This window comes from Streptococcus sp. 2021WUSS109, assembly GCF_044427305.1.
In the GTDB taxonomy this organism is placed as follows: domain Bacteria; phylum Bacillota; class Bacilli; order Lactobacillales; family Streptococcaceae; genus Streptococcus; species Streptococcus suis.
The window spans coordinates 1-56075 of the sequence record NZ_JAOTGF010000009.1; the positions used below are offsets into that span (position 1 = coordinate 1).

At 41.5% G+C, this 56075-nt stretch carries 63 protein-coding genes and 1 riboswitch (1 of these 64 running past the window's edge); of the genes, 53 read left to right on the forward strand and 10 right to left on the reverse strand.

Annotated elements, in window-relative coordinates; all coding sequences use genetic code 11:
- Positions 1-226: 226 nt before the first annotated feature.
- The 22 genes from ODU37_RS04660 to greA all read left to right on the forward strand — a co-directional run bounded on the left by ODU37_RS04660 (position 227) and on the right by greA (position 22671).
- Positions 227-1060 carry a hypothetical protein gene (locus tag ODU37_RS04660; protein ID WP_012027651.1) on the forward strand — a complete coding sequence of 278 codons (834 nt, stop codon included), beginning with the start codon at positions 227-229 and terminating at the stop codon, positions 1058-1060.
- Positions 1061-1139: 79 nt separating this feature from the next.
- Positions 1140-2483, forward strand: a complete 1344-nt coding sequence (locus ODU37_RS04665) for a DEAD/DEAH box helicase (RefSeq protein ID WP_002936685.1) — start codon at positions 1140-1142, stop codon at positions 2481-2483.
- 17 nt (positions 2484-2500) lie between these two features.
- Complete coding sequence (locus tag ODU37_RS04670) at positions 2501-2725, forward strand: DUF4059 family protein (protein WP_014638521.1); 225 nt, start codon at positions 2501-2503, stop codon at positions 2723-2725.
- A gap of 13 nt (positions 2726-2738) precedes the next feature.
- Positions 2739-3656, forward strand: coding sequence for a thioredoxin-disulfide reductase (trxB, locus tag ODU37_RS04675; protein ID WP_002942687.1), 918 nt, complete (start codon positions 2739-2741; stop codon positions 3654-3656).
- A 9-nt stretch (positions 3657-3665) separates the two neighbouring features.
- Positions 3666-4205: a DUF177 domain-containing protein gene (locus ODU37_RS04680; RefSeq protein ID WP_136670182.1), complete on the forward strand. Its 540-nt coding sequence runs from the start codon at positions 3666-3668 to the stop codon at positions 4203-4205.
- A gap of 96 nt (positions 4206-4301) precedes the next feature.
- The gene (gndA, locus tag ODU37_RS04685; protein WP_002942698.1) at positions 4302-5729 is read left to right on the forward strand and encodes an NADP-dependent phosphogluconate dehydrogenase; all 1428 of its coding nucleotides are present in this window, start codon (positions 4302-4304) and stop codon (positions 5727-5729) included.
- 81 nt (positions 5730-5810) lie between these two features.
- Positions 5811-6500, forward strand: a complete 690-nt coding sequence (locus ODU37_RS04690) for a DNA-binding response regulator (protein WP_002942700.1) — start codon at positions 5811-5813, stop codon at positions 6498-6500.
- A 641-nt stretch (positions 6501-7141) separates the two neighbouring features.
- Positions 7142-7666 (forward strand): hypothetical protein, encoded by a 525-nt coding sequence (locus ODU37_RS04695; RefSeq protein WP_024415270.1) that lies wholly within the window; start codon positions 7142-7144, stop codon positions 7664-7666.
- Between the two features lie 228 nt (positions 7667-7894).
- Entirely contained in the window at positions 7895-9025 is a 1131-nt protein-coding gene (locus ODU37_RS04700; protein ID WP_105153484.1) for an AI-2E family transporter, read from the forward strand.
- 71 nt (positions 9026-9096) lie between these two features.
- A complete protein-coding gene (nrdR, locus tag ODU37_RS04705) occupies positions 9097-9588 on the forward strand; it encodes a transcriptional regulator NrdR (protein ID WP_002938341.1) in 492 nt (163 codons plus the stop codon).
- Positions 9575-10726 (forward strand): replication initiation/membrane attachment protein, encoded by a 1152-nt coding sequence (locus tag ODU37_RS04710; protein WP_249562483.1) that lies wholly within the window; start codon positions 9575-9577, stop codon positions 10724-10726. The genes nrdR and ODU37_RS04710 overlap by 14 nt, the downstream gene beginning before the upstream one ends.
- Positions 10726-11625, forward strand: a complete 900-nt coding sequence (dnaI, locus tag ODU37_RS04715; protein WP_249562482.1) for a primosomal protein DnaI — start codon at positions 10726-10728, stop codon at positions 11623-11625. The genes ODU37_RS04710 and dnaI overlap by 1 nt, the downstream gene beginning before the upstream one ends.
- Positions 11622-12335 carry an NADPH-dependent oxidoreductase gene (locus ODU37_RS04720; RefSeq protein ID WP_024399628.1) on the forward strand — a complete coding sequence of 238 codons (714 nt, stop codon included), beginning with the start codon at positions 11622-11624 and terminating at the stop codon, positions 12333-12335. The genes dnaI and ODU37_RS04720 overlap by 4 nt, the downstream gene beginning before the upstream one ends.
- A gap of 18 nt (positions 12336-12353) precedes the next feature.
- Positions 12354-13664: a ribosome biogenesis GTPase Der gene (gene der, locus ODU37_RS04725; protein WP_249562481.1), complete on the forward strand. Its 1311-nt coding sequence runs from the start codon at positions 12354-12356 to the stop codon at positions 13662-13664.
- Positions 13665-13731: 67 nt separating this feature from the next.
- Positions 13732-14070 carry an MFS transporter gene (locus tag ODU37_RS04730; RefSeq protein WP_249562480.1) on the forward strand — a complete coding sequence of 113 codons (339 nt, stop codon included), beginning with the start codon at positions 13732-13734 and terminating at the stop codon, positions 14068-14070.
- Between the two features lies 1 nt (position 14071).
- Positions 14072-14380: a hypothetical protein gene (locus ODU37_RS04735; RefSeq protein WP_023371299.1), complete on the forward strand. Its 309-nt coding sequence runs from the start codon at positions 14072-14074 to the stop codon at positions 14378-14380.
- A 138-nt stretch (positions 14381-14518) separates the two neighbouring features.
- The gene (locus ODU37_RS04740; RefSeq protein WP_249562479.1) at positions 14519-17611 is read left to right on the forward strand and encodes a DEAD/DEAH box helicase; all 3093 of its coding nucleotides are present in this window, start codon (positions 14519-14521) and stop codon (positions 17609-17611) included.
- 78 nt (positions 17612-17689) lie between these two features.
- A complete protein-coding gene (locus ODU37_RS04745; protein ID WP_024384561.1) occupies positions 17690-18352 on the forward strand; it encodes a hypothetical protein in 663 nt (220 codons plus the stop codon).
- A gap of 1 nt (position 18353) precedes the next feature.
- Positions 18354-19685 (forward strand): UDP-N-acetylmuramate--L-alanine ligase, encoded by a 1332-nt coding sequence (murC, locus tag ODU37_RS04750; protein WP_024385912.1) that lies wholly within the window; start codon positions 18354-18356, stop codon positions 19683-19685.
- A 55-nt stretch (positions 19686-19740) separates the two neighbouring features.
- A complete protein-coding gene (locus ODU37_RS04755; protein WP_002938320.1) occupies positions 19741-20226 on the forward strand; it encodes a GNAT family N-acetyltransferase in 486 nt (161 codons plus the stop codon).
- A gap of 71 nt (positions 20227-20297) precedes the next feature.
- A complete protein-coding gene (mltG, locus tag ODU37_RS04760; RefSeq protein WP_024382405.1) occupies positions 20298-22115 on the forward strand; it encodes an endolytic transglycosylase MltG in 1818 nt (605 codons plus the stop codon).
- Positions 22116-22188: 73 nt separating this feature from the next.
- Positions 22189-22671 (forward strand): transcription elongation factor GreA, encoded by a 483-nt coding sequence (gene greA, locus ODU37_RS04765; RefSeq protein WP_002938298.1) that lies wholly within the window; start codon positions 22189-22191, stop codon positions 22669-22671.
- 259 nt (positions 22672-22930) lie between these two features.
- Here the strand turns inward: greA and yidC are convergent, their stop codons facing one another.
- Positions 22931-23845: a membrane protein insertase YidC gene (yidC, locus tag ODU37_RS04770; RefSeq protein ID WP_044759448.1), complete on the reverse strand. Its 915-nt coding sequence runs from the start codon at positions 23843-23845 to the stop codon at positions 22931-22933.
- Positions 23846-23911: 66 nt separating this feature from the next.
- Complete coding sequence (locus tag ODU37_RS04775) at positions 23912-24193, reverse strand: acylphosphatase (protein ID WP_105105494.1); 282 nt, start codon at positions 24191-24193, stop codon at positions 23912-23914.
- Between the two features lie 130 nt (positions 24194-24323).
- On the opposite strand from ODU37_RS04775, the gene ODU37_RS04780 reads away from it, so the two are divergent.
- The 3 genes from ODU37_RS04780 to ODU37_RS04790 are packed head-to-tail and all read left to right on the forward strand — an operon-like array spanning position 24324 to position 26316.
- Positions 24324-25064 (forward strand): RNA methyltransferase, encoded by a 741-nt coding sequence (locus ODU37_RS04780; protein ID WP_105105493.1) that lies wholly within the window; start codon positions 24324-24326, stop codon positions 25062-25064.
- A 46-nt stretch (positions 25065-25110) separates the two neighbouring features.
- A complete protein-coding gene (locus ODU37_RS04785) occupies positions 25111-25593 on the forward strand; it encodes an HD domain-containing protein (RefSeq protein ID WP_002942738.1) in 483 nt (160 codons plus the stop codon).
- Between the two features lie 21 nt (positions 25594-25614).
- Positions 25615-26316 (forward strand): Bax inhibitor-1/YccA family protein, encoded by a 702-nt coding sequence (locus tag ODU37_RS04790; protein WP_024405583.1) that lies wholly within the window; start codon positions 25615-25617, stop codon positions 26314-26316.
- Between the two features lie 50 nt (positions 26317-26366).
- On the opposite strand, the gene pepC is transcribed toward ODU37_RS04790, so the two are convergent.
- A complete protein-coding gene (gene pepC / locus ODU37_RS04795) occupies positions 26367-27698 on the reverse strand; it encodes an aminopeptidase C (protein WP_024391151.1) in 1332 nt (443 codons plus the stop codon).
- Between the two features lie 134 nt (positions 27699-27832).
- Here pepC and ODU37_RS04800 point away from each other — a divergent pair, with 134 nt between their 5' ends.
- The 14 genes from ODU37_RS04800 to ODU37_RS04865 all read left to right on the forward strand — a co-directional run bounded on the left by ODU37_RS04800 (position 27833) and on the right by ODU37_RS04865 (position 38036).
- A complete protein-coding gene (locus ODU37_RS04800) occupies positions 27833-29080 on the forward strand; it encodes a diaminopimelate decarboxylase (protein WP_249562478.1) in 1248 nt (415 codons plus the stop codon).
- Between the two features lie 102 nt (positions 29081-29182).
- Positions 29183-29419, forward strand: coding sequence for a YneF family protein (locus ODU37_RS04805; RefSeq protein WP_002939206.1), 237 nt, complete (start codon positions 29183-29185; stop codon positions 29417-29419).
- 89 nt (positions 29420-29508) lie between these two features.
- Complete coding sequence (racE, locus tag ODU37_RS04810; protein WP_024399639.1) at positions 29509-30303, forward strand: glutamate racemase; 795 nt, start codon at positions 29509-29511, stop codon at positions 30301-30303.
- Complete coding sequence (locus ODU37_RS04815; RefSeq protein ID WP_398580431.1) at positions 30300-31310, forward strand: nucleoside-triphosphate diphosphatase; 1011 nt, start codon at positions 30300-30302, stop codon at positions 31308-31310. The genes racE and ODU37_RS04815 overlap by 4 nt, the downstream gene beginning before the upstream one ends.
- Entirely contained in the window at positions 31283-31810 is a 528-nt protein-coding gene (locus tag ODU37_RS04820) for a metallophosphoesterase (protein ID WP_024405578.1), read from the forward strand. Before ODU37_RS04815 ends, ODU37_RS04820 begins: the two co-directional genes overlap by 28 nt.
- Positions 31807-32265, forward strand: a complete 459-nt coding sequence (cbpB, locus tag ODU37_RS04825) for a cyclic-di-AMP-binding protein CbpB (RefSeq protein ID WP_012027618.1) — start codon at positions 31807-31809, stop codon at positions 32263-32265. Before ODU37_RS04820 ends, cbpB begins: the two co-directional genes overlap by 4 nt.
- On the forward strand, positions 32262-32993 hold the full coding sequence (gene xerD, locus ODU37_RS04830) for a site-specific tyrosine recombinase XerD (RefSeq protein WP_024399642.1): 732 nt from the start codon (positions 32262-32264) through the stop codon (positions 32991-32993). Before cbpB ends, xerD begins: the two co-directional genes overlap by 4 nt.
- Positions 32993-33712: a segregation/condensation protein A gene (locus ODU37_RS04835; protein ID WP_002942755.1), complete on the forward strand. Its 720-nt coding sequence runs from the start codon at positions 32993-32995 to the stop codon at positions 33710-33712. The genes xerD and ODU37_RS04835 overlap by 1 nt, the downstream gene beginning before the upstream one ends.
- Positions 33696-34265 carry an SMC-Scp complex subunit ScpB gene (gene scpB, locus ODU37_RS04840; protein ID WP_002939233.1) on the forward strand — a complete coding sequence of 190 codons (570 nt, stop codon included), beginning with the start codon at positions 33696-33698 and terminating at the stop codon, positions 34263-34265. Before ODU37_RS04835 ends, scpB begins: the two co-directional genes overlap by 17 nt.
- Positions 34255-34986 (forward strand): pseudouridine synthase, encoded by a 732-nt coding sequence (locus tag ODU37_RS04845; protein WP_012027615.1) that lies wholly within the window; start codon positions 34255-34257, stop codon positions 34984-34986. The genes scpB and ODU37_RS04845 overlap by 11 nt, the downstream gene beginning before the upstream one ends.
- The gene (gene yidD, locus ODU37_RS04850; protein ID WP_249562477.1) at positions 34986-35225 is read left to right on the forward strand and encodes a membrane protein insertion efficiency factor YidD; all 240 of its coding nucleotides are present in this window, start codon (positions 34986-34988) and stop codon (positions 35223-35225) included. Before ODU37_RS04845 ends, yidD begins: the two co-directional genes overlap by 1 nt.
- Positions 35226-35931: 706 nt before the next feature.
- Positions 35932-36477, forward strand: coding sequence for a tRNA (cytidine(34)-2'-O)-methyltransferase (locus ODU37_RS04855; RefSeq protein ID WP_024415255.1), 546 nt, complete (start codon positions 35932-35934; stop codon positions 36475-36477).
- Between the two features lie 49 nt (positions 36478-36526).
- Positions 36527-36741: riboswitch (FMN riboswitch) on the forward strand.
- A 59-nt stretch (positions 36742-36800) separates the two neighbouring features.
- A complete protein-coding gene (locus ODU37_RS04860; protein ID WP_024388277.1) occupies positions 36801-37358 on the forward strand; it encodes an ECF transporter S component in 558 nt (185 codons plus the stop codon).
- Between the two features lie 24 nt (positions 37359-37382).
- Positions 37383-38036, forward strand: coding sequence for a phosphatase PAP2 family protein (locus ODU37_RS04865; RefSeq protein ID WP_024415254.1), 654 nt, complete (start codon positions 37383-37385; stop codon positions 38034-38036).
- A gap of 193 nt (positions 38037-38229) precedes the next feature.
- On the opposite strand, the gene ODU37_RS04870 is transcribed toward ODU37_RS04865, so the two are convergent.
- From ODU37_RS04870 to ODU37_RS04885, 4 genes are all read right to left on the reverse strand, one after another.
- On the reverse strand, positions 38230-40029 hold the full coding sequence (locus ODU37_RS04870) for an acyltransferase family protein (RefSeq protein WP_024415253.1): 1800 nt from the start codon (positions 40027-40029) through the stop codon (positions 38230-38232).
- Positions 40019-40441: a membrane protein gene (locus ODU37_RS04875; RefSeq protein ID WP_024396114.1), complete on the reverse strand. Its 423-nt coding sequence runs from the start codon at positions 40439-40441 to the stop codon at positions 40019-40021. Before ODU37_RS04875 ends, ODU37_RS04870 begins: the two co-directional genes overlap by 11 nt.
- A 131-nt stretch (positions 40442-40572) precedes the next feature.
- On the reverse strand, positions 40573-41007 hold the full coding sequence (locus ODU37_RS04880) for a low molecular weight protein-tyrosine-phosphatase (protein ID WP_105158848.1): 435 nt from the start codon (positions 41005-41007) through the stop codon (positions 40573-40575).
- Positions 41008-41176: 169 nt separating this feature from the next.
- Positions 41177-41389: a CsbD family protein gene (locus ODU37_RS04885; RefSeq protein WP_002942806.1), complete on the reverse strand. Its 213-nt coding sequence runs from the start codon at positions 41387-41389 to the stop codon at positions 41177-41179.
- A gap of 350 nt (positions 41390-41739) precedes the next feature.
- Between ODU37_RS04885 and ODU37_RS04890 the strand changes: the two genes are divergently transcribed.
- From ODU37_RS04890 to ODU37_RS04955, 14 genes are all read left to right on the forward strand, one after another.
- The gene (locus ODU37_RS04890) at positions 41740-42258 is read left to right on the forward strand and encodes a DNA starvation/stationary phase protection protein (protein WP_024415250.1); all 519 of its coding nucleotides are present in this window, start codon (positions 41740-41742) and stop codon (positions 42256-42258) included.
- A 306-nt stretch (positions 42259-42564) separates the two neighbouring features.
- Complete coding sequence (locus tag ODU37_RS04895) at positions 42565-43443, forward strand: ABC transporter ATP-binding protein (RefSeq protein ID WP_105158849.1); 879 nt, start codon at positions 42565-42567, stop codon at positions 43441-43443.
- Positions 43440-44168 carry an ABC transporter permease gene (locus ODU37_RS04900; protein WP_105158850.1) on the forward strand — a complete coding sequence of 243 codons (729 nt, stop codon included), beginning with the start codon at positions 43440-43442 and terminating at the stop codon, positions 44166-44168. Before ODU37_RS04895 ends, ODU37_RS04900 begins: the two co-directional genes overlap by 4 nt.
- Positions 44169-44179: 11 nt before the next feature.
- Positions 44180-45274, forward strand: a complete 1095-nt coding sequence (locus ODU37_RS04905; protein WP_161941550.1) for a sensor histidine kinase — start codon at positions 44180-44182, stop codon at positions 45272-45274.
- Positions 45271-45873 carry a response regulator transcription factor gene (locus ODU37_RS04910; RefSeq protein ID WP_105095145.1) on the forward strand — a complete coding sequence of 201 codons (603 nt, stop codon included), beginning with the start codon at positions 45271-45273 and terminating at the stop codon, positions 45871-45873. Before ODU37_RS04905 ends, ODU37_RS04910 begins: the two co-directional genes overlap by 4 nt.
- Positions 45874-46180: 307 nt before the next feature.
- Entirely contained in the window at positions 46181-46399 is a 219-nt protein-coding gene (locus ODU37_RS04915) for a YqgQ family protein (RefSeq protein WP_004194736.1), read from the forward strand.
- A complete protein-coding gene (locus ODU37_RS04920) occupies positions 46399-46785 on the forward strand; it encodes a rhodanese-like domain-containing protein (RefSeq protein WP_004194735.1) in 387 nt (128 codons plus the stop codon). Before ODU37_RS04915 ends, ODU37_RS04920 begins: the two co-directional genes overlap by 1 nt.
- A 56-nt stretch (positions 46786-46841) precedes the next feature.
- Positions 46842-47564, forward strand: coding sequence for a hypothetical protein (locus ODU37_RS04925; RefSeq protein WP_024405569.1), 723 nt, complete (start codon positions 46842-46844; stop codon positions 47562-47564).
- A 308-nt stretch (positions 47565-47872) separates the two neighbouring features.
- On the forward strand, positions 47873-48412 hold the full coding sequence (gene rsmD, locus ODU37_RS04930) for a 16S rRNA (guanine(966)-N(2))-methyltransferase RsmD (RefSeq protein WP_105095144.1): 540 nt from the start codon (positions 47873-47875) through the stop codon (positions 48410-48412).
- On the forward strand, positions 48402-48890 hold the full coding sequence (gene coaD, locus ODU37_RS04935) for a pantetheine-phosphate adenylyltransferase (protein ID WP_044761998.1): 489 nt from the start codon (positions 48402-48404) through the stop codon (positions 48888-48890). Before rsmD ends, coaD begins: the two co-directional genes overlap by 11 nt.
- Positions 48877-49926 carry a SepM family pheromone-processing serine protease gene (locus ODU37_RS04940; protein WP_105095143.1) on the forward strand — a complete coding sequence of 350 codons (1050 nt, stop codon included), beginning with the start codon at positions 48877-48879 and terminating at the stop codon, positions 49924-49926. The genes coaD and ODU37_RS04940 overlap by 14 nt, the downstream gene beginning before the upstream one ends.
- Before the next feature lie 187 nt (positions 49927-50113).
- A complete protein-coding gene (locus ODU37_RS04945; protein ID WP_105095142.1) occupies positions 50114-50755 on the forward strand; it encodes a YutD-like domain-containing protein in 642 nt (213 codons plus the stop codon).
- A gap of 8 nt (positions 50756-50763) precedes the next feature.
- On the forward strand, positions 50764-51876 hold the full coding sequence (gene rlmN, locus ODU37_RS04950; protein WP_012028433.1) for a 23S rRNA (adenine(2503)-C(2))-methyltransferase RlmN: 1113 nt from the start codon (positions 50764-50766) through the stop codon (positions 51874-51876).
- Complete coding sequence (locus ODU37_RS04955) at positions 51873-52400, forward strand: VanZ family protein (protein WP_002942846.1); 528 nt, start codon at positions 51873-51875, stop codon at positions 52398-52400. The genes rlmN and ODU37_RS04955 overlap by 4 nt, the downstream gene beginning before the upstream one ends.
- 1036 nt (positions 52401-53436) lie before the next feature.
- Here the strand turns inward: ODU37_RS04955 and nadE are convergent.
- From nadE to ODU37_RS04970, 3 genes are all read right to left on the reverse strand, one after another.
- Positions 53437-54261 carry an ammonia-dependent NAD(+) synthetase gene (gene nadE / locus ODU37_RS04960; RefSeq protein WP_024382384.1) on the reverse strand — a complete coding sequence of 275 codons (825 nt, stop codon included), beginning with the start codon at positions 54259-54261 and terminating at the stop codon, positions 53437-53439.
- A 12-nt stretch (positions 54262-54273) separates the two neighbouring features.
- Complete coding sequence (locus tag ODU37_RS04965) at positions 54274-55734, reverse strand: nicotinate phosphoribosyltransferase (protein WP_105095139.1); 1461 nt, start codon at positions 55732-55734, stop codon at positions 54274-54276.
- Between the two features lie 107 nt (positions 55735-55841).
- On the reverse strand, positions 55842-56075 hold the 3' portion of the coding sequence (locus ODU37_RS04970; RefSeq protein ID WP_044684673.1) for an A24 family peptidase. 411 nt of this gene lie beyond the right edge of the window; the window shows 234 of its 645 coding nt (coding positions 412-645); the start codon falls outside the window, past its right edge — the gene reads right to left on this strand; it ends in the stop codon at positions 55842-55844.

The window sequence follows — 56075 nt, forward strand, 5'->3', positions numbered from 1 at the left end:
ATGATGAGATTTAGCAGTATACTGTAAGTAGCTCATTTGGACTAACCTCCTGTATGTTTAGACACTTACAGTATAGTCTATTTGGGCTTTTTATTGTAGTTTGAAATGAACTAGTACCACAGGTAAGATTTTTATTGTATATCAAAAACAGCAGAAATGCTGTTTTTTACCTTGACAAATATGGTCGGGGGGGGTAAAATAGAGAGAGAATTGGTGGAGGATAAAAATGGAACAATTCAATCAAGAACAGTTATATGGAGTGGTTATTCAAACCATGACAGCTGCTAGTCAACTTCCTATGGTTAAAGTCAATCGGGAAGAATTTTTGAAGACTCGTTTTAAAGATAGTCCCTATCTAGATAAAATTATTGCGGATGGACCAACAGCGGTCTTCACTACAAAAGCTTTGCGTAAGGAAGCTGAAAAAATCATTAATGATATGACTACGAAAACATCTTTGATTTCTTTCGCGGCTGGTTTACCGGGGAATCCATTTACAGCGGTGGCGGCAGGTACTGCTGATATAGCTCAGTATTTTGGTTTTGCCTTGAATTTGTCGCAACAAATCGCTTATCTTTTTGGTGAAGATGAATTATTTGTTGGTGAAGGGAAGGAAATTTCAGAAGAGGTTCAAATCCGCATTATTGCCTACATTGGTGTCATGTTTGGAGCAGGTGGTTCAGCAGTTCTTCTCAATAAAGTATCCAAGACAGTCGGAGCTAATATCGGTAAAAAAGTAGCTATGCAGGCTTTGACCAAGACAACTTGGTATCCCTTGGTGAAAAAGGTAGCCGCAGTGATTGGTGTGAAAATTACCAAAAAGACTGTTGAAAAGACCATTGCCAATGCAGTTCCTATTTTGGGTGGTCTGATTTCAGGAGGTTTGACCTATTTTACCTTCCAACCCATGGGAGGGATGTTGGCAGACACATTTGTGAAAAAAATAAATGGTGATTTTGATGGCGAATTAGAACTCACTGAGGCCTTTAAAGCAAGTTTGGAAGAAGAGAAGGAACTTGGAATTATTGAGGCAGAATTTACTGAAGCAAGCGAGAGTTGATTAGGGCGGGTATCCGTCCTTTTTGCTTGTCCACCTAAATCGTGCTATAATAGAGGGAAATACAACTAAAGAGGAAACTATGAAATTTACAGATATGAAACTCAAGCCTTATATTCAGGAGGCTTTGAAAGAAATTAACTTTGTCCAGCCGACAGAAGTTCAGGAGAAATTGATTCCTGTTGTTTTGTCAGGGCGAGACTTGATAGGGGAATCAAAAACAGGTTCGGGTAAGACCCATACCTTCTTGATCCCGATTTTCCAAAAATTAAGTGAGGAATTGGACCAAGTTCAGGCTGTTATTACAGCCCCATCTCGTGAATTAGCTACTCAGATTTATCAAGCGGCACGCCAGTTGGCAAGTCATTCGGACATCGAAGTTCGTGTGACCAATTATGTTGGCGGTACGGATAAGAACCGTCAAATTGACAAGCTTCAAGCTAGTCAGCCTCACATTGTTGTTGGGACACCAGGGCGTATCTATGATTTGGTCAAATCAGGTGACCTTGCTATCCATAAAGCCAAAACCTTTGTGGTTGATGAGGCAGATATGACCTTGGACATGGGCTTTTTAGAAACAGTTGATAAGATTGCTGGCAGCCTGCCAAAAGACTTGCAATTTATGGTCTTTTCAGCGACCATTCCGCAGAAACTCCAACCGTTTTTGAAAAAATACTTGTCCAATCCAGTCATGGAACAAATCAAGACCCATACGGTCATTTCAGATACCATTGAAAACTGGCTGATTTCAACCAAGGGGCGTGACCGTAATGCTCAAATCTTGGAAGTAACCAAGCTCATGCAACCTTACTTGGCCATGATTTTTGTCAATACAAAGACACGTGCAGATGAATTGCATAGCTATTTGACTGCGAACGGTCTTCGTGTCGCAAAGATTCATGGGGATATTCCTCCACGTGAGCGCAAGCGGATGATGAACCAGGTGAAGAACTTGGACTATCAGTACATTGTTGCAACGGATTTAGCAGCACGTGGGATTGACATTGAGGGCGTCAGTCATGTCATCAATGATGCCATTCCACAGGATCTTTCCTTCTTTGTTCACCGTGTGGGACGCACAGGTCGTAATGGTTTATCAGGCATTGCCATTACCCTTTATCAGCCAAGCGATGATGCAGATATTCGAGAACTAGAAAAACTCAATATCAAATTCTTGCCAAAAGAAATGAAAAATGGCGAATTTGTCGATACCTACGACCGTGACCGCCGTGCTAACCGTGAAAAATCTCGTGAAAAACTAGATTTGGAAATGATTGGCTTGGTCAAGAAGAAAAAGAAAAAAGTCAAACCAGGCTACAAGAAGAAAATTCAATGGGCTGTTGATGAAAAACGTCGCAAGACCAAGCGAGTTGAAGCGCGTGCAAAGGGTCGTGCAGAACGTAAAGCCAAGCGTCAAACCTTTTAAAGTAATCGAGGAAAATGATGTTACAAAACATTCTAAGTTTTTATTTACAAGGATTGCTAATAGCTTCCTTGTTGATTATCACTTCTAGTCTGGTCTGGTTTATCTGGCGTGCGACAAAGGGTGTGGATAAAACCTTGCAAGAACGACAAGATTTCTTGTTTGATTTGTTGATGATTAATGTGATGACAATTCCCATTGTAGCCTTTGGAGTAGTGGGAATCTTATTAATGTTTAAAGCGTAGAAGGAAAAAGTATATGTACGATACAGTTGTAATTGGTGCGGGTCCTGCGGGGATGACTGCAGCTCTTTATGCAGGGCGTAGCAATTTAAAGGTAGCTCTTTTGGAACGTGGTATTTATGGTGGTCAGATGAACAATACCGCAGAAATTGAAAACTATCCAGGCTATGACCATATTTCAGGTCCAGCCTTGGCTGAAAAAATGTTTGAACCCTTGGAAAAATTCGGTGTGGACCATATTTTTGGCACCCTAGTCCGTATTGAAGAAGAAGGACAAATTAAGAAAGTGATCACTGAGGATGGTGTTTTGGAGACAAAGACAGTTGTTCTAGCCATGGGGGCAAAACACCGTTTGTTAGGTATTCCAGGTGAGGATACTTACAATAGCCGTGGTGTCTCATATTGTGCAGTCTGTGACGGTGCCTTCTTCCGTGGACAAAAACTCTTGGTTGTCGGTGGTGGAGATTCTGCGGTCGAAGAAGCTCTCTTCTTAACACAATTTGCGGAGTCTGTGACAATTGTTCACCGCCGTGACCAGCTTCGTGCTCAAAAAGTCATCCAAGACCGCGCTTTTGCCAATGAAAAAATCAACTTCATCTGGGATAGTGTAGTCGAAGAAATCAAGGGCGATGACTTACGTGTACAAAGCGTAGTTATCAAAAATGTAAAAACTGAAGAAGTCAGTGAACTTGATTTCGGTGGTGTCTTTATCTATGTCGGTCTGGATCCGATGACTGATACAGTTGCGGACCTAGGAATTACAGACGAAGCTGGTTGGGTTATCACTAATGAAAAGATGGAAACGACTCAATCAGGCATCTATGCCATCGGTGATATTCGTCAAAATCAACTTCGTCAGATTGCAACGGCAGTAGGAAATGGTGCAGTTGCTGGACAAGAAGTCTATAACTACATTACAGAACTAGCTGAATAGGGGAATACAATGTTTCATATTTACGATATTCAGAAAAATCCAGATGGAATCTCCTTTGATAAAATCTTGGATTTACAGGAAGAATTGCAAGCTCGAAATGGTGAAGTTCTAGGCTTGTCGCCAGTCCAAGTCACTGGAAATATCCGTTTTGAATCAGGTTTCTTTTTCTTGGACTATCAGATGACTTATGATATTACCTTGGCATCCAGTCGTTCTCTGCAACCAGTTGTTTTGCATGAGGTCCAAAACGTCAATGAACTCTTTGTTGCCAATGAAGCAGTTCTTAAAGAACAAGATTTGATTGATGAGGATATGGTACTGGTAGTAGAAGATGACCACATTGTCCTTGATGAGAGTGTAGCAGATAATATTTTACTGGCTATACCAATCAAAGTCTTGACACCTGAAGAAGAAGCTGGACAGGAACTACCATCTGGTCAAGCTTGGGCTTTAATGACTGAGGAAGATTTTCAACAAAAAGCTCAAGAGAAAAAAGAGGCCAATAGTCCTTTTGCACAATTACAAGGGTTATTTGGAGATGAGGACTAACTCAGATTGGCAAGATAGTTAAATTATCTGAAAATTCTTGTCAATTTTAAGCTTTCGGTGTATAATAAAAGAGATACAAATTAGAGGAGTAAACAAATGACTAAAGCAAATTTTGGTGTTGTAGGGATGGCCGTTATGGGTCGCAACCTTGCACTTAACGTTGAATCACGTGGCTACTCAGTAGCTATTTACAACCGCTCTGCTGATAAAACAGAAGATGTTGTTGCAAGTAACCCAGGTAAAAACTTGGTACCAAGTTACGATGTGGAAAGCTTTGTGGCATCTATCGAAAAACCACGTCGCATCATGCTTATGGTTCAAGCAGGTCCTGGTACAGATGCAACCATTCAAGCGCTTTTGCCGCACTTGGATGAAGGTGACATCTTGATCGATGGTGGTAATACTTTCTACGAAGACACTATCCGTCGTTCAAAAGAATTGGCAAACTCAGGTATTAACTTCATCGGTACAGGTGTATCTGGTGGTGAAAAAGGAGCCCTTGAAGGTCCATCTATCATGCCTGGTGGTCAAAAAGAAGCTTACGAATTGGTAGCAGATGTCTTGGAAGAAATTTCAGCAAAAGCACCAGAAGATGGAGCACCATGTGTGACTTATATCGGTCCAGATGGAGCTGGTCACTACGTAAAAATGGTACACAACGGTATCGAGTATGGCGACATGCAATTGATTGCGGAGTCTTATGACCTCATGCAACACTTACTCGGTTTGTCAGTGGATGAAATGGCTGATATTTTCACTGAGTGGAACAAAGGCGAATTGGATAGCTACTTGATTGAAATCACAGCAGATATTTTGAAACGTAAAGACGATCAAGGTCAAGATGGACCAATCGTTGATTACATTTTGGATGCGGCTGGTAACAAGGGCACTGGTAAATGGACAAGCCAATCATCACTTGACTTGGGTGTGCCGTTGTCATTGATTACAGAATCTGTATTTGCTCGTTATATCTCAACTTACAAAGATGAGCGTGTGGCAGCAAGCAAGGTCCTTCCAAAACCAGCTCCGTTTGCATACGAAGGCGACAAGGCTGAATTGGTAGAAAAAATCCGTCAAGCATTGTACTTCTCAAAAATCATGTCTTATGCACAAGGTTTTGCACAGTTGCGCGTAGCATCAAAAGAAAACAACTGGAACTTGCCATTTGGTGAAATCGCAAAAATCTGGCGTGCAGGTTGTATCATCCGCGCTCGCTTCTTGCAAAAAATCACAGATGCCTACGGACGTGATGAAGACTTGGCAAACTTGCTCTTGGATGAGTACTTCCTTGATGTAACAGCTAAGTATCAACAGGCAGTTCGTGATGTTGTTGCCTTGGCAGTTCAAGCAGGAGTTCCTGTACCAACATTCTCAGCAGCTATTACCTACTTCGATAGCTACCGTGCTGAAAACTTGCCAGCGAACTTGATTCAAGCACAACGTGACTACTTTGGTGCTCACACTTATAACCGTAAAGATAAAGAAGGAATCTTCCATTACGACTGGTATAGCGAATCAAAATAGAAAAGATGGGCGTGGAAGCGCCCTTCTTTCTAGTCATAATACGATTCCTACACCATTTGAAAGAATAGAAAAGGATGGACAATGGCTAAGAAAATTTTGATTGCTGGTAAAGAACGCAATCTCTCGCATTTTGTTTCCATGGAATTGCAGAAAAAAGACTATCTTGTTGATTATGCATCGACAGGGAAAGAGGCTATGTCCTTGGCACATGAAACGGATTTTGACTTGATTCTGATGAGTTTTCAGCTTTCAGACATGTCCAGCAAGGAATTGGCTGCAGAACTATTAGCGATAAAACCAGCCACGGTCATGATTGTGGTAGTTGAGCCGACAGAAGTTAGTCAATATGGGGAAGAAGTCCTCTCTTATGCTGTTTCCTACGTAGTGAAGCCCTTTGTCATCAGTGATTTAGTGGAGCAAATCTCTGCGATTTTTCGTGGTCGTGATTTTATTGACAATAACTGTAAACAGGTTCACATGCATGCGGCCTATCGCGATTTGAAGGTTGATTTTCAAAATCGAACAGTGACTCGAGGTGATGAATTGATTAATTTGACCCGCCGAGAGTATGATCTGTTGGCGACCTTAATGAATAGTCCAGAACCTGTTAGTCGAGAACAACTTCTTGAGCGTGTTTGGAAATATGAAGCGGCTTCTGAGACCAATGTTGTTGATGTATATATTCGCTATCTACGTGGTAAACTGGATTTGCCACATCAAGATTCATATATAAAAACGGTTCGTGGTGTCGGATATGCCATGCGCGATTGATTTAGAGTAGGTATTGGCTTGTTTTCAAGAATTTCTTTTGGATAGTGATAAAGTGAGGGGGTAGCTTTTCTTCCTAAACTAAAGAAAAGCTGCGAGTAGATCATGTGTACCGAGGAGAAGAAAAAATAGTCACTAAGAGCCGCTTGCGACACCGTCTATCAAATATCTTCAAGATACCCTTTATATCTCCGTTCCAAACGTACGTTGGTAACTTCTCACATGTCAGCGATTAGCTGGTATGTATGACATTAAGAAGGTAGAAGACATCAATGTCAGCTTCCGATGAACTTGGTTGATGGTTACTTTTTGTTGACCTTTTTAAAATTTGAGCGTATATTGTATTTGTGGAAAGGGAATTAAGCCAATGAAAAATCATAAAATTATTAGTTTTGACTCTGTTTCGTTTATATTGGGAGGAATATTTTTTGTTCTCTACTTAGCTTTATTTGAAAGTAGTTTTTATAAATTTCCTAATATTCTTTTGACTATTTATTTTTTGCTTTGTCTAATTTCTTTTGCCTTTATTTTAGATTATTATATAAAAAAAGTACCACAGTATTCTTTTGTATTAAGGCTGTTTTATGTTGGTCTCTATATATTATCCCCTATACTTATAATATTTCTTATTTGGAGAAGTAGACATGAAAAATAAATTTATTATCCTTTTGATGTTATGTATAGTTGCTATTGCACCGTTTAGTTCAATTGTTGTTTTAGCTGAACAAAATAATGAAATGTCTGTATATTCAGATTTAAGTTCGGGAGATGTAGCTATTTTGGAAGCTGAGTTAGAATTTTATTTTAAAGAAGTAGGTTACATTGATGGTAATGGTGTTTATCAAATTACTAATCCTAATTTGCTTCTTGAAAAAGCTAAATCAGGAGATCAGAATGCTCGTAAGCTTTATCAGGGGTATATTGCTAGTCTTATGAGAACTCCTTACGATTTTGCTAAGTGTGTTGTTTCTGATTATTTTGGAATATTTATAGATATTGCCAATGGTCGTTTATTAGACGCTTTGGCTAAAGATTTACAAAGTGAGGCATGGAATCGAGCGGCTATGACCATACTTAAATTACTTGGAAAAAGTACAAGTAAAGCAAATGTTTTGGCTACAGCTGCAGAATTAGCTATTGCTGCGTATAACTGTCGTGGCAAATGGTAATTTTCTCAACAATATTACTTAGGGATTTTAAATAAGACTGTAAAAAAACAGCTTTGGCAGATTGAAGAAATCGTCTGTATTGGATAATTTTCTTCAATCTTTTTTATATCTAATATTGAACGCAAATATACAAATGGATTTGTCTTCAATCTATCAATAAGGAAACACTTTCTTTTTTTATCTTCCTGTGTTAAACTGAAAACTAATCATTTAAAATTTGGAGATATTATGAATACGTCGTTTAAAGAAAAAGTCCTATTGATTTTCTTGGCAGGTGCAGTGCTTCTAGCTGTTTTCAACTGGTCTAGTATTTATGGGGCTATTCAACAATTATTAGGCAGTATGAACTCGCTTTTTATTGGAGCTATTTTTGCCTTTATTCTCAATGTTCCCATGAAAAAATTAGAAGATCAGTTTGAAAAGATTTCTTTTTTGAAGAAATCCAAGCGTTCTTTGGCAATTGTTGGAGTATTAATTGGATTTGCTTTAATTGTGACAGGACTGGTGGTGATTGTTCTTCCTACATTGGTGACGACTGTTTCAGAACTGGTTTCGGTTAGCAGCACAGCCATTCCAAAATCGGTAAATGCCCTAACTAATTTTCTTGAATCAAATGGTCTTTTGTCGGGACAAATCGGAGATCAGATTGCCAGCTTTTTGGATCAGTTGAAGAATTTAACACTTATTTCAAGTTTGGTCACACCGATTTTATCTGGCTTGGTGTCCAATGTGACGGGGATTTTTTCGAACACTATGACGTTGATAATGGCTTTCTTCTTCACTCTAGCGATTTTAGGGAGCAAGGAACACTTGCAGGCGATGACGAGAAAGTTCTTGGAGGCTACCTTGCCAGAGAAGGCTGTCAGAGTAGTGAACTATATTGGAGAAGTTATTGTTGATACCTATGACCGATTCTTGATGAGTCAGATTGTTGAGGCGTGTATCATTGGGACACTTGTCTTTGTTAGTTATTCGCTCTCAGGAATTCCTTATGCCAGCATGGCTGGTATTTTGGCTGGGGTCCTATCATTTGTACCTTATATCGGTCCATTTTCAGCGTGTCTGATTAGTGCTCTCTTTGTGGCGGTACAAAATCCGCTCTTGGCACTCTGGTCTATCGCCCTTTTCCAGATTATTCAGCTGATAGAAGGAAATGTTATCTATCCGCGCGTGGTTGGTCAATCAGTTGGTCTTCCGACCCTATTTACCCTGGCTGCAGCCTTGATTGGTGGTAATTTGTTTGGCCTACTTGGTATGGTCTTCTTTACCCCAATTTTTGCGGTTGTCTACCGCCTGGTTCGTGAATGGGTTGCCAGTCGATTGAAGAAGCAAGATGAATTATTGGTAGAAAGTGAGTAATTCTCGCTTTCTTTTATTTTTGTCATTTTTATGCTATACTGAAGTGATAAAGTTTATGTAGGAGAAAGAGTATGCGTTGTCCAAAATGTCAGAGTTTGAAATCAAGTGTCATTGATAGTCGTCAGGCTGAAGATGGCAATACCATCCGTCGTCGTCGTTCCTGCGACCAATGTGGTCAACGTTTTACCACCTATGAACGGATTGAAGAGAAAACTCTAGTCGTTGTGAAAAAAGACGGAACTAGAGAGCAGTTTTCACGTGAAAAGATTTTCAATGGGATTATTCGCTCTGCTCAAAAGCGCCCTGTGTCAACCGATGATATTGATGAAGTGGTGAATCGGATTGAACAGAAGGTTCGAGCACAAGGTGATAGTGAAATAGAATCCGATGTCATTGGGAATTTGGTAATGGAAGAATTGGTCGAATTGGATGAAATCACCTATGTGCGTTTTGCATCGGTTTATCGTTCTTTCAAAGATGTTGGAGAGCTAGAAAATTTGCTTAAGCAGATGATTTCCAAAGGAAGTAAGGTAAAACCGGGAAAAAAAGATGAAACCAAATGATTTATTTGCCTATATAAAAATCAGCCCGTTTACACCTGATATTGTCAGTCTTAGCCAATGCTACCAGCCGATTATCGGTTTTGATGCATTAGCGCTTTATTATTACTTTTATAGTTTTGCCGATCAAGGGCAAGGCCGTTACAAATGGACTGTCATTCTCAATCACATGGATTTTGGGATGAATCGTTTGGAGAAGGCTCTGGATATTCTGACTGCCATGGGGCTCCTAGAACTCTATCGTGCAGAAGAATTAACAGGTTTGGCGCTACAAGCCCCTCTGACCGTAAAAAGTTTTCTAGCGAAACCCTTGTATAAGAACTTGTTGGCAAGGAAGATTGGGGAGTCAAGCATGGAGAAGCTACTTGTTCACCTACCCAATCAGGAACAGAATATCTCAAAAACATTTTCTCAGGTCTTTACCATGGATGGGCAGGCTCCAGTTGTTTTTGAACCGAAACATGATTTTGACTGGTCTGCCTTCAAGGCATTAATGGCTAAAGATAAGCTTCTTTTTCAGGATGAAGCTGAGGATATTATTGCGCTTAGTTACATAGCAGAGCAGGCAGGGTGGACTTGGTTGGAGACCTATCGTCAGGCTAAAGCAACAGCTATTGGACAGACCATCTCGACCAAACGCTTACAGCAGTCACGTCAGTCATTGCCAACAGAAAGCGCCAACCTCACTGCCCAAGAACAAGCCATTGTTCGTGAAGCAAAAGCAAAGTCGAGTTTAGCTTTCCTGTCCTTTATCAAGGAGCAACGGAAGGCAGCGGTGACAGGAACAGAACGAAAATGCTTGACGGATTTGGCCAATTTGGGTCTGCTTGACGAAGTTATCAATGTCTTGGTCCTCTATACCTTTAACAAGGTGGACTCAGCCAATCTAAATGAAAAATACGCTATGAAGCTGGGCAATGATTTTTCCTACAAGGGAATTGGCAGTGCAGAGGCAGCAGTTCTTTACCTAAGAGAGTTGAAGACAGGTCAAGTTGTTACCAAGTCGAGCCAGCCACAGAAAAGCAATGTGCCTGAGTGGAGTAAGGAAGAGGTTCAGCAAGGACAAACGCAAGAAGGTCAAGCCAAGCTGGCGGCTCTTTATCGTGAATTAGAAGAAATGGAAAACAAAGGAGGTAGCTGATGAAATCAGTTCAAGACAGGTTGTCGCAAACAACCAATCCAAGTCCAAAATCTTATCAGCAACTCTATCAGGAGATAGTGAGTGATCCTGAAGTCGCTGCTTTTATCAAAAAAGAAGGTTTGACCCAGCAGGAAATCACCCTCTCCATTTCTAAGTTTTTGGAATATATCAGTCAGCGTGACCTCTTTGTCAAGCAGGATGAATCCTATATTGCCAAGGGGTATCAACCTGTTTTGGTTATGAATGAGGGCTATGCGGATGTTTCCTATCTTGAGACAGAAGAATTGGTCGAATACCGTCGTTTGGAAGCTATCAAGAACCGTATCCAGCTCATCAATATGCCTGCGAGTTTGAAGAATGTAACCGTGGCGGATATTGATAGGAGCGATGAAAATCGTGTAGAAGTCATGCTGGCTATTGCAGATTTTGTCAAACGATTTGAGGAAAAACCAAAAGGCCTCTACATCTATGGCAATTTCGGTATTGGAAAAAGTTATTTGATGGCTTATTTAGCCAACCTTTTGTCCAAGACCCATCTTCAATCAACCACTATGCTCCATTATCCAACCTTTGTGGTAGATATAAAAAATGCCATCAAAGATGGTTCTGTCAAGGAGCGAATTGATGAAATCAAGATGGCTCAGGTCTTGGTGCTAGATGACATCGGAGCGGAGCAACATAGTCCTTGGGTACGTGACGATGTCCTGCAGGTCATCCTTCAATACCGCATGCAGGAAAATCTGCCGACCTTCTTTACCTCCAATTTCTCCTTTGATGATTTGGAGCGTCATTTCGCCTCTGGCAAGTCTGGTGATGAGACCTGGCAGGCCAAACGGGTTATGGAGCGGATTCGTTATCTGGCTCGCGATTTGCATTTGAAAGGAAATAACCGCCGATGAATGAAACCATAGACTTGATGTTGAACCATACTTCCGTCCGCCGTTTTACGGAGGAGCCTATTGAGGCGGAACATTTGCAAGCCATTATATCAGCTGGGCGAGCTGCGTCTAGCTGGAAGAATTTCCAGTCTTATTCCATCATTGTGGTGCAGTTGGAGGAGAAAAAACAAGCACTCTATGATTTGGTGCCCCAGCCAGCTATTTTACAGGCTCAGGCTATTCTGGTTTTTGTGGGCGACCATAATCGTGCCAGCAAGGCGGCTCAACTCCATGGTTCAGACTTTGATGCCAAAGGAACAGAGAATCTCCTGATTTCTTCTGTTGATGCGAGCCTAGCAGGGCAAAACGCCCTCTTGGCAGCGGAAAGCTTAGGTTACGGTGGCGTCTTTATCGGTATGATTCGCCATAAGGCCTTGGCAATAGCAGAGCTGTTCAACTTGCCAGATTATACCTATCCCATTTTCTGTATTGCCTTGGGTCGACCAGCCCAAAACCATCCTGTCAAACCACGTTTGGCAAGTGAAACCATTGTCTTTCAGGAAGAATATGTGGAGCAAGGCGTGGAAGTAATCCAAGCCTACGACCAAGTTCAGACAGCCTATGCAGGTGCCCGTCAGACAGAAACCTGGTCCGAGCGTATGGTTGCCCAGTTTGGTCAGGCTGAACAACCAGAAACAAAGTCTATCTTAGAAAAGAATAAATTATTGTAAACTAGAAGAGGAGGAGCTATGGCTCTACCAACTATCGCCATCGTTGGCCGTCCCAACGTTGGTAAATCAACACTATTTAACCGTATTGCGGGGGAACGTATTTCTATCGTAGAAGACGTGGAAGGTGTGACCCGCGACCGTATTTATGCTACTGGTGAGTGGCTCAACCGTAAGTTTTCCTTGATTGATACAGGCGGTATTGATGATGTGGATGCACCTTTCATGGAGCAAATCAAGCATCAGGCTGAGATTGCCATGGATGAAGCGGACGTTATCGTCTTTGTCGTATCAGGCAAGGAAGGTGTGACGGATGCTGACGAGTATGTATCGCGTATCCTTTATAAGACAAACAAACCAGTTATTTTGGTTGTCAATAAAGTCGATAACCCTGAAATGCGGAATGACATTTACGATTTCTATTCACTCGGTCTTGGAGATCCTTATCCAGTATCTTCTGTACACGGTATCGGAACAGGGGATGTCTTGGACGCTATCATTGAAAACCTACCAGCTCAGAAAGCAGAAGAAAATCCAGATATTATCAAGTTCAGCTTGATTGGTCGTCCAAACGTTGGTAAATCAAGTTTGATTAACGCTATTTTGGGTGAAGAGCGCGTGATTGCGTCGCCTGTTGCGGGAACGACTCGTGATGCGATTGATACGCACTTTACAGACCCAGAAGGTCAAGAATTTACCATGATTGATACTGCAGGGATGCGCAAGTCTGGTAAGGTCTATGAAAATACCGAGAAATACTCTGTTATGCGTGCCATGCGTGCCATTGAACGCTCGGATGTCATATTGATGGTTATCAATGCAGAAGAAGGCATTCGTGAGTATGACAAACGCATCGCAGGCTTTGCCCATGAAGCTGGTAAGGGAATGATTATCGTGGTCAACAAGTGGGATACGCTTGAAAAAGACAACCATACCATGAAGCAGTGGGAAGACGATATTCGTGACCAGTTCCAATACTTGTCTTACGCACCGATTATCTTTGTGTCAGCCTTGACCAAGCAACGCTTGCACAAGTTGCCTGAGATGATCAAGGCCATTAGCGAAAGCCAGAATACCCGTATCCCGTCGGCTGTCCTCAACGATGTTATCATGGATGCCATTGCCATTAACCCGACGCCGACTGACAAGGGTAAACGTCTCAAGATTTTCTATGCGACTCAGGTTGCGACCAAACCACCGACCTTTGTGGTCTTTGTCAACGAAGAAGAGCTCATGCACTTCTCCTATATGCGTTTCTTGGAAAATCAAATCCGTAAGGCCTTTGTATTTGAAGGGACACCGATTCATCTGATTGCACGGAAACGGAAGTAAAGAGGGTGACCTCTTTTTTCTTTGTAATCATTCGTAAATATGCTAGAATGGACTTGGAGGTGTTGGTATGGTAGCGGTTCCGATTTGGCGTTCTTTTTTGATATTGCTTTCTTTTTCATCATTTTTTCTTGTATTTTATGAAGACAGTCAGTACAAACCTTTCGGTCTTCGATATTGGCTGGGGGTTGGGGCTTGTATCTGGCTCAATTTTGTGACTTTGGCATCCTATTTTATCGCCTTTACTGGTGGTTCAACTATGGTCTATAATCAGTATAAACAGCCATTGGTTGTGATATTCCTTTTTTGTCTATTCGTGGCTAGTATGCTAACCTTACTTTCCTTTAAGGCTATCAAGATGATGATTCGACGAACCAAATATTATCGACAGGTAAGAAAGGAAGTCTAGTATGGAATTTTTTGGTGAGTTGCTAGTTGAGTTTTTGACTGGTCTAGCAGACTTCGATGAAAAGAATTACCCTCCCTTTGGAATTCGCTATTGGCTAGGTTGGTTGGGAGTTCTGATTCATGTTTTACTCCTAGCATTGCTTACTTGTGTGACTGTCTTCTTTTTCAAGTTTTTCTTGGTTGGAAAAGGCTTGATTAACGTAGTAGTGGCAGTTGTTTTCCTGCTATTTGCCCTATTTTGGCTTTGGAAAAGCGGAAAAACAATCTTGAAAATGTGGCAAGCAACGATTTATTATTTAGCTATTCATTAGAGACACCAGTTTACCAGCTGGTGTTTTTTGATACCTATTTAAACAATTCAAATTGAAAATATGCTATAATGAAAAGATAATATTTTAGATATATTTTACAGAAGAGCTGATGATTGGTTGAAGGATAAAGGAGTTAGAATGGGTCGCATGATGCCAGGGCGGATTCGCCAAGAAGGAATTGATTTGTACGAGGCTGGAAAACTGACTGTTCTTCATAGTGAGAATGGAAAGATGGTGCTGGATATTGCTGGTGAGCGCTTTACTTACGGCGATGCAGATAGCGATTTACAGTGTAGTTGCCAGTTATTTCAAAGGAAGGGCTACTGTCAACACCTGGCTGCCACGGAGTATTTTTTAAAAAATGATGCCTCAGGCAAGGATATGAAGCAGTCTTTGAAAGAAGATGGTGAACAACATAAGGAAACCGTCCGTCGGACTTATTTTGGCGGTCTCTTTTTAGATGAAATTTTGCGGCCAGAACCTGAACTGGGGCTTAAGTATCAGTTATCAGTTGAAGGGAGCTTATTGCCTTATGATCGTCAGATAGATTGGACCTTGAAAATTACCCGCTTGCCAGATACACGTTCGTACATTGTGCGGGACATCGGAGCTTTTTTGCGCATTGTGAAAGCCAACGGTCACTATCAGATAGGTAAAAATTATTATGAGCAAGTTACTTATGAAAATTTTGATGAACCAAGTCAGGCTCTCCTGGATTTTCTCTGGGCCTTGGTACCAGAGAAAGTTGGTATAGATTCGGATATTCTTACTCATTTTGGACGACATTTTCGTCTGCCACAAGCCTATTTTGAGGAGGGGTTGGAGCTGTTAAATCAGCTAGAACATTTTAACTTTTCCTATCAACAGCAGTTCTATTCCTCCTTGATGGTTCTTCCGTTGACAGGTGAGGAAGGGCTCTATCATTTTGAGGTGACCGTTCACACGCAGATGATTGAAATGGTTATTCACGAAAAAACAGTCCGACCTCTTTTTCATGGGCGCTATCTCTTAGTAAATGGCACGGTTTATAGTGTCAATCGCCATCAAGAACATCTGATTTACCAAATTTCCGAACTTGTTCCAACCGAATCAGGATTGAGAAAAGTGCAGGTGGATTTCCCTGACCAAAATCGTCTGGCTTTAAGCTTGCTGGATTTGCAGACAATTGGGACTGTTAAGGCACCTAAACGCTTCGTCATTCATGATTTCAAGCCAGAATTTCATATTCAGATGGAGGCAAATGAAAGTTTATCACTCCAATTGGTTTTGGATTTTGATGGACGTAAGGTAAGGAGTGAAGAGGATTTGGCTCTCCTGCCATTTGCCAGCCATTTCCAACATTTGGAGAGGGTCTATCAGGCTATTCGTTTAGCTGGCTTTAGGGGGACATATCATGCCCAGAGAGCGGCTCTTAGTCAGCAGGAGCTCTATCCATTTTTCCAACAACAATTGCCTATATTACAAAAAATGGGGCAGGTTCATCTAGCAGAAAGGCTACAGGATTTATATATTGAAGCCAAACCTCAATTAGAAATTGTGCGTAACGGCTCACTTTTGGATATTTCGTTTGACTTATCAGGTATTGAACAATCTGAAATCGATCAGGCGATTACAGCCTTGTTGAATCAAGAGGATCACTATACTAGCCCGAGCGGTAAGGTATTTGTTTTTGATGAGGAAACCAAGAAAATCAGTCAAACCCTAATCTATCTGCGGGCCCGTCATGGTAAGGAGGGGCAGGTACAAGTCCATGCTCTTGCCGGTTACCAATTGGCTCAATCCTTGTCACAATTCAACCAAGTCAGTTTTTCCAAGGAATTTGAGGAAATGGCAAGCTATCTAGCTCAGCCAGATTTGTTCCCGCTTCCTGCTGTGGAAGTAACAACGTCGCTTAGGGATTATCAGCAGACAGGGCTTAAGTGGTTGACTATGCTGGATACGTATGGTTTTGGTGGAATTTTAGCTGACGACATGGGGCTTGGAAAGACCTTGCAAACTATCGCCTTTCTGTCCAGTCGGATGACAAAAGATTCTAAAGTTTTAATATTGGCACCGTCTAGCTTGATTTATAACTGGTTAGATGAGTGCAAGCGGTTTGCTCCAAGTTTAGATGTAGCAGTTGTTCATGGAAATAAGGAACAGCGTGAAGAGATCATTGCCAATGGGCACCAAGTCTTAGTTACCTCCTATCCATCCTTCAGACAGGATGTTGCACTCTATAGACAGGAACGCTTTGACTACCTCATTTTAGATGAGGCGCAGGTCATGAAGAATGCCCAATCTAAGATTGCACAGCTACTGCGTGAGTTTGAGGTTGGGAATTGCTTTGCCCTCTCAGGTACTCCGATTGAAAACCATTTGACGGAACTCTGGTCCATTTTCCAAATTGTCTTACCAGGTTTATTGCCAGGCAAACAAGACTTTGGTAAATTAGCAGCCAAAGACATTGCGCGGACTATTCAACCCTTCGTTCTCAGACGTCATAAGGAAGACGTTCTTCAGGAATTGCCTGATTTGATAGAGGTCAATGTACTTAATGAACTGACAGATGAACAAAAAGCCATCTACCTAGCCCAGCTTCAACAAATGCGGACTCAAATAGCTGGCGCAGATGATGCTCAAATCAATCGTAGCAAGATAGAAATCCTATCAGGAATTACTCGCTTACGTCAAATCTGCGATACCCCCAGCCTTTTCATGGAAGAGTTTAGTGGTGAGAGTGGCAAACTTAATAGTTTGAAAGAATTACTCTTGCAGTTAAAAGAAGGTGAACACAGGGTCTTGATATTCTCCCAATTCAGAAATATGCTGGAAAAAATAGAAGAACAGCTGGTAGAAATTGGGATGACATCCTATACTTTGACTGGTTCAACACCTGCTAACCAACGCCAAGAAATGACACAGGCCTTCAATGCAGGAAGTCGAGATGCCTTTCTCATTTCCTTGAAAGCAGGTGGCGTTGGCTTGAATTTGACAGGTGCAGACACAGTCATCCTAGTCGACCTTTGGTGGAATCCTGCCGTGGAAGCTCAGGCTATCAGTCGAGCTCATCGCATGGGGCAGACTGAAAAGGTTGAATGCTATCGCCTGATTACTAGAGGGACAATCGAAGAGAAGATTCAAGAATTGCAAGAAAATAAAAAGAACCTTGTCAAAACAGTCCTTGATGGCAATGAAAGCCGAGCGAATTTGACGGTTGAGGACATTCGCGAAATTTTAGGGATTGAGTGATACGGAATCAGTTGACTCAGCGTAGAATTAGGAAATAAGGCCTAAGTATGGTATAATAAGGGTTCGAAAGGATGACTTATGATTAGACATGAAAAAAGATTTCCACTAGTCGCAGATGATGAGGTACTAGTTGGAGAAAATCCAATTATGAGTTTATATGATGAGAGCGACCTGATTAGCAATATCAGGGGACCTTATCAAGAAAAGGAATTTAGCTGGTCTACCGATTCACAGCGAGTTGCGTCGACAAAACCAGTAGCACAAACGGAAGATGAGCTCCTGCCTCCTCTGTTTGAAGCTAAGCCAAGCCATTATTCTCGCAAGGAACGCCTTCAGCAACTGACTAAAACGAAGCCTTCTCCAGTGAAAACACAGGGGCAATTGGCTCGTGAACAGGCTAGAGAAGACTTGAAGAAAAAACGATCAGCAACCTACTTAAGAGATGAAAAACCAGCACCAGCTAAAGTTGTGGTGAAACCTCCTGTCGTTTCAACAACTGAATCTAAGGCAGGTCGGTTGACACGTTTGGCGGACAACTTACGTCAGACAGACTATATTCTCGCTGATATGCCAGCTGTCTATTCTTTGAAGAAAGAAGATAGAGAACAGGAGCAGGTTATAAAGAAAAATTCGTATGACTTTTTAAGAAAGAGTCAGGTTTACAATTATCCTGAGCGCAGACAACAACGAGATCGCCAAGTGGCACAAGAATTGAATTTGACACATATAGAAGAGGAATAACATGACAAAAACCTATCATTTTATCGGAATTAAGGGATCAGGTATGAGCGCACTTGCTCTTATGTTGCATCAAATGGGGCATAAGGTTCAAGGTAGTGATGTAGAGAAATACTACTTTACACAACGTGGGCTTGAACAAGCTGGGATTCAGATTTTACCGTTTGATGAGAAAAATATTACAGCAGATGTTGAATTGATTGCTGGTAATGCTTTTCGTCCAGATAACAATGTGGAAATCGCTTATGCTGATGCCCAGGGCTATACCTACAAACGTTACCATGAATTTCTAGGTGAATTTATGAAAGGTTTTACGAGCCTCGGTGTTGCTGGTGCCCATGGTAAGACCTCTACAACGGGATTATTGGCACATGTTATGCGCAATATCACAGATACTTCCTTCTTGATTGGTGATGGTACTGGTCGCGGTTCGGCAAATGCTCAGTATTTTGTGTTCGAATCCGATGAATACGAGCGTCACTTTGCCCCATACCATCCTGAATACAGCATCATTACCAATATTGATTTTGACCATCCAGATTATTTCACCAGTCTAGAGGATGTCTTCAATGCTTTCAATGATTATGCGAAGCAAGTAAAAAAAGCTCTCTTCGTTTTTGGTGAAGATGAGCAACTTCGTCGTATCACGGCAAATGCTCCAATTTATTACTATGGTTTTGAGGAAAACAACGATTTTGTTGCCTATGACTTGAAGCCTTCTACAAGTGGTTCACAATTCAAAGTTCGCCATGGTGAAGAAGAGTTGGGAGAATTCCAAATTCCAACCTTTGGTAAGCATAATGTGATGAATGCAACAGCTGTTATTGCCAATCTCTATATTGCTGGATTTGATTTGCAACTGGTTGCAGAACACTTGAAGACATTTGGAGGTGTCAAACGTCGCTTTACGGAGAAAATTGTCAATGATACTGTTATCATTGATGACTTTGCTCACCATCCAACGGAAATCATTGCAACCATTGATGCGGCACGTCAGAAGTATCCTAGCAAGGAGTTGGTAGCCATTTTCCAACCACATACATTCACTCGTACCATTGCGCTTCTCGATGAGTTTGCAGATGCTTTGAATGGAGCAGATGCAGTTTACCTTGCTCAAATTTATGGATCAGCGCGTGAAACAGACAATGGTCAGGTTAAGGTAGAAGATTTGGCGGCTAAAATCAACAAAAAAGGTGGACTTGTTACAGTTGAAAACACTTCACCACTTTTAGACCATGACAATGCAGTATATGTATTTATGGGAGCTGGTGATATTCAGTCCTATGAATATTCCTTCGAAAGACTCTTGTCAAATCTTACAAATAACGTCCAATAAAAAGAAAGACGGAGGCCTATGGCCCCTGTTTTTCCGCTATATAAGGGAGAAAATTATGGAAATTCGTTTTGCTACTCCTTCGGATTTAGAACAAGTTGTTTTGATTGAAAATGCCAATTTTTCTAAAGAGGAACGGATAGCTGAGTCTGTTCTTGCTACTTATCTGAATACTTTGAGTAAAACCTGTTTAATAATGGAACACGATGGGGAAATAGCAGGATATTTATTATCTTGTCCCTCTGTTTCGCAGACTGTTACAGACGATATTTTTTACTTGACAGAGAGTGACATGCCGACAGGCAGTCACCTAGCTATTGCCAGTCTATCCGTAGCGGATTCCTATAAGGGACAGGGAGTGGGAACTCTTTTGTTGGCAGCCATAAAAGAAGTGGCTTTAGCGGGAGGATTTGAAGGAGTTTCCCTGACCTGTAAGGGGTATTTGATTAGCTACTATGAAATGAACCAGTTTGAAGATTTTGGCCCCTCCTTGTCGCAATTTGGAGGACAAAGGTGGAGTGATATGTACTGGAAAGCCTTGTAGAAAGGGAAGTTCTTGCAATTCATAAGCCTTTAAGATATAATGTATAGTAACTGTGTGAAAGGAGTAACAGCGTGACAAAGGATACGAATGAAAAAAACACGCAGTCTTCAGGCTTCCGCGATCAAATTTTACGAGATTTGGAAGAATTGAAGGTGAAACGTTTGGCGGAACAGTCAGCGGATGTTCTTGTTGATAAGCGTAATGAAGTTATCAACGAGCTCCAGCCTAGTCTTGCCGAAGAAAAAGCCCCCCATAGAGAGACTGAAATTGTAAAAGTAGAAGGTATTGCTTTCCCTGATTCATACTTGTCAGAAGAACAGCAAGAATCAGAAGTGATGACGGAAAGTATTGAAGAGCCAACATCAGAAACTTTGGCTACTCCAGAGACTTTTGTGATTGAAAAAGAAGTTGTTTCAAGTCCAGTTCCACAAGATACTGTTGAACGAAACTTGGAGAAATTAAGGAATCTTGTGGCTGCTAATACGGCAGGATTTGATGAAGTACCATCAAGCTCGTCAGTTTCTGAGCCAGTAGAGTCTGTCCTTCCGGGAAATTCTCCTTTAGAAGATACATTTTTGGAATTCCCAACGGAAGACGTGTCAGCTGTGACTGGTGATACAGAAATCATCTCACTAGAGGAAACTATTATTGCTCCAAAGACAACGGCTATTGTTCCAGAAGTAGACAAGCAGATGCAGGAAACACAACCCAGAAGAAGAACAACCCACAGAACAAGCAAGCAACGTCGTAAAAAACAAGATAATGCCGCTAAACACATTGTCTCTGTTATCATGTCGATTGTTGTAGTGGCAGTCCTAGTGACAGGCGTTACTGGTTATATGTGGGTAAAATCTAGTCTGGAACCAGTCAATGCAAAAGCTACAGAAACTATTCAGGTAGAGATTCCAGAAGGAACTTCAACTTTAGAAATTGGTAAAATTTTAGTTGACAACAAGTTGATTAAGAATGCTACTATTTTTAATTACTACTCTAAAATTAAGAGTTATAATAATTTCCAAAGTGGTTTTTATAATTTAAAACAAAATATGTCTGTGGATGACATCGCCAAAGCACTTCAAGAAAGCGGAACTCCGACAGCTCAAAAAGAAGCTGCAGGGAAGGTTTTGATTGTTGAAGGGTATACATTAACACAAATTGCTCAGGCTATTACAGACAATACTAATACAAAAGATAAGAACGATAAAACACCATTTACTGCAGAACAGTTTATGGCTACTGTGACCAACCAAGATTTTATTAATCGAATGGTTGCTACTTATCCAAAACTGTTTGCCAGCTTACCAGCTGCTGATAGTGGAGTTATTTATCAGTTGGAAGGTTACCTCTTCCCAGCGGTTTATGAATACAGCGATGAAACAACTATCGAAGAGCTCGTTGAGCAAATGATTGCCGCGATGGATAATCGTTTACAACCATATTATGAAACGATTACTGCTAAGAATTTGACTGTAAATGAAGTTCTTACCTTGGCATCTTTGGTTGAAAAAGAAGGTTCTACTGATGAAGATCGTCGAAACATTGCAAGTGTCTTCTTTAACCGCTTGAATGCAGCAATGCCTCTACAATCTAATATTGCAATCTTGTATGCTCAGGGTAAACTTGGTCAAGAAACAACTCTAGCAGAAGATGCAGCGATTGATACATCAATTGAGTCACCATACAACATTTATTGGACACCAGGATTGATGCCTGGACCAGTGGATAGTCCAAGCCTTTCGGCTATCGAGGCAGTGATTAATGCCAACACAACAGACTATCTTTACTTTGTAGCAGATGTTACAACTGGAAATGTTTACTTTACAAATAATATTGATGAACATAACCAAAACGTTGCTAAGTATGTAAATGCACATCTTAATAATGAGTAAATTCTTAAAACAAAATTATGTGGTTTTCCACATAATTTTGTTTTCATGAAAAATAAAAGAAAAGGAAAGACAAATGGCAGAAAAAACATATCCAATGACCTTGGAAGAAAAGGAAAAATTAGAAAAAGAACTAGAGGAACTAAAGCTAGTTCGTCGACCAGAAATTGTTGAACGTATTAAAATTGCTCGTTCTTACGGAGACCTTTCAGAGAACTCTGAGTACGAAGCAGCTAAAGATGAACAGGCATTTGTTGAAGGTCAAATCTCAACCATCGAAACAAAAATTCGCTATGCTGAAATCGTAAACAGTGATGCAGTTGCGGCGGATGAAGTGGCAATTGGTAAGACTGTGACTGTTCAAGAAGTTGGTGAGACCGAAGAAGAAGTCTATCATATCGTTGGTGCTGCAGGTGCAGATGCCTTTGCAAACAAGATTTCAAATGAAAGCCCAATTGGTCATGCTTTGATTGGTAAAAAAACAGGAGATGTTGCAACAATTGAAACACCTGCTGGTAGCTATGATGTAAAAATCTTGAAGGTTGAAAAAACGAAATAAGGTGTGGAGAGAGTCGAAAGATTCTCTCTTTTTGTATAGTCGTTTAGTATATCTTTGATTTCTTCGACGAGTACTGAGGCGAACAGAGTTCGATTCAGCTCAACAACTTAAAACGAAAAATTGTTGACGAACTCTTCTATGAATGGTTGAGCTCTTTCCCACTCCCTATTTCCAACCTCCAACTATTTCCCAGATAGTTGGAGCAAGTTCAAAAAACTATATAAGAAAACAACCATCTGAAACAGATGGTTGCGATTTTTTATCTAGAACGTTGTTTACCGGCGTTACGGTTTGATTTCTTAGACGTTTTTTCTTCGATGATAGCGGATGCTTTAGGAGTTACATCCTTGATAGTTGATTTATATGGTTTTGGAGGATTATTTTTAAATTCTTCTTCAACCTTAGCACGGATACGTGGTTTCAAGATGAAGTTTGTAAGAGCTTGTTGAACAAGACCGATAAATCCACCGACTACCCAGTAGAGGGTAACACCAGCAGGTGAAGACCAAGAGAACATAACAATCATCAATGGGTTCATGATTGCCACAGCTCTCATTTGTTTCTTCTGTTCTTCGTCCATACCGACTTGCATCAGAAGTGATTGAGCGTAGTAGAGGATACCAGCAATAGCTGTTAGAATGAGACTTGCAGAACCGAGATCAATGCTAAGGAAGGTTGCTTCTGAGATTCCTTCCGTGTAACGAGCTGCATAGAAGAGTGCCGTAAAGAATGGCATTTGAATCAAGATAGGAAGGCAGCCCATTCCACCAAACACGCTGACACCATATTGTTTTTGAGCAGCAAAGTATTCCTGTTGGGCAGCCAATTGCTCTTCTTGGGAACTTGCATTTTTCATGCGTTCTTGGATTGGACCTAAAATTGGTTTGAGGTAATTCATTTTCTCAGACTGATAGGTTGATTTCCAAGATTGGTAAATACCTAGTGGCATGATGAAGAGACGAACAATCAATGTCACGATAATGATAGCAACACCGAAACCGAGTCCTTGGTTTTCTGCGAAGAATTTAATCAGGTTTCCCATTGGGGCAACAAGGAAGTTGTAGACCCAACCTTCACCAGTAGGAACACCGTTCTTTGTCTGCACACATCCTGATAGAAATACTAGCGTAGACAGGGCTAGACTTGTTAATAAAATTCGTTTATTCTTTTTCAAAATGATACATTCCTTTTTTTACAAGATACATTCTATTTTACTTTTTTTGTTCAAAATATACAAGTTTTATCTATAAGCCACCTGAAAATCCTTATAGTCTTCGAAGTTGGCTAGGGTGACATCGAGATAGGTGACTTTGGCCATACGAGAGGGCCCTTTTCGTATTTCATGAATAAAATGGCTGAGCTTCTCAGCATTTTCTGATTGGGCGAGGATGGTTACAGTACCATCTTCGTTATTCCAGACCCTACCAGTTATATCACCAATTTCCATAGCAAGGTATTGAACAGACCAACGAAAGCCGACTCCTTGCACACGACCAGATGCAATCATTTTTACCTTTCGCATAAGTTTCTCCTTTTGACAAGACATTTACTTTATTATATCATGGTTGGGTAAGACTGTTCAAAAATCAAGATAATTGATTTAGCCGTTGGAAAATTGAAGTGGCTGAGCAGTAAAAGAAAAAGGGGCATTCATGGAGATCATTCGCTCAAAGGCCAATCATTTGGTCAAGCAGGTTAAAAAATTACAACAGAAAAAATACCGTACTTCTTCTTATTTGATTGAAGGTTGGCATTTGTTGGAGGAGGCTTTGGCAGCCAAAGTACCTATTGAACATATCTTGGTATCAGAAGAACATGTTCATCGGGTTGCTGGTTTATCCAATGTAACAGTTGTTAGTTCAGATATTATGCAGGATTTAGCAGACTCACGGACACCGCAAGGGGTAGTAGCTCAACTGTCCTTACCAAATCAGACCTTACCCGATGTCTTAACAGGAAAATTTTTGGTTCTGGAAGATGTACAAGATCCTGGAAATGTTGGTACCATGATTCGTACAGCTGATGCAGCTGGTTTTGATGGAGTATTTCTATCGGATAAGTCGGCAGATATTTACAATATGAAGGTTCTGCGTTCCATGCAAGGGAGTCATTTCCACTTGCCAGTTTATCGGATGCCGATGACTGCTATTTTTTCTGCTTTAAAAAGTAATCATATACAAATCTTGGCAACAACCCTCTCTAGTCAGTCGGTTGACTATAAGGAAGTTACGCCAAATCCGAGTTTTGCCTTGGTTATGGGAAATGAAGGTCAAGGAATTTCAACTTTTGTAGCCGATGAGGCGGATCAACTTGTCCATATTACCATGCCAGGGCAGGCGGAAAGCCTCAATGTAGCCATTGCGGCGGGTATTCTATTGTTTAGCTTTATTTAAGCCAAGTGTACTATAGTGTGGTATAATATTCCAACGAGGTTAACGAATGGTTGCATATAAACAAGATAAAGAATACATGCATTACGTGGGGCACTTGATTGCCACACCTAAGGTGCAAAAATTGGGGAAAATTCCTCATCATTATTACTCCACGCGCTTGGAACATTCCATCAATGTCTCTTATACAAGCTATAAGATTGCGAAAAAATTTGGTTGGGATGCCAAGTCAACAGCTCGTGGTGGTCTATTGCATGATTTATTCTTCTATGATTGGAGAGATACCAAATTCAACAAGAGCCATGCTTGGGTTCATCCACGAATTGCTAAACGCAATGCTCAGAAACTCATTCAACTCAATAAACTAGAAGAAGACATCATTGTGAAGCATATGTTTGGTGCGACAATCGCTCCTCCTCGCTACAAGGAATCCTGGATTGTGACATGTGTGGATAAGTATTGGGCTGTGAGAGAGTGGAGTCTGCCCTTACAACACAAGTGGAAAAATCGTAAGGTCTTTCGGTTTCAATAAAATGATTTAAAGGAGAATAGTATGAATAACGATTCATTTATTATTAATCAGGTGGATAATACCGCCCTCAACCGTTTCTTCGGTAAAATTTATGGTGTGGTTGCCATGGGAATTGGTCTGTCAGCTCTAGTTTCTTTCTTGGCTGTGACCGTCTTTCAATCTTTATTGCTTAGTCTGCTGAGTGCAGGTTCCATCATCATGATGCTGATTATGATTGGTCAGATTGCCTTGGTTGTTTCTGCTTCAGCAATGGCAGCTAAAAATAGCCCAATGGCTCTACCAATGTTTCTTGCCTACTCAGTAACAAATGGGATTACCATCAGCATGATTTTGATGTTCTATACTAGCGAAACAGTTGTACTCGCCTTCGTGTCAGCGGCTCTCATGTTTGCTATCATGGCTGTAATTGGGATGACAACGAAGAAAAACCTTTCTGGTATGGCACAAGCATTGCGTGCAGCTCTTTGGGGAATTATTATTGCAAGTGTTATTAATATCTTCCTTCGTAGCTCAGGTCTAAGCTTTATGATGTCTATCATTTCTGTTTTGGTATTCTCAGGTTTGATTGCTTATGACAACCAACGTATCCGCAATGTTTTCGAACAAACTGGTGGTAATGTTGGCCAAGGTTGGGTCGTATCCATGGCGCTTCAGCTCTATCTTGACTTCATCAACCTCTTCCTCAACTTACTCCGTATTTTTGGTGGTTTGAGTAGAGACTAATTATGACATATAAAAAAAGAGGGGTGCCCTCTTTTTTTATATGTCGTTTGTTATGCTAGAGCTCCCATTGGATCCCATGGGGCAAGGACTTGTGGTTGAGCTTGATAAGCTGCTAGTTCTTCTGGTGTGAGGAATTCTTTTCGGACAACAATCTGATAAGTGTACTCGTCCATCCAGCTATCTGATGCGACGAAGTATCCCTTGTCACCAACCTTGTCACCCCAAGAGTTTTCTACTTTCCATTTGAGAGGTTGCTCATTGTCGTCTAAATCAACACCAGTTAAGACCATAGCGTGGGTCATCAAACTTTCGGAGTAGTCTAATCTTCCAGCCTTGTCTTGATGGAAATGGATACCCAGACCTGAAGAGAAGTCGTAGGTGTTGGTTGCCATAATACCAGTTTGACGATTGCTACTTTGACCGACATCGGAACCAAACCAAACGGATTCACCAGCTTTGAGTTGGGCAATAGCCAGTTCTTTAAACCGGTTCATTTCTACATTGAGGTAGCGGACAGCAGGGGCGCCAACAACGTTCCCCAACAATTCGACTGTATATGATTTATTGTAAGGTTTGTCGGTTGTAGGAGCGTTGATAATAGAGACGTAGTCAGATAGTTTCAAACCAACGTATTTCTCGTAGAATGCCTGAGGTGTTACATTTGTATCACGGTGATAGACATTGTCTTTATCTCTATATGCAAAATCAAAGCTGCGTGGAGGGAGTCCAAGGTTGACGGCTAGGAAGTTAAAGATTTCTTGAAGTAAGTTTTCTTTTTGTACTTGAACTTCTTCCGAGGAAGCTCCTTTGGCAAGGAGGTCTCGCAAGATTTGTGCATCTTGGCGGAGCAATTTGTTAAGGTACTGATTGAGCTCACGGCTGGCACTGGATGAGATAGATTCTGGATAGACAGATTTCGGTACTACACCATATTTTTCAAATAAGGCAACAACCATATCCCATTGACCGCCATCTTGTTGAGGGGTATCCAATAAGAATTTTACCTTACGGCTACCAATTTCTTGGTCAGCTGTAGCAATGATTTGTTCGAGGAACCAGTTGGACTTTTCATATTTATCCCAAAAGAAGGTATGGGCCTGTGATAGCTCAAAATTTTCTAGCTTGAAGTCTGAGATGAGCTTGTGGCGGAAGGTATTCAATGCAGCAAACATCCAGCAACGTCCAGAAGCCTTTTGGTTTGAAACAGCGTCCTTGGTCAAGTCGATTGAAAAGACATAGTCATTGTCGATGGCGCTTTGGCGTGTTTCTAAGGATTTCAAAAGTCCGTTGTGGCTCACGGCATTTTCGGTTGCCTGTAGGCTTGGATTAGCTAGATAGTTGGCATACAAGCGTTCTGTAAAATCAAAATCTAATGTTGACATATATTACTCCTTTTTTTAATGATATTCACATTATAACGCTCGCAATTTATTTTGCAAGTATTAGGTGGAGTTGAAAGCTACAGTTCCTCACATATTTGTGATATAATAGGAAAAATATTTGATGAGGTAGCGACATGACCAAGACACCATTTGTTAGTAAAGAAATTTTGGAAACTATTACGGAGCAATTTCCGACTCCTTTTCATTTGTATGATGAAAAAGGCATTCGTGAGAAGGCACGTGCCCTCAATGCAGCTTTTTCATGGAACAAGGGCTTTAAGGAATATTTTGCGGTCAAGGCGACTCCGACACCCGCTATTTTGAAAATTCTACAAGAAGAAGGCTGTGGAGTGGACTGTGCAACAGATGTAGAAGTGCTGATGAGTGAAAAATTGGGCTTTAAAGACATCATGTTTACATCCAATGATACCCAAGCGCAAGAATTTGTCTATGCTCGAAAAGTTGGGGCGATCATTAACCTTGATGCATACGAACACATTGAGTTTTTGAAAAATGTTGCTGGTATTCCAGAAACGGTCTGCCTCCGTTACAATCCTGGAGGAGTCTTCTCGCTGGGAACGGACATTATGGACCACCCAGAAGAGTCTAAGTTTGGGATGACCAAGGAACAGTTGATGAAAGGCTATAAGGAGCTAAAAGAACTGGGTGTAAAGCAGTTTGGGATCCATGCCTTTCTAGCTTCGAATACAGTAACAAATGACTACTATCCTGTCTTGGCTCGTCAACTCTTTGAATTGGCCTTGGAAATCCGTGAGGAAACAGGTGTGACCTTAGACTTTATCAACCTCTCAGGCGGGATTGGGGTCAACTATCGTCCTGAGCAAGAACCAAACGATATTGCTATCATTGGTGAGAGTGTCCGCAAGGTTTACGAGGACATTCTCACGACAGCTGGTATGGGACATATAAAAATCTTTACAGAATTGGGTCGCTTTATGTTAGCGCCACACGGTCACTTGATTACAAAGGTGCTTCATCGTAAGGAAACCTATCGGACTTATATTGGTGTCGATGCATCAGCTGCCAATCTCATGCGTCCTGCTTTCTATGGCGCCTACCACCATATCACCAATATCACGCGCCCAGATGCCCCAATCGAAGTGGTGGATGTGGCAGGTTCCCTCTGTGAAAACAACGACAAGTTTGCAGTTAATCGTGAATTGCCACGAGCCGAAGTAGGAGACACCTTGGTCATTCATGACAGTGGTGCCCACGGCTTCTCCATGGGCTACAACTACAACGGTCGTCTGCGTTCTTCTGAAATCCTTTTGCAGGAAGATGGCACAGCGCGTATGATTCGTCGTGCTGAAACACCAGAGGATTATTTCGCAACCATTTACGGTTTTGAATTTGACAGGTAAGTCTTGGAAAAGCCTGCTAAATTTGGTATAATAGACTCATTAAGAGATTGTCGCAGGGCAATTCCGAATGAATTATTTTTAGAAGAATCAGGAGATTGACAAATGAACTTAGGTTTAGCAATTTTACTTATTGTATTGGCATTTGCAGGTGGTGTAGCCTTGGGTATTTACTTGTCACGCAAACAAGTTGAAAACTACATTGCTGACAAGCCAGTGTTGGATGAAAATGCTTTGCGTTTGATGATGAGCCAAATGGGGCAAAAACCAAGCGAGGCAAAAGTACAACAAGTACTTCGCCAAATCAAGAGCCAACAAAAAGTGGCAAGCAAGAAAAAATAATCAAACTGGGACTGGGATATTCATTCCCAGATCCCATTTTTTGAGTAGAAAAGAAAGGCTAGTCAGATTTTCTGGCTATTCTCAGTATTATGGATAATCGACCAATAGGTTTTTTAGATTCAGGTGTGGGGGGATTAACGGTTGCGCGTGAGTTAATGCGCCAACTTCCCCATGAAGAAATTGTTTATATAGGGGACTCGGCACGGGCACCTTATGGACCCCGTCCAGCGGAACAAATCAGAGAATATACTTGGCAATTGGTCAATTTCCTTTTGACAAAAAATGTAAAAATGATTGTCTTTGCCTGCAATACGGCAACAGCGGTAGCCTGGGAAGAAGTCAAGGAAAAGTTGGATATTCCTGTTTTGGGTGTTATTTTACCAGGTGCTTCGGCAGCTATTAAGGCAACGCAAACTGGGAAGGTTGGTGTCTTAGGAACGGCTATGACCATTCAATCAGATATTTATCGACAAAAGATTCAGGCCCTTTCTCCAGAAACGCAGGTAGACAGTCTGGCCTGTCCAAAATTTGCCCCTTTGGTTGAGTCCAATAGCCACCAGTCCAGTCTTGCCAAAAAGGTTGTTTATGAGACACTTCGACCACTCGTTGGGAAAGTGGACACTTTGGTCTTGGGATGTACCCATTATCCCCTACTTCGCCCCATCATCCAGAATGCCATGGGCAAGGATGTCAAGTTGATTGACAGTGGGGCAGAGTGCGCGCGAGATATTTCTGTTTTATTAAATTATTTTCAAATCAACCGCAGCCGTACCGAAAAGGATATTCAGCACCAATTTTACACAACAGCTAGTCCAGCAGCATTTAAAGAAATAGCTGAAAGCTGGATGGGCATTGATATTCATGTGGAGCATGTAGAACTATGACAGACAAGATATACGAATACAGAGATGAACACAATTGGTTTATTGGAAAAGCCAGCTTTGCCAATCTATTTGGTTCATTTGCTGAAAATGGAAGAGAGCAGGAAATTTACCAGATTGGTCAATTGTTTGACAAACTGATTGCTGGTAATTATGAAGATGAGAATTTTAACCAGTGTGTCAATATTGAGGTGATTAAACTTCAGTCTGAATTTGCCCTCTTTCAATTTGCCTGTGATACTTTGAATGAGTTAAACAATAGACAGTTCAAGGTTCTCCAACACCAAGGAGCTATTCTGGTAACAGAGAATGACAAACTTCTCTTAGTCCATCTGCCCCAATCAGGAGTTAGCACGGCAGATTTCTTCGGTCAAGACAAGGGATTGGCAAGCGTGGGAGATACCATCTTGATCGCTACAAAAAATGAAGGTAAGACCAAGGAATTCCGTAAGTTTTTTGAGCGTTTTGGCTACCAGGTCGAGAACCTCAACAACTATCCTGACCTGCCAGATGTAGCAGAAACTGGTGTGACTTTTGAGGGAAATGCACGGCTCAAGGCTGAAACCATAGCAGAGCTGACAGGCAAGATGGTCTTGGCAGATGATTCAGGCTTAAAGGTTGATGCACTTGGCGGACTGCCAGGAGTTTGGTCTGCCCGTTTTTCAGGTCCAGATGCCACAGATGAGCTCAATAATGCCAAACTCTTGCACGAGTTGGCCATGGTATTTGAACTGAAAGATCGTTCTGCTCAGTTCCACTGCACCCTAGTTATGGCGGCTCCAAATCGTGATAGTTTGGTTGTCGAAGCGGACTGGGAAGGCTTTATCGGTATGGACCTCCGTGGGGAAAATGGGTTTGGATACGATCCACTTTTCCTCGTAGGTGAAACAGGTAAGACCTCGGCAGAATTAACCCTAGAAGAAAAAAATAAGATTTCCCACCGTGCACAAGCACTAGAAAAATTAGTGGAGGCATTTCCAGTATGGCAGGAGCAAGCAAAACAATCCTAGTCATGAGCGACTCTCATGGGGATAGACAGATTGTAGAGGATATTAAACATCATTATATTGGCAAGGTCGATGCCATCTTTCACAATGGTGATTCGGAGCTGGATAGTCAAGATAGTTTGTGGGACGGCATTCAAGTGGTCAATGGGAACTGCGACTATTTTGGTGGTTACCCTGACCAGCTCATTACTCAATTGGATGGTGTGACTATCGCTCAGACTCATGGTCATCTTTATGGCATTAATTACGGCTGGCAGCGGTTGGATTATTGGGCACAGGAAGTTGATGCGGATATTTGTTTGTATGGGCATCTGCATGTGCCTGATGCCGAAGTGCGTGGCAAGACCCTCTTCCTCAATCCTGGCTCCGTTAGTCAACCTCGTGGTTTGGTCAGAGAATGTCTCTATGCTCTTGTGACCATCTATGATGATCACTTCCATGTGGATTACTACAATCGACAGCACCAACTTTACCCAGCATTGACAAAGGATATTTCAAGATGATTGCAAGAGAATTTGAAGCCTTTTTATTGGACCAGGAAGAAACTTTCTTGACACCAGCGGATAAATTGGCAGTAATTATTGATACGCATAATATTGACCATGCAAAACTGTTACTCAGTCACATGACCTATTCACGCGTACCTGTGGTAACAGAAGATGGCCGCTTTTTTGGAACCATCGGCTTGACGGAAATCATTAAATATCAAGCTGAAAATGAACTATCGGATGATGAGTTAAACAGAGATATTTCTGTGATTGTAAAGACAGATGAAGAGACTGTTGGTCTGGATTATGATTTGACAGAAGTGATGCGCAAGCTAGTAGATCAATCTTTCTTACCCGTCCTTGGGGAAAATAGAGAATTTATGGGAATCATTACACGAAAATCCATCTTAAAAGCAATCAATGCTCTCTTGCATAATTTCCCCCTAGCATCAAAAGAAGGCAAGAAATGAAGCAGGCGATTGAATCTTTTATCCAGAGCAAGAAGGTCAGTGTCAACAGCCAAAAGTCCTATACCTATGACCTGCAGCAGTTTGTGATAGTAACAAAGGGGGAGATTAGCCAACAGTCTCTTTTGGTCTATCAGCAGTCTCTTCTAGACTTGAAACCTGCTGCTCAGAAAAGAAAAATGTCAGCGGTCAATCAATTTCTCTACTTTCTTTATGAAAATAATCTCCTGGATCGTTTTTATAAATTGCAAACGATGTCAGGTCCAGCCAGCGTCAAAAAGAAACTGGAGCGTGAGGATTTAACTCTCCTCTTTCAAGAAAGTCCTTGGCTTGATGGGCAACTGATTACTCTTTTGATTACCTTACTAGGGCTGACTCCTAGTGAAATAGCAGAGCTGACTAGTCAGCAGGTCAATCTGGATTTTCAAGTCCTGACAGTTGAGAAGGGAGGAGCCAAGCGAGTGCTCACTCTGCCCAAGGAATTGATACCCTATATGGAGTCTCATCTGTCAGGACGCTATGTCTTCGATAAGAAGGGACAAACCTATTCTCGTCAATGGTTTTTTAATCGTCTGACAGAATTTGTCCAGTCCATCGGCAAGCCTGATTGGACAGCCCAAAAATTACGGGAGCAGTATATTCTAAAACAGATAGACGAAGGAAAATCCTTGGACCAAATCGCCAAGCAGTTGGGACTGAAAACAAGCATGAGTTTGGAAAAATTTAGATAATGGATATAAAATTAAAAGATTTTGAAGGGCCACTTGATCTCCTGCTACACCTGGTGTCCAAGTATCAAGTAGATATTTACGAGGTTCCGATTACAGAGGTTATTGAGCAATATTTGGCCTACATTGCTACCTTGCAAGCCATGCGTTTAGAGGTAGCGGGAGAATATATGCTCATGGCTAGTCAATTGATGGTCATCAAAAGTCGTCGGTTATTACCGAAGGTTGTTGAGCAAATTGATCCCGAAGATGATCCTGAAATGGACCTCTTAGACCAGTTGGAAGAATACCGCAAGTTCAAGCTTCTCAGTGAGAAATTAGGAGAGCAACATGATGAACGGGCCAACTATTTTTCAAAACCCAAATTAGATTTGATTTATGATGATGTACAATTAGCCAAGGATAAGACCGTCATTGACATTTTCCTAGCTTTTTCTAAAGTAATGGCTGAAAAACAGGCAAGCCTTCGTCAGTCTCATGCGACCATTGCCCGTGATGAATATAAAATCGAAGACATGATGGACTTTGTTCGCAGTCGTTTCGAGACTGGTCCACGCCTTGAACTCCGTCAGCTCTTTCAAGAAAGTCAAGATGTCAATGAAATGATTACGATCTTCCTTGCGACTTTAGAATTGGTCAAGGTTCATGAAATCGTCTTGGAGCAGACAGAGACTTTTGGAGATATTTATCTAGTAAGGAGTGAAGATGAATCGCTTAGCTGAAATCGAAGTCCTGCTCTTTGTGGCAGGTGAGGATGGCTTGACGTTACGAAATTTGGCAGAGATGTTGGAAATGCAGCCGACAGCTGTCAGCCAGCAGTTAGAGAAACTTAGTGAGAAATATATGGCAGACAAAGCCTCAGGCTTAGCCATCTTAGAATCCTCCAACCGCTACAAGTTAGTTACTAAAAAAGAATATGCAAACCTTTTGCGAATCTATGCCAAAACACCAATCAATCAGACTATGTCACGGGCTCTTTTGGAAACCTTATCAATCGTAGCCTATAAGCAACCCATTACTCGGATTGAAGTTGATGATATTCGCGGAGTCAATTCCAGTGGTGCCATCAGTAAATTACAGGCCTTTGACCTCATTCGTGAGAACGGTAAGAAAGAGGTTCTTGGTAGACCCAATCTCTATGTGACAACGGATTATTTCCTGGATTACATGGGAATTAATAGTCTAGAAGAATTGCCTGATGTGTCTGAAATAGATTTGATTCAAGAAGAAACAGAGCTATTCGTAGAAAGAAATGAGTTAGAAAATGAGAATTAATAAATACATTGCCCATGCTGGAGTTGCCAGTCGTCGTAAGGCAGAAGAACTAATCAAACAAGGACTAGTTACTGTAAATGGTCAGGTTGTTCGTGAGCTAGGGACAGTTATCAAATCGGGTGATAAGGTAGAAGTTGAGGGACAACCAATTTATAACGAAGAGAAGGTCTACTATCTCCTCAATAAACCACGAGGTGTTATTTCTAGTGTGTCAGACGACAAGGGAAGAAAGACAGTTGTGGACTTGTTGCCAACAGTTAAGGAGCGGATTTATCCTGTTGGTCGTTTGGACTGGGATACATCTGGGGTCTTGATTTTGACCAATGACGGTGATTTTACAGATGAGATGATTCACCCACGTAATGAGATTGATAAGGTTTACTTGGCGCGTGTCAAAGGGGTTGCTAACAAGGAAGTTTTGCGTCCCTTGACCCGTGGTGTTGTCATTGATGGTAAAAAAACTAAGCCTGCGGTGTATGAGATTATCAAGGTGGACCCTGTTAAGAACCGCTCAGTTGTGGAATTAACAATCCATGAAGGTCGAAACCACCAGGTTAAGAAGATGTTTGAGGCTGTCGGCTTGCAGGTAGATAAACTGTCTCGTACTCGCTTTGGTAATCTTGACTTGACCGGCCTACGTCCAGGAGAATACCGCAAGCTCAATAAGAAAGACATCAGTAAACTACATACCCTGGCTGTTACTAAGCCAGTAAAAAAATAATGACAAGACTCTTGATCGGCTTGGTCCGATTCTATCAGAAATTTATTTCCCCCCTTTTTCCGCCCTCTTGTCGCTACCGTCCAACTTGTTCGGCTTATATGATCGAGGCCTTACAAGAACATGGACTCAAGGGGATTTTGATGGGCCTGGCTCGTATTGGGCGTTGCCATCCTTTTGTGGAAGGTGGAGAAGATCCTGTCCCAGACAGGTTTAGCTTGAAGCGTCATATACAGAAGTAGGGAGACCTACTTTTTTGTTATTTATAGTTGTTTATACTCTTCGAAAATCAAAATTATCCGTTGTCAAGAGCCTTGATGAGTGAAAAGCTCCAGTGGAAGTTTTCAGCCTGTTACCTTGAAATAAGAAAGTAACAGAGTTCTATCTTCGACTTCGTTTTCTAGGCTACTTTTGATTTTCATTGAGTATTAGTTTGTTTTTAGTACTCGCTTCAAAGGTTCGGGAACTTTTGAAGGCTGGAGATAGGCCGAAACAAGTTCACCTCAATATTAAGAGTCCACTGGACTGTTAAAGCCAATCAACCACTGCGCTGAGATGTTGACACGAACTCTGAGAAGCAAGGTTGGTCTTTTTGCCCAGCCTCTATGATTTTCTATGAAAATTTGAAAAAAATGGGGCAAAACTCTTGATTTTCAGCCTTCTTTAAGCTACAATAGTATCACGATTTCATTGATTTAACTCAAACCTGTTGTGAGTTAAGTGAATGAATCATCATTCACCATGCTGTTTGCTGAGCTTGACTCCGGGCAGTGTGGCTATTTTTTTGTCTTTCTTACCATGGGAGACAGTCGAGTCTTTTTACTCAATGAAAATCAAAAAAAGAAACTAGAAAACAAGCATGGTATACGGCAAAATGAAGCTGACATGGTTTGGATTTGATTTTCGAAGGGTATTCGTATTTAGTGAAATGTCACCAGAGAGGTCCTTATGAATATTGAAACATTAGAGTATATAGAAGAAACAGCCAAAAACCACATTGTCTTATTTGAACCACAGATTCCACAGAATACAGGCAATATTGCTCGAACTTGTGCTGCAACCAATAGTCCTCTCCATATCATTAAGCCTATGGGATTTCCAATTGATGACCGTAAGATGAAACGTGCAGGACTAGATTATTGGGATAAGTTAGATGTTCGCTTTTATGATAATTTAGCAGAATTTATGGATTATGCCAGCAAACAAGGACGTGTTCACTTAGTGTCTAAATTTGCTGGTAAAACCTATTCGGATGAAGACTATAATGATGGGAACATTCATTATTTCTTATTTGGCCGTGAAGATAAGGGCTTGCCAGAAGATTTTATGCGTGAACATCCAGAGAAGGCTATCCGTATTCCAATGAATGATGAACATGTGCGTAGTCTTAATGTCTCTAATACAGCGTGTATGATTGTATATGAGGCTCTTCGGCAGCAACAGTTCGCTGGTCTAGATTTGGTTCACACCTATGATGGGGACAAGTTAAAATAGTGAAAACTTACCAAGCTCTTGCAAATGCAAGGCTTTTTTGGTATGATGAAATAGTCTTCAGGGCAGGGTGAAATTCCCGACCGGCAGTGTAAAACGTGGTAATTTGTTTTAAGACTAGGCAGCGAATCGAAGACCATACTGAATGTATGTCGAGATGAGCTAACGCAGTTTTAGAACAAAATAGACCGTTGGTAGTCTGCGAGCGAAAGCTGATGTGGTGCAATTCCACAACCGACAGTAAAGTCTGGATGGGAGAAGACGAAGTGGAGGCTTTTTGCCTGCTCTTCCACGCTTCTTCAATTTTCAAAAATTGGAGGAACCTTATGACAAACACACGCAAAATGACGATTATCGCCATTCTCTCAGCAGTATCCTTTCTGCTCATGTATTTGAAATTTCCGCTGATTCCAACAGCCAGTTTCCTGGAAGTGGATTTTTCTCTCGTACCGATTTTATTTGGTCTGCTTGTTCTAGATATGAAGTCTAGTTTTGCTATCCTTTTGGTACGAACTTTTCTCAAACTGATTTTAAATAATCAGGGACCATCGACAATTATTGGCTTACCGATGAATATTGCAGCTATGTCAGTTTTCATTTTAGCAGTAGCTTATTTCTGGAAAAATGAACAAACGTTAAAAAATTATTTAAAAGCAGCGACTATTGCGACGCTTGGTTCGACAGCAGTGATGCTGGTATTAAATTACGTTTATGCGGTGCCTGTTTATGCAGCCTTTGCAAATTTTGATATTAAAGAAATCTTGGGTCTGACTAACTATCTTTTGATGATGGTACTTCCTTTTAATCTTTTACAAGGGATTGTGCTTTCAGCAATATTTTATATCTGTTACAAAGCAGCCCAACCTATTTTAAAGAAAGTTTAACCTTTATAAGGTAAACTATACTGTATGAAGAATAAACAAATCCATTTACGAAACGCATCTTTTTTTGCTCTAGCCTTTGTGATATTGGGCTATGTAGTAAAATTTTATCCTAGTACCCTAGCAGGTTTTGACTCAACTGTCCAGTCTGCCATTCGTGGAAATTTACCAAGTGGAGCCAGTCAATTTTGGACCTCTATTACTGTTTTAGGAAATACGGTTATTATTTTAGCTATTACCATGATTCTAGCTGCTATCTTTTACTACTATAAAAAATGGAAGATAGAAGCTTATTTCCTACTTGCTAGTTTTGCGGCGATGGGTGTGGCATCCACAGCCCTGAAATATGTCTACCAACGTCCGCGTCCAAGTATTGAATGGTTGATTGATACAATCGGTTACTCATTTCCTAGCTGGCATACTGCATCAACTATGATGATTGCAGGAGCAGTTATTATTATTGTTCACCAGAGGATGAAGAAAGGCATAGCTAGACTTGTGCTACAAGCCGTGTTGATTCTACTTGCTGTCCTAGTAGCTGTATCCCGTATCTATATTGGGGTTCACTATCCGACAGATATTATCGGCGGTTGGCTACTTGCCGTCACTCTTTTACAAATGATGTATCCATTTTATGATCAGAAACGCTTTGAATGGCGTTTCCAAAGTAAGCAAAAATAGTCAATTTGACACCAACTCCTACTGTAAAAGGTAGGAGTTTTAATTTGTCATCCTTTGTAGAAGTGGCTTATTTCACAAGATTTATTGAGACTGAGCTTAGGCACAGCGCCATTTCTTAGAGTTCGCACTGGACTTATCGGAAAATAGTGCAAAAATCCTCCGAGAAATTCTCAGAGGATGATGATGTATAAATCTAGTTTTTGATTGGGCCATCAGCAACGGCTTCGATAGCATTTTTTATCGTTTGGGCGAAGACTTCGCCTCCATTACTTTCAAGATTGAAATGAACAAGGTCGGTATTGTACCAAATTGGTGGATTATCCTTTGCAACTTGATACCAGTCTGCAATGGAAATGTAATCATATTTTTCAGCCAATTCTTTTTCGTATTGACCGGTTTGATAGGAAATGGATTCGCTCGGAGTGAAGTTTCCATCGTAAGGAGTGACAAAAATAAGGCGCCGTCCTTTAGGAAAATCTTTGACTAGTTGGTCTAGTAGTTCCTGATAATTATCCGTAGTATTTGTACCTAGGGCTACAACTACAGTCTCTTTCAAACTATTATTTTGCTGATAAAGACTTATCAATTTAGCAATTTCAGAGAGATTTCGGCTGACAGTTCCATCAATCTGTGCATCTGGTAGCGCGGTCTGTATGGCAGAACTTGCGCGAACAGTAACAGAATCGCCAAAGATAATAACTCCTTTTTGAATTTCAAAACTAGTAGCTTTAGCGTTTTCAGCAGCAGATCGTGTTGTATTTAGTTGGGTCTGAGCTTGATAAAGATTGCTAACCATGCTCTCTTGTTCAAAACTTCCTAATTTTGGTGCAAACAGACAGATACCTAAGCTAATTGCAGTCAAGCAAGCAAAGCTGCTAAGAAGCCATTTTTTATAGGGTTTCAAGTCCATTGGTAATCCAAACAAACTTCCTACTTTACCAGCAATATATGGTTCTAGAATATAGAAGGAAATAGTTGATAGGATAGTAGAAAAAACAAAGGATAATCCCGCAGCGATAGAGGCATTTGTCAATTGTGTAAAGATAATGAGCAAGGGCCAATGGAAGAGGTAGATACCATAAGAAATACTTGCAAAGAAGAGGATAATTGCAGGTTCTTTGACATCTTCGGTTTTCTCGTGAAGTACCCGAGCAGCAAAAATCATAGTTGCTGTAGCTAAACTGGATAGAAGGAAACCAATTAGATAGGTCCAGATGGAACTGAATTGAAGAGTAAAGAGAAGAAGAAGTTCTACTCCTAGTCCTCCAAGAAACAGACCTATAGCTTGTTTGGTACTCAATGTATTCACTTGTTGCTGGAAGGCAGTTGTTGTATTTCCGATACCAGCGATGGTTGCGAGAATGCTTCCCAGGAAGAATGGGAAGGTATGTGTGAAGCTCGAGTAATAAATGGTTGAGAAATTATCCACAAAGAAACTTGAGATAGACATTGCTAAAAAACTTAGCGAGAAGAGGCTTATAGATGTTAGAAAAATTGATCCACGTAGTTGGCCCACACTTTTTGAGATGCGAGTCAGATACCAAACTAAACCAGCCCAGACAAGGTAATACTGAACTTCTATGGCTAGTGTCCAAGTATGCACAAATAGATGAGGTGAAAATTGATTCTCGTAACTACCACCTGATAGAATTTCAAAGAAGTTTGTCATGAATCCGAGCGCAGCGGCTATCTGATTGCCGATATTGGCAATGAAATCATTGCGGACAAGCAGAGCAAGTGGAAGAACCAAAAGAATCGTTAAAACCAGAGGGGGGAGAATCCGATAGAACCTTCTTCTGAAAAAGCTGACAATATCTATTTTTTTATGTTTTGCAAACTCATCAATCAAAAGGGCGGTTGTCAAATATCCAGACAGGGTAAAGAAGAGGTCAACCCCCACAAAGCCACCTGGGAAATATTTGATAAAGAAATGATAGAGTAGGACAAAGACTAATCCAATCACACGTATAACGGATAACCATTTAATTTTCATATTGATAAATCCCCTGTTTAAAAGTTCCTTCGTAGGTAGCTTGTCCTTCGGTGGTCAATTTTCCTTTTCCATCGGCGTAGCCGTTTTTAAATTGCCCGGTATAAACCCACCCACTTGCAGATGTGTAGGTTCCTTGACCGTGGAAAATTCCATTTTTAAATTGCCCCTCGTAGACATCTCCATTATCAAAGGTCAATTTTCCTTGACCATTCATTTTATTTGCGACCACATAACCGTTGTACTGCAGGGCGCCATTATTGAAAGTCATGGCTTGCTTGCTGGCAATTCGCCCTGTAAATACAGAGAGGGCACAGATGAGGATGATAATAAGGGAGAGGATTTCAAGTTTTGGACGGGTGAAATAACTTGTGATATCATGCCATTTTATACTAGGTAATTTGAACTCTTTCATCGTTTTACTCTTTCATAGGATTTGACCGACGCTAATCAGTTCTTTCTGGGATACAGTAAGAAATTATCAGTTCAGTCAGAAATAGTTTACCATTTTTTTACAAATATTACAAAAATATTACATAGAAAATCTTATTCTTGATCAAATGACTGTAACCTGTCCAACCAGTCTTGGCAACCTTTCTTTACCATTTCGTAGGTTTCGTCAAAATCTCCAGTATACCAAGGGTCTGGTACGGATTTTTCTGCGAATTGAAAAATCTTATTTTGGGCATGTGCTGGTGCCATTTTCTGTAAATCTCGGACATTATTGCTGTCCATACCGATGATAACATCAAATTCCTCAAAGTCTGCTTGAGAGATTTGTTGAGAGGTTTTGGTCTTGTCATAGGGAATCTTGTGCTTTTGGAAAATTTTCTGTGTTCCAGGGTAGATAGGATTACCATATTCCCAGTTTGAAGTAGCACGGCTTTCAATGTGAAATTGACTTGTCTTGTCTTTCATGACAAATTCAGCCATAGGGCTACGACAAATATTTCCAAGACAGACAAAAACGATTTTTTTCATAGATTCTCCTTTCGTGGCATAAGAAAAGAGAAGGCAGACTCGACAGGTAAATGTCTGAGTTCCCCTCTCTTGCATATTTTTGTTCGGGCTATAGGTAAAAGACCAAATTAAGTGTAATGTTCATTATCAAACAGTGCACGAGCAATCCTACCTATATTGAACTCTTTGTTTATTTCTCTTCTTTGTCGAAAGCATTTTTGATGCCGTTAATGGCACCTTCAAGCCCATCTTTTGCATCTTCAACTAGCTCTTTTGCTTTGCCAATTCCTTTCTCAACAAGTCCTTCAACTTCGATTTCCTTGTCGCCGGTCAGCTTACCAATTACCTCTTTTGCAGAGCCAGATAGCTGTTCTAGTTTTGCGTCAAATTTTTCTTCTGACATAAAATCCCTCCTCGATATACACATATGGGGCGATGAAGCTGGGCAACAAGCCCAGAGCCACTTCTCAGAGTTCGTGTCAACATCTCAGCGCAGTGGTTGATTGGCAGATTTGTTCGTGTTTTGCACTCCAAATCTGGCCTAATCAACTGTGCGGGGGTGGGAAGACGAACTCTTTTTGATCTAGTCGAGTTCTTTCCCACTCCCACATACTATTCTTACTTACTAGTCTAACGTATATAAGTTAATATAGCAAGGGATTTGTCTGCCAATAAGTCAGAGGAGGAGGGATAATTCTTGCAATTTTTTCTTCTTTTATTTATAATTATTATAAATAAAAGAAAGGGTGATATATGATGAAACAAAAATATTATCAATCTCCAGCAGAAATTGCGTCTTTCAGCCCGCGTCCATCACTGGCTGATTCTAAGGCTGTTTTGAATCAAGCGGTGGCCGATTTATCAGTAGCCCATTCAATCTTCCATCAAGTTCACTGGTATATGCGTGGTCGTGGCTTTATGATTTGGCATCCAAAGATGGATGAATATATGGAAGAAATTGATGGTTATTTGGATGAGATGAGTGAGCGTTTAATCACCTTAGGTGGGGCACCATTTTCTACCCTTAAAGAGTTTAGTGAAAATAGTCAGCTTAAGGAAGTTCCAGGTGATTACACTGTGACGATGGAAGAGCAATTGGCGCGTGTGGTAGAGGTGTTCCGCTATTTGGCTGCTCTTTTCCAAAAGGGGTTTGATGTCAGTGATGAAGAAGGTGACAGCGTAACCAACGACATTTTCAATGTGGCTAAGGCTAGTATTGAAAAACATATTTGGATGCTGCAGGCAGAACTTGGTCAAGCACCTAAGTTGTAAATAGATGAAGGGTCCATAGTAGGACTCTTTTTTTGCTGCATTATTTAATACTCTTCGAAAATCAACATTATCCATTGTCAAGAGCCTTGATGAGTGAAAAGCTCCGGTGGAGCTTTTCAGCCTGTTACCTTGAAACAAGATAGTAACAGAGTTCTATCTTCGACTTCGTTTCCTAGGCTACTTTTGATTTTCATTGAGTATAATATGACATTTGTCACATGAGTCCATGACAAAGGCTTCTGGTAGGGTCTCCTTTTTCGAGATATACTATGTATGTAAGATGTTCAAGAAGTAGGAGGTAGAAAAATGATAGAAGTACGAGCACTAGACAAGGTTATCAAAGGGCGGGGGATTTTGTCTGATATTTCCTTTGAGATTAAGTCAGGGGAATGTGTGGCTTTAATCGGTCCAAACGGGGCTGGGAAAACGACGCTTATGTCTTGTTTGTTGGGAGATAGGAAGGCAACGAAAGGGCAGGTGTTGTTGGAAGGTCTGGCTCCACAGGCTCGGTCCAATAAAGAAACAGTAGCAGTTTTGCCTCAAGAAAATGCTATCCCGACAGACCTGAAGGTCAAGGAATTGCTCCGCTTTTTCCAAGCCATCTACAAGGATAGTCTGACAGATGTGGAAATCGACAGTCTGCTCTGCTTTTCCCCAGAGCAAAAAAATCAACTGGCCGGCAAGCTATCGGGTGGTCAGAAGCGGCTCTTGGCTTTCATCATCTGCTTGATTGGCAAGCCCAAGTTGCTTTTCTTGGACGAGCCGACGGCGGGCATGGATACTTCGACCCGCCAGCGTTTTTGGGAGATTGTCCATGAACTTAAGGCTCAGGGTGTGACTATTTTTTATACCAGCCACTATATCGAGGAAGTGGAGCATACGGCGGAGCGGATTTTGGTCTTACACCAGGGGCGGCTACTAAGAGATACCACGCCATTTGCTATGCGGAGTGAGGAGCAAGAAAAAGAAGTGACTTTGCCGATTGCCTTTGCAGCGGTGGTGGAGAGCTTGGCTGAAATCAATGAGATCAGCTACAAACAAGACACGGTCAGCTTCAAGACCTGTGAGATTGAGCAGGTTTGGGCTTGTTTGCAGGAAGCAGGCTGTCGGATTTCAGATCTGGAAGTGCAGAATAAGACCCTGCTCAATAGCCTATTTGACAAGACGAGGGAGGAAGAATCATGAAAGCATTAGTTCAAGTAGAGGCGGTAAAATTATCCAGAAGTTTGGGTGTATTTCTCCTATCCATCGGTATGCCCGTCATCTTTTTCCTGATCTTTTCATCAACTGTTCAGTTTGATGATGCAGCCATACAAAAGGCCTTTATCCAGTCCTACATGCTGACCATGACAGGCTTTTCCATGTCGGGCTTTGCCCTTTTTACCTTTCCCATGATGCTGGCAGAGGACAGAAAGAATAGCTGGTTGACCTTTATCCAGCATTCGCCCCTGCCAATCTGGCAATACTACCTGTCCAAATTAGTGCGGGTCTTACTCTGCTTTGTATCTTCCATTGCCATTGTCTTTGCGGTGGGGGGCTTAGTTAAGGGTGTAGAGATGACAGCTCAAGAATGGGTCGTGTCCGCATTCATACTCCTTGTAACCTCTATCGTATTTTTAGCTATCGGCTTACTCTTGGTGCAAATCCAATCTGAACAGGCCATGTCGGTGGTAGCCAACTTGCTCTACTTTGTTCTGGCTATCATGGGCGGCTCTTGGATGCCCGTTTCCCTCTTTCCAGACTGGGTGCAGCGGATTTGCAAACTTATGCCTAGCTACCATGTCAACCAGCTGGTGACCACCTATGCCCAAGAGGGAGATTTTCTCTGGAAATCCTTGCTAATTGTCCTAGGCTATGCGATAATTTTCTTAGGAATTGCTCTAGTTCTAAATAGAAAATCCGAGCAGTAGTGAGGTGACAGATGATATTTGAAAAAAGAAAGGTACCACTCATGTTCTTCGTGGGCATGGTCTTTCTCTATTTTCCCTTTTACTATGCCCAGTATAGTCCCAATCCGACGGCAGTTGTCCTAGCGACCATTCTCTTTGCCTTGGTCTATTGTTCTCTGTTTTACACTGACCATAAGCTCTATTCCATGCTGGCTTGGTTTTACCTGATTGGCTATATCGCGGTCATGAGTTTTTGGGGCAATCTGCAATTTTCCCTCTTCATCTTTAACCTGTCCAATATGCTGGGCTGGTATTATAAAGAGAATCGACCGACCTATCGGACGGTGTCCTACGGGCTTTTGTTGCTGGTTATTATTCTATGGGCTTTATTTGGCCCTGTTCCTTTTGAGATGAGAGCTTTTGCACTTGTTATCCACTTTTTCGGCTTGGCCTTGCTGATTTTCAGCTGGATTGAGACCAAGCGGGAAGCCCTTCAGCAACGCCTACAGGAGCAGAATGCGTCCATCAATCTCCTTCTGGCTGAGAATGAACGCAACCGTATCGGTCGGGACTTGCACGACACACTAGGTCATGTCTTTGCCATGCTGTCTGTCAAGGCTGAGCTGGTCCAGACACTTTTAGACCACAATCAGATTGACCAGGCCAAGAAGGAGGTGGCAGACCTTCAGACCTTGGCCAAGGACTCCATGCAGGAGGTCCGCCAGATTGTCCAGTCCCTCAAGCAGCATACCGTGGCAGAGGAACTTCAGATTTTGCAGCAGATGTTGGACTTGGCAGGAGTGGACTTAGTTGTCTTGGGCGGGGAAATAGCAGAGCAGCTCAGCTTACCTGTCCAGAACAAACTGGCTATGGTGCTGAGAGAGTTGGCCAACAACCTGCTCAAACACAGCCAGGCTAGCAAATGTCGTATGGTTTTTGAAAAAGACCAGCAAGAATTGGTTTTGCACTACGAAGACAACGGTGTGGGCTTTACCCAGTTGACTGGTCAGGAATTGCATACCATAAAGGACAGGTTGGTAACGGTGAAAGGGAGCTTGGAATTTCTTTCTCTGGCAAATCCCACCCGCCTGTCCATCCGAATTCCGCTTGAGGAGGTGGTAGAATGAGAATCTTAGTCGCAGAAGATCAAGCAATGCTGCGGGACGCCCTCTGTCAGCTCTTGGGCTTTCAAAATGCGGTTGAGGCTGTTTTACAGGCAGAAAACGGCAGTCAGGCCATTGCTCTTTTAGAAAAAGAGCCAGTAGATGTGGTGCTCTTAGATATAGAAATGCCTGAAAAGACGGGCCTGGATGTCTTGGAATGGGTGCGGGGGCAAGCCTTGCCTGTCAAGGTCGTCATCATGACCACCTTCAAGCGACCAGGCTATTTCGAGCGAGCGGTCAAGGCAGATGTGGATGCCTATGTGCTCAAGGAACGCTCCATCGCAGACCTCATGCGGACCATTGAAACGGTCTTGGCGGGGCGGAAGGAATATTCGCCGGAGTTGATGGACATTCTCCTGACCCAACGCAGTCCCTTAACCAACTTGGAAAGTCAACTACTCAAGCAGGTGGCAGAAGGTCTCTCCAATAAGGAAATCGCCAGCCAGCTCCACCTGTCTGACGGGACAGTCCGCAACTACATGACCTCTATCCTGTCCAAACTAGGTGTCGAAAACCGTACCGCTGCTGTTAAGGTAGCACAGGAAAAGGGGTGGTTAGTATAAACGAATGAGATTGGGCATTTGTCCAATCTTTTTATAGACCTGATTTTTGACTGAGTTTTTATACTCTTCGAAAATCAAAATCAGACGTTGTTGACTTGATTTGATGAGTGAAAGGCTCCAGTGGAGCCTTTCAGCCTGTTACCTTGAAACAAAATAGTAACAGGGTTCTATCTGCGTAAGTAGTAACGAACTACGTTCGCTCTATCTCCAACCTCCAAAGGTTCCCCAAACCTTTGGAGCTAGTCTGTTTTTGATTTTCATTGAGTATTATATTGAAAAACACCTAAAATTCTGCTACAATTTTTTTATGAAAAGACTTTATGATGTGCAACAATTACTCAAACGGTTTGGTATAATTGTCTATATGGGCAACCGTCTCTACGATATTGAAATGATGCAGATAGAATTAAATAGAATCTATCAGGCAGGTGTCTTAGATCGGTTGGAATATATGGAAGCAGAGCTTGTTTTGAGGCGTGAACATCGTTTGGAATTAGAGTATCAGAAATCAAGGGAGAATGAGTGATGGAAACATTTTGGGTATTTTTAGTATTTTTGGCAGTATTGGGAGCCTGGATGGGCTTTAATTACTGGAGATTGCGTCGTGCAGCGACTGTGATTGATAATGCAGAATTTGCAGAAAAGATACACGGAGGTCAGTTGATTGACCTGCGAGACCCGAGTGAGTTTAATCGTAAGCATATCTTAGGCGCGAGAAATATTCCTTACCAGCAATTGCGCCAGTCTACAGCTGCTTTGCGTAAGGACAGACCTGTCTTAATCTATGAGAATGATCGTGGTCAGTTGGTAACGCCTGCAGCTCTTCATCTGAAGAAACAGGGCTTTAACGAAATCTATATTTTAAGCTATGGTCTAAACGGATGGAATGGTAAGGTAAAAACGACTAAGTAGCATTGTCAGTAGGCTAGAGTATTTTCTTATGCAATAAGACGGATAAGGGCAAAAATATGGAAAAGAAATTTGAAAAGTTGTCATTGGCAGAAATTGGCATTATTTCTTTTATGGGACTTATTTTATTGATTAGCTTAGGCGCTAGTTGGTATAAAAATGCTCAAAGCGAAACAAGTGATACAAAGACAGTACAGCAAGTGCCCAATCAGAAAAAAACGGTTGATACATTATTTCAGGATGCTGAGAATGCTGTCATTGTATTAGAAGGAACACATACTGAGGAGAAACTTGCAGAGGCACAATCTGCAGTAAACAAGGTTACGGATGCGACTAAAAAAGCAGCATTACAGAAACGGATTGACCAAGTAAAAGAGTTAGTGGGACAGCAGACAGATGCTCAAACACAGGCTAAGCTAAAAGCGGAGTTGGTCAGGGCGGAAGCAGCCAAAAAAGTAGCTGATGAGAAAAAAGTATCTGAAACAGGGACTAGTCAGTCAACGGACCTTGCTGAAGCTAGTGAGACCTCACAAGAATCCTATGTAGTGCCTAATAAAAATATATATGGAAATCAAAGTGTGAGTTCAACAAGCCAGTATACAAGCAGCGTGGCGTCAACTAGTACAAGTACTTCAGTCCCTCCGACTAGTGAAGGAGCACCTGTGGTAGAAACTCCAACAGTTTCTGAAACACCGGCGGAAACGACGGATTCAACAACTAGCCTGGTTGAGTCAGTAGAAACAGTTCCAACAGCTGACGAGAGTTCACCAGATAATCCGTAGACTTTTTAGCTACTGGTTCTTTATGGTGTATTAGCATACTGGAAAAAAATAGCTATTTGTATTTCAACATCAATTTTTTATTGTAACGATCTAGTTTAAATACATACGATAAGAGTGAGGAATTTCGCGTAAAACAGAATTTCCTTGCTTTTTATTTTTACCATTTTGTTGAATAGTGCGAGAATGATTTCCTGCTATAGCGGTTGAGAGTGTATTTGGTAGAATGTTGAAAAAGTTGGTGCAAAAAGGAAAGCAGGAAGTGCACTTGGTTTTAGCAACGAGCTTCATTTTTTGCTATAATATACCTTATGAGAATTGTATCGGGAAGCTATGGTGGAAGACCACTGAAAACGTTAGATGGAAAAACAACCAGACCGACATCGGATAAGGTCCGTGGAGCCATGTTTAATATGATTGGTCCCTATTTTGAGGGTGGTAGAGTTCTTGACTTGTACGCCGGCAGTGGTGGTTTATCTATCGAGTCTATATCTCGTGGCATGGAGTCAGCAGTTCTGGTTGAGCGAGATCGACGAGCACAAGCCATTATCCGTGAAAATATTGCAATGACTAAGGAAGCAGATAAATTTCAGCTTCTAGCAATGGAAGCTAGACAGGCTTTGAACAGTGTGGAAGGGCCTTTCGACCTGGTATTCTTGGACCCTCCTTATGCAGAGCAGGAAATTGAAGAGGTGATAACAGAACTTTGTCGCCGTGACTTACTAGCAGATGATGTTATGGTAGTCTGCGAAACGGATAAGGCGGTCTCTCTTCCGGAGGAAATAGCAGAGCTGGGGATATGGAAAGAAAAACTCTACGGAATTAGTAAGGTAACAGTATATGTCAGATAAGATTGGATTGTTTACGGGCTCATTTGACCCCATTACCAATGGACACTTGGACTTAATTGAACGAGCGAGTGGACTATTTGGTAAATTATATGTGGGAGTTTTTACCAATCCTAAAAAGGCAGGACTCTTGACGGGCTTGGAGAGAAAAGCCATTTTGGAGAAGCTTTTTGTAGGAATGGAGAATATCGAGGTTGTTCTGTCTGAAAATGAATTGGTAGTCGATGTAGCTAAGCGCTATGGAGTAACACATTTGGTCCGAGGATTGCGTAATGCGACCGATTTGGAATACGAGTCAAGTTTTGATTTTTACAATCGTCAGTTGGCGCCAGATTTGGAAACTATTTATTTAATCGCCAAGCCAGAGCTTAAGTTCGTATCATCCAGCCAGGTTCGAGAATTGCTGTATTTCAAACAGGATATAGGCCCTTATGTTCCAGAAATTGTTAGTGAGGAGATTAGAAAGAATGAAGAAAAATAGGAAGTTAACCTTAATTGCATCTATTGTTTTAGGAACTCTTTTGATTTGGTTTGCCGTTTTTGTTCGTCTGCCTTATTATTTGGAAAGTCCAGGTGGAGCTGCCGATATTCGTCAGGTACTAACGGTGAACAATCAAATAGACCAAGAGGATGGCTCTTACAACTTCACCTATGTATCAGTCCAACAAGCTACAGCTTTACAACTATTCGCTGCTCAGTTTGATCCCTATACGACAGTTCGTTCCTCTGAAGAGATGACAGGAGGGGCCGACAATGAAGAGTATTTCCGTATAGCACAATTTTACATGGAGACATCGCAAAATATGGCGAAGTACCAAGGTTTGACCTTGGCAGGAAAAGAAGTCGATCTTGATTTCTTTGGTGTCTATGTACTTGCCTTGGCGGATGATTCGACCTTTAAAAAAGTTCTTAATATTGCCGACACTGTTGTGAGTATCAATGGAAAAACATTTGAGTCTTCTCCTGATTTGATAAAATATGTGAGTGGCTTGGAACTTGGAAGTGATGTGACAGTTGGTTATATTAGCGCTGGTCAGGAAAAATCTGCGGACGGTAAGATTATCAAATTGTCTAATGGCAAAAACGGGATAGGCATCACTCTCGTAGACCATACAGAGGTTCAAAGTTCGATTCCGATTGATTTCCAAACAGGAGATATTGGTGGTCCAAGTGCTGGTCTGATGTTTACACTCGCCATCTATACTCAACTCGCAGAGCCTGACTTACGTGATGGTCGGATTATTGCTGGTACGGGGACTATCGAGCAGGATGGAAAAGTAGGTGACATTGGTGGGGCTGATAAGAAGGTCATTTCGGCAGCTAAGTCTGGTGCAAGTATCTTTTTTGTACCAAACAATCCAGTTGATGTAGAAGTTTTGAAGGAAGATCCAAAGGCTAAAACCAACTATGAGGAAGCTAAAGAAGCTGCGGAGAAAGCAGGATTGGATATTGAGGTAGTTCCTGTGAAAACTGTTCAAGAGGCTATTGATTATTTGAAGAAAACGAAGGGCGAGTAAATCGTCCTTTTTTGCTAGAGAATAATATTATAATTGTCAGAAATTTCTCCTAAATGGTAAAGTAGGAGAATTTCCAGATAAATCGTGTTATAATGATAAGGTTAAGTGTGAGAATTTAGATTCTGACCAGATAGATTATTAATCAAATGATTTTTACGTATGAAGATTTTATAAGATAGGAGGACAAATGAAAAAAGAAATTTCACCTGAAATGTATAACTATAATAAATACCCCGGTCCGAGTTTTGCTCGTGTCGGAGATAAGGTTGTATCTGAAAATATTGAATTGGACCTTTTGGAAGATTACAAGAATGCTTTTGACCAGACGATTTTTGGTCAACGTTTTTCACAACTCATGCTCAAATTTGATTATATTGTGGGAGATTGGGGCAATGAGCAGCTGAGATTAAGGGGATTCTATACAGACGATAAAAATGTTAAATCAGACTTAAAAATCAGCCGCTTGGACGACTATTTGACGGAGTATTGTAATTTTGGTTGTGCTTATTTCGTCTTAGCCAATCCGAATCCGCAAGACTTGCCTGCTGAGGAGGAGGATAGACCGCGTCGGAAGCGGAGTCGTTCTCGCAATCGGAACAGAAATCAGCAACGGACGGAGCTTATTGCGCCAAAAGAAAACAAAAGTAATCGCAATGACCGTCAGAAAAAAGGGAAGCAGCAAAATAAACAGTCGGAACAGCGTCATTTTACTATGAAGAATGCTGGTGTTAAGGCGAGTCAAACGGAGCGTTCTCAAAAACATGAGCGTAAGCAGAGCAAGCGTGAGATGAATGAAGTGAAGCGTAACTTTGTTATCCGCCAGAAATAGGGAGAAATATGAAACCATCAATTTATGCATTTAGTCAAGCCAATCTGGTTGATTGGATTTTAGAAAACGGAGAGAAGAAGTTCCGTGCCACTCAAATTTGGGAATGGCTTTACCGTTCTCGTGTCCAATCTTTTGCGGAAATGACCAACTTGCCAAAATCTTTGATTGAAAAGTTGGAAGAACATTTTGTAGTTAATCCGCTCAAACAACGGATTGTACAGGAGTCTAAGGACGGTACTATCAAATACCTTTTTGAACTGCCAGATGGCATGTTGATTGAGACAGTTCTCATGCACCAGCACTATGGTCTTTCTGTTTGTGTAACGACACAAGTTGGCTGTAATATCGGCTGTACATTCTGTGCATCTGGATTGATTCCTAAGCAACGTGACTTGACTAGCGGTGAGATTGTGGCTCAGATTATGTTGGTACAAAAGTATTTGGATGAGCGCAATCAGAATGAGCGTGTTAGCCATATCGTTGTGATGGGGATTGGTGAGCCGCTTGATAACTACGATAATGTTATGACCTTCTTGAGAGTGGTTAATGACGACAAGGGCTTGGCAATTGGTGCCCGTCACATCACTGTTTCTACGTCAGGTTTAGCACCGAAAATTCGTGAGTTTGCACGTGAAGGTGTCCAAGTTAACTTGGCAGTATCTCTACATGCGCCAAATAATGACCTTCGTTCGAGCATTATGCGCATTAACCGCAAATTCCCTATAGAAGTTCTTTTTGAAGCTATCGAAGACTATATCAAAGTGACCAACCGCCGTGTGACTTTTGAGTATATTATGCTCAATGAGGTCAACGATGGAGTGGAACAGGCACAGGAATTAGCTGATTTGACCAAGAACATCCGTAAATTGTCTTATATCAACTTGATTCCTTATAACCCAGTTAGTGAACATGACCAGTACAGTCGTTCAACCAAGGAACGTACTCTTGCTTTCTTTGATGTTTTGAAGAAAAATGGTGTTAACTGTGTCGTTCGTCAGGAACATGGTACAGATATTGATGCTGCCTGTGGTCAATTGCGTTCCAATACGCTCAAGAAAGACCGTGAAAAAGCCCGTGCTCGTATTGCAGCTGCAAAAGCAAAGGCAGGTATTCGAGCATGAGAAAATTCTTCCAAGCAGATGGAAACTTGACCAAGCTAGGAAGACAGATTTGTAAGACCTTAGCTGGAGCCTATGCTCTGGCTATTGTTTTACTTTGTTTTCTACCTCAGACTTGGTACCCACAGTATAAGGATTTCTCGACCCCGGGAATTATTCAAATTGGCCGTCTCTATCTTTTACCAACTCCTTTCAACAGCATCGTCAACGGGGACAAGGTAGATAGTTTGGCGGACCTAGGGTGGATTTTCTTGCAAAACATCACTAATATTTTTCTACTTTTCCCTCTGATTTTTCTTCTTTTGTTTCTTAGGGAAGAATGGCGGAGCCTTCGAGCGGTGATTCGTTATAGTTTTTGTATCAGTCTTTTTATTGAATGCACACAATTACTACTGGATTTGCTGATTGATGCCCAACGCGTCTTTGAAATCGATGATTTATGGACCAATACAATGGGGGGAATACTAGCCTATTTTACCTATTCATTGATAAAGAGAGGGATAATCCTTTCCAAACAGGAATCTTAGAACCTACCGTCACAGGTTCAGAATGTCCATCTAAGGCTATTGTTTAAGCTACATATCGTTATTTTTTTGAAATACAGTCAGTATTCCCTTAAAAATGACCTTGACTAGCTAAAGCTATCTTTGATATGGGAGTGGGAAAGATATTTAGGTTCGGCTTCTATGGTCACTTTCTAGTTTTAAGGTGACCAGCTGAAACAGTTCCTCGAACTGTTTCACTCCACTGGACTGTTAAACCCAATCAACCACTGTGCTGAGATGTTGACACTAACTTTGAGAAGCGGTGCTGGGCTTGAGCCCAGCCTCGTGAGTACAGTTTTTTAGAAAGTCACTTAAGCAGAGTGGCTTTTTGTTAGTTTTTAATGGGTTCAGGCAATGGAAACTGAATTTTCAAATTGTTTAGAAAATTTCTAAAAATTACTTGACCATTTTGATTTTGTAACGTATAATTACAAGTAATCAGAAAAAGTAATAAACACTTTGTCTTTAGAGAGTCTATGGTTGGTGTGAATAGATGATAGAGGTTTATGAAATGGGCTGATGCCAAACAAGCATTCGTATCCGTTTTATGGATTGTCTGGTTTAGTAAAGCGAGTTTGGTTCGATGAATTCGAAACAATGAGAGTTCGGTCCGCACCCCTTATCGTGCGCCTCCTTGTTAGAGGAGAAAAAGTTATGGACTTTTCTAGTCGAGTCCATAGTGAGGTGGCACCGTGTCCATTGACGCCCATGCAGGATGTTTTTTCCTGCGTGGGCTTTTTTCATTATGGTTTGAAGTTATAATAAAAAACAAAACCCCTGACGGTTCAACTGTCAGGGCTCCATTTTTTATTATTCGATGAAAATCAAAAGTAGCCTAGCTTCAACTATCTGGGAGATAGTTGAAGGTTGGAAATATAGCGAACATTGTTTGCACCTTCAAGTTGATGTTAGAACTCTATTCCTTTTATATTTCAAGGGAACAGGCTGAAAACCTCCACAGGAGCTTTTCAGTCATCAAATCAAGTCAACAACGTCTGATTTTGATTTTCGAAGAGTATTATTTCCAAAAGTCATCAAAAATCGTGATTGGCAGATGGCGTTTGTGGGCTGTTTTGTTCCACCATCCTTCGATAATGGTTTGGGCTTGAGGGTCGATGGTTTTGCCTTCGAGATAGTCGTCGATTTGGTTATAGGTAACACCGAGAGCGACTTCGTCAGCAAGGCCAGGTTTGTCTTCTTCCAAGTCCGCAGTAGGGACTTTGAGGTAGAGTTTTTCATCTGCCCCCAGTTCAGCTAGAAGCTGTTTTCCTTGGCGTTTGTTGAGGCGGAAGAGGGGGAGAATATCTGCACCGCCGTCGCCGTGCTTGGTAAAGAAACCAGTGATATTTTCAGCTGCATGGTCGGTTCCGATAACCGCCCCCTTGCGTTCCCCAGCGATAGCGTATTGGGCAATCATGCGCATGCGGGCTTTAGCATTTCCCTTATTAAAATCAGACATAGCAAGCCCATTGGCATTGACTGCTGCCACCATGGCATCTGTTGATTCCTTGATGTTGATGGTTAAGCTGACATCTGGTTGAATAAAGGCTAGGGCTGCTTGGGCGTCAGACTCGTCAGCTTGCACGCCGTAAGGTAGGCGGATAGCGATAAATTGATAAGAATCGTCACCCGTTTCCGCCCGCATTTCTTCCATAGTCAGCTGGGCCAAACGACCAGCCAAGGTCGAATCTTGTCCACCAGAAATCCCCAAGACATAGGTTTTCAAAAATGGGTGTTTTTTCAGGTAATCTTTGAGAAAGTCGATGGAGCGACGGATTTCTTCTTTGGGGTCAATGCTTGGCTTGACACCTAATTCTTTGATGATTGTTTCCTGTAGGGTCATAACATACCTTTCTTAGATGAATTTGGTCTGAGTTTGTTTGCGAATACGATTGATGAGGTTCATTTTATTATCCCAAACATCTTGTGCCAAGTCGACTGGATAGAGCTGAGGGTTGAGCACGCGTTTGTATTCATCCCAGAGTTTATCAAATTCTTGATTGGCATAGGTTTGAATTTCCGCTAGGCTTGGAAGTTCATAGACCTGTTTTCCTTTTTCGAAAATAGGAACTAGGAGAGGACGTGCATCAAAGTTCTCGATGGTTTTATTGATGTAGGTGTAGGTTGGATGGAACATATAGATATTATCCATCTGTGTGACGTCAGTGTCCGCAAAGGTGATGTAGTCCCCTTCTGATTTTCCTTTTTCTTTGGAGGTGATGCGCCAAACTTGTTTCTTACCAGGAGTGGAGACTTTTTCCGCATTAGAAGACAGCTTGATGGTGTCACGCATATTTCCATCTTCATCTTCGATGGATACAATTTTGTAGACAGCGCCCAGAGCTGGTTGGTCGTAGGCGGTGATGAGTTTGGTACCAACTCCCCAGACATCAATTTTTGCCTTTTGCATTTTGAGGTTGAGGATGGTATTTTCATCTAGGTCATTAGATGCGTAAATCTTCGCATCTGTAAAACCTGCATCATCTAATTGCTGACGAACTTTCTTGGAAATATAGGCCATATCGCCTGAATCAATCCGAACCCCTTTGAAGTTAATCTTATCTCCCATTTCTTTGGCAACCTTGATGGCTGCTGGAACACCAATACGAAGCGTATCATAGGTATCAACGAGGAAGACACAGTCATGATGGGTTTCAGCGTAGGCTTTGAAAGCCTTGTAATCATCTCCGTATGTTTGAACCAAGGCGTGGGCATGGGTACCAGCGACAGGGATGCCGAAGATTTTTCCAGCTCGAACATTGGAAGTCGCAGATGCTCCACCAATAAAGGCTGCCCGTGTACCCCAGATAGCAGCATCCATTTCTTGGGCACGGCGAGTACCAAATTCCATCAAGGGCTCATCTTCAATGACAGCCTTGATACGGCGAGCTTTTGTGGCAATTAGGGTTTGGTAGTTGACAATGTTTAAGAGGGCAGTTTCGATTAGTTGGCATTGTGCCAATGGTCCTTCGATTTGAAGAATGGGTTCGTTAGCGTAGACTAGGTCGCCCTCCTTAGCCGAACGGACAGTGAGAGTCATTTCCAATTGGGACAAGTAATCAAGGAAATCCTGCGGATAACCTAGTTCTGTCAGATAGTCAATGTCTGTCTGGCTAAAGCTGAGATTGTTGAGGTAGTTTACAACGCGTTCCAAACCGGCAAATACAGCATAGCCATTTTTAAAAGGTTGTGAACGGAAATAGACTTCGAATACAGCGTGTTTATTGTGGATGTTTTGGTCAAAATAGACCTGCATCATGTTGATTTGATAAAGGTCGGTATGCAGGGTTAAACTGTCATCCTTAAATAGTGTCATAACGTTTCTCCTTTTGCCTTCCGATCAAGAAGGCACTCCAATTATTTTGATGGAGTTGAACTCTAATATGCCTTCTATTATAACAAAAAAATCGAGAAAAACTCGATTTAGATGCACAGAATGATAGGAATACTTGAAAGAAAAAGGAGTGGTACGTAGGGAATAGACTTGGGTTTGAAAATAGTGAAGACAAGAAGCCCTAGGAGGGAACTAATCTGGATAATCCAGAGGAGTTCTGTAAATCCACATATTAAGGCCAAACTTGCCAGATAGAGAAAATCACCAGAACCAATATTGATTTGCCATTTTTCAGTCAGATAGGCCAAGAGTAAAAAGCCACA

Excerpts from the sequence above, each read along its gene's own strand:
- ODU37_RS04660 (WP_012027651.1), top strand. The coding sequence starts at position 227 with ATGGAACAATTCAATCAAGAACAGTTATATGGAGTGGTTATTCAAACC.
- ODU37_RS04665 (WP_002936685.1), top strand. The coding sequence starts at position 1,140 with ATGAAATTTACAGATATGAAACTCAAGCCTTATATTCAGGAGGCTTTG.
- ODU37_RS04670 (WP_014638521.1), top strand. The coding sequence starts at position 2,501 with ATGTTACAAAACATTCTAAGTTTTTATTTACAAGGATTGCTAATAGCT.
- trxB (WP_002942687.1), top strand. The coding sequence starts at position 2,739 with ATGTACGATACAGTTGTAATTGGTGCGGGTCCTGCGGGGATGACTGCA.
- ODU37_RS04680 (WP_136670182.1), top strand. The coding sequence starts at position 3,666 with ATGTTTCATATTTACGATATTCAGAAAAATCCAGATGGAATCTCCTTT.
- gndA (WP_002942698.1), top strand. The coding sequence starts at position 4,302 with ATGACTAAAGCAAATTTTGGTGTTGTAGGGATGGCCGTTATGGGTCGC.
- ODU37_RS04690 (WP_002942700.1), top strand. The coding sequence starts at position 5,811 with ATGGCTAAGAAAATTTTGATTGCTGGTAAAGAACGCAATCTCTCGCAT.
- ODU37_RS04695 (WP_024415270.1), top strand. The coding sequence starts at position 7,142 with ATGAAAAATAAATTTATTATCCTTTTGATGTTATGTATAGTTGCTATT.
- ODU37_RS04700 (WP_105153484.1), top strand. The coding sequence starts at position 7,895 with ATGAATACGTCGTTTAAAGAAAAAGTCCTATTGATTTTCTTGGCAGGT.
- nrdR (WP_002938341.1), top strand. The coding sequence starts at position 9,097 with ATGCGTTGTCCAAAATGTCAGAGTTTGAAATCAAGTGTCATTGATAGT.
- ODU37_RS04710 (WP_249562483.1), top strand. The coding sequence starts at position 9,575 with ATGAAACCAAATGATTTATTTGCCTATATAAAAATCAGCCCGTTTACA.
- dnaI (WP_249562482.1), top strand. The coding sequence starts at position 10,726 with ATGAAATCAGTTCAAGACAGGTTGTCGCAAACAACCAATCCAAGTCCA.
- ODU37_RS04720 (WP_024399628.1), top strand. The coding sequence starts at position 11,622 with ATGAATGAAACCATAGACTTGATGTTGAACCATACTTCCGTCCGCCGT.
- der (WP_249562481.1), top strand. The coding sequence starts at position 12,354 with ATGGCTCTACCAACTATCGCCATCGTTGGCCGTCCCAACGTTGGTAAA.
- ODU37_RS04730 (WP_249562480.1), top strand. The coding sequence starts at position 13,732 with ATGGTAGCGGTTCCGATTTGGCGTTCTTTTTTGATATTGCTTTCTTTT.
- ODU37_RS04735 (WP_023371299.1), top strand. The coding sequence starts at position 14,072 with ATGGAATTTTTTGGTGAGTTGCTAGTTGAGTTTTTGACTGGTCTAGCA.
- ODU37_RS04740 (WP_249562479.1), top strand. The coding sequence starts at position 14,519 with ATGGGTCGCATGATGCCAGGGCGGATTCGCCAAGAAGGAATTGATTTG.
- ODU37_RS04745 (WP_024384561.1), top strand. The coding sequence starts at position 17,690 with ATGATTAGACATGAAAAAAGATTTCCACTAGTCGCAGATGATGAGGTA.
- murC (WP_024385912.1), top strand. The coding sequence starts at position 18,354 with ATGACAAAAACCTATCATTTTATCGGAATTAAGGGATCAGGTATGAGC.
- ODU37_RS04755 (WP_002938320.1), top strand. The coding sequence starts at position 19,741 with ATGGAAATTCGTTTTGCTACTCCTTCGGATTTAGAACAAGTTGTTTTG.
- greA (WP_002938298.1), top strand. The coding sequence starts at position 22,189 with ATGGCAGAAAAAACATATCCAATGACCTTGGAAGAAAAGGAAAAATTA.
- ODU37_RS04775 (WP_105105494.1), bottom strand. The coding sequence starts at position 24,193 with ATGCGAAAGGTAAAAATGATTGCATCTGGTCGTGTGCAAGGAGTCGGC.
- ODU37_RS04780 (WP_105105493.1), top strand. The coding sequence starts at position 24,324 with ATGGAGATCATTCGCTCAAAGGCCAATCATTTGGTCAAGCAGGTTAAA.
- ODU37_RS04785 (WP_002942738.1), top strand. The coding sequence starts at position 25,111 with ATGGTTGCATATAAACAAGATAAAGAATACATGCATTACGTGGGGCAC.
- ODU37_RS04790 (WP_024405583.1), top strand. The coding sequence starts at position 25,615 with ATGAATAACGATTCATTTATTATTAATCAGGTGGATAATACCGCCCTC.
- pepC (WP_024391151.1), bottom strand. The coding sequence starts at position 27,698 with ATGTCAACATTAGATTTTGATTTTACAGAACGCTTGTATGCCAACTAT.
- ODU37_RS04800 (WP_249562478.1), top strand. The coding sequence starts at position 27,833 with ATGACCAAGACACCATTTGTTAGTAAAGAAATTTTGGAAACTATTACG.
- ODU37_RS04805 (WP_002939206.1), top strand. The coding sequence starts at position 29,183 with ATGAACTTAGGTTTAGCAATTTTACTTATTGTATTGGCATTTGCAGGT.
- racE (WP_024399639.1), top strand. The coding sequence starts at position 29,509 with ATGGATAATCGACCAATAGGTTTTTTAGATTCAGGTGTGGGGGGATTA.
- ODU37_RS04815 (WP_398580431.1), top strand. The coding sequence starts at position 30,300 with ATGACAGACAAGATATACGAATACAGAGATGAACACAATTGGTTTATT.
- ODU37_RS04820 (WP_024405578.1), top strand. The coding sequence starts at position 31,283 with ATGGCAGGAGCAAGCAAAACAATCCTAGTCATGAGCGACTCTCATGGG.
- cbpB (WP_012027618.1), top strand. The coding sequence starts at position 31,807 with ATGATTGCAAGAGAATTTGAAGCCTTTTTATTGGACCAGGAAGAAACT.
- xerD (WP_024399642.1), top strand. The coding sequence starts at position 32,262 with ATGAAGCAGGCGATTGAATCTTTTATCCAGAGCAAGAAGGTCAGTGTC.
- ODU37_RS04835 (WP_002942755.1), top strand. The coding sequence starts at position 32,993 with ATGGATATAAAATTAAAAGATTTTGAAGGGCCACTTGATCTCCTGCTA.
- scpB (WP_002939233.1), top strand. The coding sequence starts at position 33,696 with ATGAATCGCTTAGCTGAAATCGAAGTCCTGCTCTTTGTGGCAGGTGAG.
- ODU37_RS04845 (WP_012027615.1), top strand. The coding sequence starts at position 34,255 with ATGAGAATTAATAAATACATTGCCCATGCTGGAGTTGCCAGTCGTCGT.
- yidD (WP_249562477.1), top strand. The coding sequence starts at position 34,986 with ATGACAAGACTCTTGATCGGCTTGGTCCGATTCTATCAGAAATTTATT.
- ODU37_RS04855 (WP_024415255.1), top strand. The coding sequence starts at position 35,932 with ATGAATATTGAAACATTAGAGTATATAGAAGAAACAGCCAAAAACCAC.
- ODU37_RS04860 (WP_024388277.1), top strand. The coding sequence starts at position 36,801 with ATGACAAACACACGCAAAATGACGATTATCGCCATTCTCTCAGCAGTA.
- ODU37_RS04865 (WP_024415254.1), top strand. The coding sequence starts at position 37,383 with ATGAAGAATAAACAAATCCATTTACGAAACGCATCTTTTTTTGCTCTA.
- ODU37_RS04870 (WP_024415253.1), bottom strand. The coding sequence starts at position 40,029 with ATGAAAATTAAATGGTTATCCGTTATACGTGTGATTGGATTAGTCTTT.
- ODU37_RS04875 (WP_024396114.1), bottom strand. The coding sequence starts at position 40,441 with ATGAAAGAGTTCAAATTACCTAGTATAAAATGGCATGATATCACAAGT.
- ODU37_RS04880 (WP_105158848.1), bottom strand. The coding sequence starts at position 41,007 with ATGAAAAAAATCGTTTTTGTCTGTCTTGGAAATATTTGTCGTAGCCCT.
- ODU37_RS04885 (WP_002942806.1), bottom strand. The coding sequence starts at position 41,389 with ATGTCAGAAGAAAAATTTGACGCAAAACTAGAACAGCTATCTGGCTCT.
- ODU37_RS04890 (WP_024415250.1), top strand. The coding sequence starts at position 41,740 with ATGATGAAACAAAAATATTATCAATCTCCAGCAGAAATTGCGTCTTTC.
- ODU37_RS04895 (WP_105158849.1), top strand. The coding sequence starts at position 42,565 with ATGATAGAAGTACGAGCACTAGACAAGGTTATCAAAGGGCGGGGGATT.
- ODU37_RS04900 (WP_105158850.1), top strand. The coding sequence starts at position 43,440 with ATGAAAGCATTAGTTCAAGTAGAGGCGGTAAAATTATCCAGAAGTTTG.
- ODU37_RS04905 (WP_161941550.1), top strand. The coding sequence starts at position 44,180 with ATGATATTTGAAAAAAGAAAGGTACCACTCATGTTCTTCGTGGGCATG.
- ODU37_RS04910 (WP_105095145.1), top strand. The coding sequence starts at position 45,271 with ATGAGAATCTTAGTCGCAGAAGATCAAGCAATGCTGCGGGACGCCCTC.
- ODU37_RS04915 (WP_004194736.1), top strand. The coding sequence starts at position 46,181 with ATGAAAAGACTTTATGATGTGCAACAATTACTCAAACGGTTTGGTATA.
- ODU37_RS04920 (WP_004194735.1), top strand. The coding sequence starts at position 46,399 with ATGGAAACATTTTGGGTATTTTTAGTATTTTTGGCAGTATTGGGAGCC.
- ODU37_RS04925 (WP_024405569.1), top strand. The coding sequence starts at position 46,842 with ATGGAAAAGAAATTTGAAAAGTTGTCATTGGCAGAAATTGGCATTATT.
- rsmD (WP_105095144.1), top strand. The coding sequence starts at position 47,873 with ATGAGAATTGTATCGGGAAGCTATGGTGGAAGACCACTGAAAACGTTA.
- coaD (WP_044761998.1), top strand. The coding sequence starts at position 48,402 with ATGTCAGATAAGATTGGATTGTTTACGGGCTCATTTGACCCCATTACC.
- ODU37_RS04940 (WP_105095143.1), top strand. The coding sequence starts at position 48,877 with ATGAAGAAAAATAGGAAGTTAACCTTAATTGCATCTATTGTTTTAGGA.
- ODU37_RS04945 (WP_105095142.1), top strand. The coding sequence starts at position 50,114 with ATGAAAAAAGAAATTTCACCTGAAATGTATAACTATAATAAATACCCC.
- rlmN (WP_012028433.1), top strand. The coding sequence starts at position 50,764 with ATGAAACCATCAATTTATGCATTTAGTCAAGCCAATCTGGTTGATTGG.
- ODU37_RS04955 (WP_002942846.1), top strand. The coding sequence starts at position 51,873 with ATGAGAAAATTCTTCCAAGCAGATGGAAACTTGACCAAGCTAGGAAGA.
- nadE (WP_024382384.1), bottom strand. The coding sequence starts at position 54,261 with ATGACCCTACAGGAAACAATCATCAAAGAATTAGGTGTCAAGCCAAGC.
- ODU37_RS04965 (WP_105095139.1), bottom strand. The coding sequence starts at position 55,734 with ATGACACTATTTAAGGATGACAGTTTAACCCTGCATACCGACCTTTAT.